Source organism: Phenylobacterium sp. (assembly GCF_030697925.1).
Lineage (GTDB): Bacteria > Pseudomonadota > Alphaproteobacteria > Caulobacterales > Caulobacteraceae > Phenylobacterium.
In genome coordinates this window covers 1-55,910 of sequence record NZ_JAUYOJ010000211.1, presented here as the reverse complement: position 1 = coordinate 55,910, position 55,910 = coordinate 1, and the positions used below count along the sequence as shown (strand labels likewise).

53 protein-coding genes, 1 tRNA gene and 2 pseudogenes (1 of these 56 running past the window's edge) are annotated in these 55,910 nt (G+C 68.6%); 32 read left to right on the top strand and 24 right to left on the bottom strand.

Features of this window, described 5'->3' with window-relative positions:
* The 3 genes in view from Q8Q88_RS20715 to Q8Q88_RS20705 are tightly spaced (each overlapping or abutting the next) and all read left to right on the top strand, a layout consistent with a single transcriptional unit that may run on beyond the window.
* Positions 1–611, top strand: the 3' portion of a protein-coding gene (locus tag Q8Q88_RS20715) for a ribokinase (protein ID WP_305677082.1). The gene continues 238 nt to the left of window position 1, outside the view; the window shows 611 of its 849 coding nt (coding positions 239–849); its start codon lies off the left edge, out of view; its stop codon occupies positions 609–611.
* On the top strand, positions 608–1,531 hold the full coding sequence (locus tag Q8Q88_RS20710) for an isopenicillin N synthase family oxygenase (RefSeq protein ID WP_305677081.1): 924 nt from the start codon (positions 608–610) through the stop codon (positions 1,529–1,531). The genes Q8Q88_RS20715 and Q8Q88_RS20710 overlap by 4 nt, the downstream gene beginning before the upstream one ends.
* Entirely contained in the window at positions 1,528–2,235 is a 708-nt protein-coding gene (locus tag Q8Q88_RS20705) for an EcsC family protein (protein ID WP_305677080.1), read from the top strand. Before Q8Q88_RS20710 ends, Q8Q88_RS20705 begins: the two co-directional genes overlap by 4 nt.
* Here the strand turns inward: Q8Q88_RS20705 and Q8Q88_RS20700 are convergent.
* A complete protein-coding gene (locus Q8Q88_RS20700; RefSeq protein ID WP_305677079.1) occupies positions 2,232–3,320 on the bottom strand; it encodes an NADH:flavin oxidoreductase in 1,089 nt (362 codons plus the stop codon). The genes Q8Q88_RS20705 and Q8Q88_RS20700 overlap by 4 nt on opposite strands.
* Before the next feature lie 20 nt (positions 3,321–3,340).
* A complete protein-coding gene (locus Q8Q88_RS20695) occupies positions 3,341–3,643 on the bottom strand; it encodes a helix-turn-helix transcriptional regulator (protein WP_305677078.1) in 303 nt (100 codons plus the stop codon).
* 65 nt (positions 3,644–3,708) lie between these two features.
* On the opposite strand from Q8Q88_RS20695, the gene Q8Q88_RS20690 reads away from it, so the two are divergent.
* Positions 3,709–4,572, top strand: a complete 864-nt coding sequence (locus tag Q8Q88_RS20690) for a PhzF family phenazine biosynthesis protein (RefSeq protein WP_305677077.1) — start codon at positions 3,709–3,711, stop codon at positions 4,570–4,572.
* Between the two features lie 73 nt (positions 4,573–4,645).
* On the opposite strand, the gene metG is transcribed toward Q8Q88_RS20690, so the two are convergent.
* Positions 4,646–6,451, bottom strand: a complete 1,806-nt coding sequence (gene metG, locus Q8Q88_RS20685; RefSeq protein WP_305677076.1) for a methionine--tRNA ligase — start codon at positions 6,449–6,451, stop codon at positions 4,646–4,648.
* A 190-nt stretch (positions 6,452–6,641) separates the two neighbouring features.
* On the opposite strand from metG, the gene Q8Q88_RS20680 reads away from it, so the two are divergent.
* From Q8Q88_RS20680 to Q8Q88_RS20660, 5 genes are all read left to right on the top strand, one after another.
* On the top strand, positions 6,642–7,049 hold the full coding sequence (locus Q8Q88_RS20680) for a DUF1761 domain-containing protein (protein ID WP_305677075.1): 408 nt from the start codon (positions 6,642–6,644) through the stop codon (positions 7,047–7,049).
* 74 nt (positions 7,050–7,123) lie between these two features.
* Positions 7,124–8,227, top strand: coding sequence for a polyamine ABC transporter substrate-binding protein (locus tag Q8Q88_RS20675; protein ID WP_305677074.1), 1,104 nt, complete (start codon positions 7,124–7,126; stop codon positions 8,225–8,227).
* The gene (locus Q8Q88_RS20670) at positions 8,224–9,387 is read left to right on the top strand and encodes an ABC transporter ATP-binding protein (RefSeq protein ID WP_305677073.1); all 1,164 of its coding nucleotides are present in this window, start codon (positions 8,224–8,226) and stop codon (positions 9,385–9,387) included. Before Q8Q88_RS20675 ends, Q8Q88_RS20670 begins: the two co-directional genes overlap by 4 nt.
* Positions 9,384–10,283, top strand: a complete 900-nt coding sequence (locus Q8Q88_RS20665; protein ID WP_305677072.1) for an ABC transporter permease subunit — start codon at positions 9,384–9,386, stop codon at positions 10,281–10,283. The genes Q8Q88_RS20670 and Q8Q88_RS20665 overlap by 4 nt, the downstream gene beginning before the upstream one ends.
* A 163-nt stretch (positions 10,284–10,446) precedes the next feature.
* Positions 10,447–11,235: an ABC transporter permease gene (locus Q8Q88_RS20660; protein WP_305677071.1), complete on the top strand. Its 789-nt coding sequence runs from the start codon at positions 10,447–10,449 to the stop codon at positions 11,233–11,235.
* A gap of 162 nt (positions 11,236–11,397) precedes the next feature.
* Here Q8Q88_RS20660 and Q8Q88_RS20655 read toward each other — a convergent pair whose 3' ends face one another.
* Positions 11,398–12,810: an amidase gene (locus Q8Q88_RS20655; protein ID WP_305677070.1), complete on the bottom strand. Its 1,413-nt coding sequence runs from the start codon at positions 12,808–12,810 to the stop codon at positions 11,398–11,400.
* A gap of 105 nt (positions 12,811–12,915) precedes the next feature.
* On the opposite strand from Q8Q88_RS20655, the gene Q8Q88_RS20650 reads away from it, so the two are divergent.
* Positions 12,916–12,991: transfer RNA gene (locus Q8Q88_RS20650), tRNA-Thr, on the top strand.
* A gap of 146 nt (positions 12,992–13,137) precedes the next feature.
* Entirely contained in the window at positions 13,138–13,263 is a 126-nt protein-coding gene (locus tag Q8Q88_RS20645) for a hypothetical protein (protein ID WP_305677069.1), read from the top strand.
* Here Q8Q88_RS20645 and Q8Q88_RS20640 read toward each other — a convergent pair.
* Positions 13,260–13,403 carry a hypothetical protein gene (locus Q8Q88_RS20640; RefSeq protein ID WP_305677068.1) on the bottom strand — a complete coding sequence of 48 codons (144 nt, stop codon included), beginning with the start codon at positions 13,401–13,403 and terminating at the stop codon, positions 13,260–13,262. The two genes, Q8Q88_RS20645 and Q8Q88_RS20640, sit on opposite strands and share 4 nt — an antisense overlap.
* 176 nt (positions 13,404–13,579) lie before the next feature.
* On the opposite strand from Q8Q88_RS20640, the gene Q8Q88_RS20635 reads away from it, so the two are divergent.
* From Q8Q88_RS20635 to Q8Q88_RS20620, 4 genes and pseudogenes are all read left to right on the top strand, one after another.
* Positions 13,580–13,900, top strand: coding sequence for a hypothetical protein (locus Q8Q88_RS20635; RefSeq protein ID WP_305677067.1), 321 nt, complete (start codon positions 13,580–13,582; stop codon positions 13,898–13,900).
* 706 nt (positions 13,901–14,606) lie between these two features.
* Positions 14,607–14,717: pseudogene (locus Q8Q88_RS24855) on the top strand (PEPxxWA-CTERM sorting domain-containing protein); the annotation flags it as partial.
* 133 nt (positions 14,718–14,850) lie between these two features.
* Positions 14,851–15,336, top strand: a complete 486-nt coding sequence (locus Q8Q88_RS20625) for a YaiI/YqxD family protein (RefSeq protein WP_305677065.1) — start codon at positions 14,851–14,853, stop codon at positions 15,334–15,336.
* Between the two features lie 37 nt (positions 15,337–15,373).
* Positions 15,374–15,847: a cytochrome c family protein gene (locus Q8Q88_RS20620; RefSeq protein WP_371129890.1), complete on the top strand. Its 474-nt coding sequence runs from the start codon at positions 15,374–15,376 to the stop codon at positions 15,845–15,847.
* Between the two features lie 7 nt (positions 15,848–15,854).
* Here Q8Q88_RS20620 and Q8Q88_RS20615 read toward each other — a convergent pair whose 3' ends face one another.
* From Q8Q88_RS20615 to Q8Q88_RS20605, 3 genes are all read right to left on the bottom strand, one after another.
* Complete coding sequence (locus Q8Q88_RS20615; protein ID WP_305677086.1) at positions 15,855–19,046, bottom strand: efflux RND transporter permease subunit; 3,192 nt, start codon at positions 19,044–19,046, stop codon at positions 15,855–15,857.
* Positions 19,046–20,242, bottom strand: a complete 1,197-nt coding sequence (locus Q8Q88_RS20610) for an efflux RND transporter periplasmic adaptor subunit (RefSeq protein WP_305677064.1) — start codon at positions 20,240–20,242, stop codon at positions 19,046–19,048. Before Q8Q88_RS20610 ends, Q8Q88_RS20615 begins: the two co-directional genes overlap by 1 nt.
* Before the next feature lie 247 nt (positions 20,243–20,489).
* On the bottom strand, positions 20,490–21,260 hold the full coding sequence (locus Q8Q88_RS20605; RefSeq protein ID WP_305677063.1) for a class II aldolase/adducin family protein: 771 nt from the start codon (positions 21,258–21,260) through the stop codon (positions 20,490–20,492).
* 260 nt (positions 21,261–21,520) lie between these two features.
* On the opposite strand from Q8Q88_RS20605, the pseudogene Q8Q88_RS24850 reads away from it, so the two are divergent.
* Positions 21,521–21,871: pseudogene (locus Q8Q88_RS24850) on the top strand (CHRD domain-containing protein); the annotation flags it as partial.
* 19 nt (positions 21,872–21,890) lie between these two features.
* Positions 21,891–22,115: a PEPxxWA-CTERM sorting domain-containing protein gene (locus Q8Q88_RS24845; RefSeq protein ID WP_371129891.1), complete on the top strand. Its 225-nt coding sequence runs from the start codon at positions 21,891–21,893 to the stop codon at positions 22,113–22,115.
* Positions 22,116–22,140: 25 nt separating this feature from the next.
* Here Q8Q88_RS24845 and glpK read toward each other — a convergent pair whose 3' ends face one another.
* Positions 22,141–23,637, bottom strand: coding sequence for a glycerol kinase GlpK (gene glpK / locus Q8Q88_RS20600; RefSeq protein ID WP_305677062.1), 1,497 nt, complete (start codon positions 23,635–23,637; stop codon positions 22,141–22,143).
* Positions 23,638–23,763: 126 nt separating this feature from the next.
* Between glpK and Q8Q88_RS20595 the strand changes: the two genes are divergently transcribed.
* From Q8Q88_RS20595 to Q8Q88_RS20585, 3 genes are all read left to right on the top strand, one after another.
* Complete coding sequence (locus Q8Q88_RS20595) at positions 23,764–24,879, top strand: DUF2336 domain-containing protein (RefSeq protein WP_371129889.1); 1,116 nt, start codon at positions 23,764–23,766, stop codon at positions 24,877–24,879.
* Between the two features lie 59 nt (positions 24,880–24,938).
* Positions 24,939–25,721: an NAD kinase gene (locus tag Q8Q88_RS20590; RefSeq protein ID WP_305677060.1), complete on the top strand. Its 783-nt coding sequence runs from the start codon at positions 24,939–24,941 to the stop codon at positions 25,719–25,721.
* Positions 25,722–25,797: 76 nt separating this feature from the next.
* Positions 25,798–26,280, top strand: a complete 483-nt coding sequence (locus tag Q8Q88_RS20585; RefSeq protein WP_305677059.1) for an Hpt domain-containing protein — start codon at positions 25,798–25,800, stop codon at positions 26,278–26,280.
* A gap of 19 nt (positions 26,281–26,299) precedes the next feature.
* Here the strand turns inward: Q8Q88_RS20585 and Q8Q88_RS20580 are convergent, their stop codons facing one another.
* Positions 26,300–27,070: an NUDIX hydrolase gene (locus Q8Q88_RS20580; protein ID WP_305677058.1), complete on the bottom strand. Its 771-nt coding sequence runs from the start codon at positions 27,068–27,070 to the stop codon at positions 26,300–26,302.
* A gap of 48 nt (positions 27,071–27,118) precedes the next feature.
* Positions 27,119–28,267 carry a DUF2336 domain-containing protein gene (locus tag Q8Q88_RS20575; RefSeq protein ID WP_305677057.1) on the bottom strand — a complete coding sequence of 383 codons (1,149 nt, stop codon included), beginning with the start codon at positions 28,265–28,267 and terminating at the stop codon, positions 27,119–27,121.
* A gap of 163 nt (positions 28,268–28,430) precedes the next feature.
* Between Q8Q88_RS20575 and Q8Q88_RS20570 the strand changes: the two genes are divergently transcribed.
* Positions 28,431–30,245, top strand: a complete 1,815-nt coding sequence (locus Q8Q88_RS20570; protein WP_305677056.1) for an ATP-binding protein — start codon at positions 28,431–28,433, stop codon at positions 30,243–30,245.
* 76 nt (positions 30,246–30,321) lie between these two features.
* Positions 30,322–31,518 (top strand): CaiB/BaiF CoA-transferase family protein, encoded by a 1,197-nt coding sequence (locus Q8Q88_RS20565; RefSeq protein WP_305677055.1) that lies wholly within the window; start codon positions 30,322–30,324, stop codon positions 31,516–31,518.
* On the opposite strand, the gene Q8Q88_RS20560 is transcribed toward Q8Q88_RS20565, so the two are convergent.
* Complete coding sequence (locus Q8Q88_RS20560; protein ID WP_305677054.1) at positions 31,515–32,351, bottom strand: transglycosylase SLT domain-containing protein; 837 nt, start codon at positions 32,349–32,351, stop codon at positions 31,515–31,517. The two genes, Q8Q88_RS20565 and Q8Q88_RS20560, sit on opposite strands and share 4 nt — an antisense overlap.
* Before the next feature lie 170 nt (positions 32,352–32,521).
* Between Q8Q88_RS20560 and Q8Q88_RS20555 the strand changes: the two genes are divergently transcribed.
* Together Q8Q88_RS20555 and Q8Q88_RS20550 are read left to right on the top strand one after the other, a co-directional pair.
* A complete protein-coding gene (locus Q8Q88_RS20555) occupies positions 32,522–33,196 on the top strand; it encodes a TonB family protein (protein ID WP_305677053.1) in 675 nt (224 codons plus the stop codon).
* Between the two features lie 64 nt (positions 33,197–33,260).
* Positions 33,261–34,013: a TylF/MycF/NovP-related O-methyltransferase gene (locus tag Q8Q88_RS20550; protein ID WP_305677052.1), complete on the top strand. Its 753-nt coding sequence runs from the start codon at positions 33,261–33,263 to the stop codon at positions 34,011–34,013.
* On the opposite strand, the gene Q8Q88_RS20545 is transcribed toward Q8Q88_RS20550, so the two are convergent.
* From Q8Q88_RS20545 to Q8Q88_RS20525, 5 genes are all read right to left on the bottom strand, one after another.
* Positions 34,010–35,179 (bottom strand): acyl-CoA dehydrogenase family protein, encoded by a 1,170-nt coding sequence (locus Q8Q88_RS20545; protein WP_305677051.1) that lies wholly within the window; start codon positions 35,177–35,179, stop codon positions 34,010–34,012. The genes Q8Q88_RS20550 and Q8Q88_RS20545 overlap by 4 nt on opposite strands.
* Positions 35,176–36,219 carry an FAD-binding oxidoreductase gene (locus Q8Q88_RS20540; protein ID WP_305677050.1) on the bottom strand — a complete coding sequence of 348 codons (1,044 nt, stop codon included), beginning with the start codon at positions 36,217–36,219 and terminating at the stop codon, positions 35,176–35,178. The genes Q8Q88_RS20545 and Q8Q88_RS20540 overlap by 4 nt, the downstream gene beginning before the upstream one ends.
* A 99-nt stretch (positions 36,220–36,318) precedes the next feature.
* Complete coding sequence (locus Q8Q88_RS20535; RefSeq protein ID WP_305677049.1) at positions 36,319–37,446, bottom strand: ferritin-like domain-containing protein; 1,128 nt, start codon at positions 37,444–37,446, stop codon at positions 36,319–36,321.
* Positions 37,447–37,510: 64 nt separating this feature from the next.
* Complete coding sequence (locus Q8Q88_RS20530; protein ID WP_305677048.1) at positions 37,511–38,107, bottom strand: TetR-like C-terminal domain-containing protein; 597 nt, start codon at positions 38,105–38,107, stop codon at positions 37,511–37,513.
* Positions 38,107–38,535 carry a DUF5360 family protein gene (locus Q8Q88_RS20525; RefSeq protein WP_305677047.1) on the bottom strand — a complete coding sequence of 143 codons (429 nt, stop codon included), beginning with the start codon at positions 38,533–38,535 and terminating at the stop codon, positions 38,107–38,109. Before Q8Q88_RS20525 ends, Q8Q88_RS20530 begins: the two co-directional genes overlap by 1 nt.
* Positions 38,536–38,679: 144 nt before the next feature.
* On the opposite strand from Q8Q88_RS20525, the gene Q8Q88_RS20520 reads away from it, so the two are divergent.
* Positions 38,680–40,137, top strand: a complete 1,458-nt coding sequence (locus Q8Q88_RS20520) for an NAD(P)/FAD-dependent oxidoreductase (protein ID WP_305677046.1) — start codon at positions 38,680–38,682, stop codon at positions 40,135–40,137.
* Here Q8Q88_RS20520 and Q8Q88_RS20515 read toward each other — a convergent pair.
* Positions 40,101–40,991, bottom strand: a complete 891-nt coding sequence (locus Q8Q88_RS20515) for a sigma-70 family RNA polymerase sigma factor (RefSeq protein ID WP_305677045.1) — start codon at positions 40,989–40,991, stop codon at positions 40,101–40,103. The two genes, Q8Q88_RS20520 and Q8Q88_RS20515, sit on opposite strands and share 37 nt — an antisense overlap.
* Before the next feature lie 157 nt (positions 40,992–41,148).
* Here Q8Q88_RS20515 and Q8Q88_RS20510 point away from each other — a divergent pair, with 157 nt between their 5' ends.
* A complete protein-coding gene (locus Q8Q88_RS20510) occupies positions 41,149–41,796 on the top strand; it encodes a glutathione S-transferase family protein (RefSeq protein WP_305677044.1) in 648 nt (215 codons plus the stop codon).
* Here the strand turns inward: Q8Q88_RS20510 and Q8Q88_RS20505 are convergent.
* Both Q8Q88_RS20505 and Q8Q88_RS20500 read right to left on the bottom strand, forming a co-directional pair.
* Entirely contained in the window at positions 41,793–44,222 is a 2,430-nt protein-coding gene (locus Q8Q88_RS20505; RefSeq protein ID WP_305677043.1) for an ATP-binding protein, read from the bottom strand. The two genes, Q8Q88_RS20510 and Q8Q88_RS20505, sit on opposite strands and share 4 nt — an antisense overlap.
* A gap of 96 nt (positions 44,223–44,318) precedes the next feature.
* Positions 44,319–45,302, bottom strand: a complete 984-nt coding sequence (locus Q8Q88_RS20500) for a LysR family transcriptional regulator (RefSeq protein WP_305677042.1) — start codon at positions 45,300–45,302, stop codon at positions 44,319–44,321.
* A 105-nt stretch (positions 45,303–45,407) separates the two neighbouring features.
* On the opposite strand from Q8Q88_RS20500, the gene Q8Q88_RS20495 reads away from it, so the two are divergent.
* From Q8Q88_RS20495 to Q8Q88_RS20475, 5 genes are all read left to right on the top strand, one after another.
* Entirely contained in the window at positions 45,408–45,968 is a 561-nt protein-coding gene (locus Q8Q88_RS20495; protein WP_305677041.1) for a hypothetical protein, read from the top strand.
* On the top strand, positions 45,968–46,597 hold the full coding sequence (locus tag Q8Q88_RS20490) for a GNAT family N-acetyltransferase (RefSeq protein ID WP_305677040.1): 630 nt from the start codon (positions 45,968–45,970) through the stop codon (positions 46,595–46,597). The genes Q8Q88_RS20495 and Q8Q88_RS20490 overlap by 1 nt, the downstream gene beginning before the upstream one ends.
* Positions 46,597–47,136 (top strand): isochorismatase family protein, encoded by a 540-nt coding sequence (locus Q8Q88_RS20485; RefSeq protein WP_305677039.1) that lies wholly within the window; start codon positions 46,597–46,599, stop codon positions 47,134–47,136. Before Q8Q88_RS20490 ends, Q8Q88_RS20485 begins: the two co-directional genes overlap by 1 nt.
* Complete coding sequence (locus Q8Q88_RS20480) at positions 47,133–47,390, top strand: hypothetical protein (protein ID WP_305677038.1); 258 nt, start codon at positions 47,133–47,135, stop codon at positions 47,388–47,390. The genes Q8Q88_RS20485 and Q8Q88_RS20480 overlap by 4 nt, the downstream gene beginning before the upstream one ends.
* 99 nt (positions 47,391–47,489) lie before the next feature.
* Positions 47,490–47,942, top strand: coding sequence for a helix-turn-helix domain-containing protein (locus tag Q8Q88_RS20475; protein ID WP_305677037.1), 453 nt, complete (start codon positions 47,490–47,492; stop codon positions 47,940–47,942).
* On the opposite strand, the gene Q8Q88_RS20470 is transcribed toward Q8Q88_RS20475, so the two are convergent.
* From Q8Q88_RS20470 to Q8Q88_RS20455, 4 genes are all read right to left on the bottom strand, one after another.
* Positions 47,939–48,700 (bottom strand): RNA methyltransferase, encoded by a 762-nt coding sequence (locus tag Q8Q88_RS20470; protein ID WP_305677036.1) that lies wholly within the window; start codon positions 48,698–48,700, stop codon positions 47,939–47,941. The genes Q8Q88_RS20475 and Q8Q88_RS20470 overlap by 4 nt on opposite strands.
* A 56-nt stretch (positions 48,701–48,756) precedes the next feature.
* Entirely contained in the window at positions 48,757–50,874 is a 2,118-nt protein-coding gene (locus Q8Q88_RS20465; protein ID WP_305677035.1) for a M13 family metallopeptidase, read from the bottom strand.
* 116 nt (positions 50,875–50,990) lie between these two features.
* On the bottom strand, positions 50,991–52,013 hold the full coding sequence (locus Q8Q88_RS20460) for a sugar kinase (protein ID WP_305677034.1): 1,023 nt from the start codon (positions 52,011–52,013) through the stop codon (positions 50,991–50,993).
* Between the two features lie 78 nt (positions 52,014–52,091).
* Positions 52,092–54,926, bottom strand: a complete 2,835-nt coding sequence (locus Q8Q88_RS20455) for a TonB-dependent receptor (protein WP_305677033.1) — start codon at positions 54,924–54,926, stop codon at positions 52,092–52,094.
* Positions 54,927–55,181: 255 nt separating this feature from the next.
* On the opposite strand from Q8Q88_RS20455, the gene Q8Q88_RS20450 reads away from it, so the two are divergent.
* Complete coding sequence (locus Q8Q88_RS20450; protein ID WP_305677032.1) at positions 55,182–55,772, top strand: chloramphenicol phosphotransferase CPT family protein; 591 nt, start codon at positions 55,182–55,184, stop codon at positions 55,770–55,772.
* Positions 55,773–55,910 lie beyond the last annotated feature (138 nt).

Below are 55,910 nucleotides of genomic sequence, written 5' to 3'. Positions count from 1 at the left end.
GGGTCGACCTGTCCGGTGTCGCGTGGGACCCAGAGGCGCCGACCGGGGTCGCCCTGATCGCGGTCTCGGAAACCGGCGAGAACCAGATCGTCGTGGCGTCCGGCGCCAACGCCGCCTTCACCCCCGAGCGTCTGGGCCCGCTGCCGGTTGGGGCCCTGATCTGCCAATTGGAGATTCCGCTCGCCACAGTGGAGAAGGCGGTCGCGGAGGCCGAGGGCTTCGTCTGCCTGAACCTCGCCCCGGCCGCGGGCATCCCGGACGCCCTCCTCCAGCGCGCCGACCTGATCGTCGTCAATGAGACCGAGGCCGCCTTCTACGGCGACCAACTCCATCAAGCGCGCGGCCTGGTAGCGGTGACCCTCGGGTCGCGTGGGGCGGAGCTGCGGCGCGGAGCCGAACTGCTGGCCTCGGCGACCCCGCCCAGGGTCGAGGTGGTCGACACCACCGGCGCCGGCGACACCTTCGTGGCTGCGCTGACCCTGGCCCTGCTGGAGGAGCGTCCGTTGCGCGACGCCCTCGCCTTCGCCTGCGCGGCCGGAGCGCTCGCAACCACCCGGGCCGGCGCCCAGCCCTCCCTGCCCCTTCGCTCCGAGGTCGAGGCCCTGCTATGACCCGCCACGTCCCCGAACTCAGCCTGAAGGCCTTCACCCATGGCGACGCCGCCGAGCGCGCGCGGTTCTCCGACCAACTGATGGCCGGCTTGAAGGATTACGGCTTCGTCATCCTGAAGGACCACAACGTCCCGGTGGAGCTGCTGAGCCGGGCCTATGGCCTGGCCGAACAGGTCTTCGCCCTGCCGGAGGCGGAGAAGCGCCGATACGCCAAGGGCTTGCGCGGCTACACGCCGTTCGGGGTGGAGCACGCCAAGGACAATCCCCACGCCGACCTCAAGGAGTTCTGGCAGATCGGCCGCGAGCCGCGCCCCGACCTGGCCGAGGAGCTGCCCCCTAATGTCTGGCCGGACGGCGCGCCCGAGTTCAAGGCGACCTTCGCGGCCCTGTTCGCGGGCCTGGACGAGACCGGCCGCCTGCTGCTGCGGGCGCTGGCCCCCAAGCTCGGCGTGGCGGACGACTATTTCGGTCCGCTGGTGACCGATGGGACCTCGATCCTGCGGGTGCTGCACTATCCGCCGATCCCCGACGACGCGGACCCCGAATGCGTCCGCTCGGCGGCGCACGAGGACATCAACTTCATCACCATCCTGGTGGCGGCCAAGGGGGCGGGCCTGCAACTGCTGGACCGCGACGGGACCTGGCTGCCGGTGGAGACCGCCCAGAGCAACCTGATCGTCGATAGCGGCGACATGCTGCAGCGCCTGACCAATGGGGTGATCCCGTCCACGACCCACCGGGTGGTCAATCCGGAGGGACCGAACGTCAGCCGCTATTCGATGCCGTTCTTCATGCATCCGACATCGGCCACGTCGCTGGAAGTCCTGCCCTCCTGCGTCGGCGAAGGGGCGAAGTTCCCACCGATCACCGCCGGCGAATTCCTCGACGAGCGGCTGAAAGCCATCGGCCTGGCCAGGTGAGCGAGGCCTACGAGGTCCAGGCCCGCGCCGAGCTGGCGGCCTGGAAGCGGAAGATCCTGAAGAAGCCAGGCGTCCTAGGCGAGGCCGCCCGCGCGGTGCAGGGCCGGATCAACCGCGCCATCCCTGAGAAGATCCATCTGGCGATCACCGGGGTCATCGAGCAGATGACCCGGGGCATCATGACCGGCGCCGACATCACCACGCCCGAGCCGATGCAGGGGGCGAGCCTGGCCGAGCGTGAGGCCCTGGTCCGGGAGAAGATCGCATTCTACCGCACGACGGCGGCGGCCGAAGGCGGGGCGGCCGGCGCGGGCGGCTTCCTGCTGGCGGCGGTCGACTTCCCGGCCCTGATCGGGCTGAAGATCAAGCTGCTGTTCGATATCGCCGCGCTCTACGGCCACTACGGCGACCGGCCGGCGGAGCGGCTCTACATCCTGCAGATCTTCCAGCTGGCCTTCTCCAGTCCCGGCCACCGCCACGCGATCTATGAGGCGATGACGCGGACGGGGTCGACCCCCGTCTCGTTGGAGGATTTCGACTGGCGGAAGTTCCAGCAGGAGTATCGCGACCACATCGACCTGGCCAAGCTCGCCCAGCTCATCCCCGTCATCGGCGCGCCCGTGGGCGCCATCGTCAACTACGCCCTGATCGACAAGCTGGGCGAGACGGCGATGAACGCCTATCGGCTGCGGATTTTCGGTTAGGCGTCCTGCGTCTCCTGCATGACGAAGCCCTTCCAGGTGTTCATGTAGTCGAGGAAGGCCGGGCCCAGGCCCTCGGCGCGAAGGTGCTCGCGGGTGACCGGCAGTGAGATCGGCCGGAAAGCGGCGTCGGCCGCCTGCTTGGGGAAGTCGTGGTGCAGGATGGCCGCGCGGCCGATTATGACGAAGTCGGCGCCGGCCGCCAGGCAGGCGGCGGCCTCGGCCGGGGTGGTGATCTTTCCGGCCGCGCCCAGGCGGACGTTCCCGCGCGGCAGGTCGGTGAAATAGGACATCAGGCTGCGGCCCTGGAATGCCTCTTCCACCGGCTCCTTCCTGTGGTCCCACAGGGACATGTCCAGATAGTCGATCTTGCCCTCCGCCATCAGCTGGCGGGCCAGGTCGACGATGTCGGCGAGCTGCAGGCCGAATCGTTCCGGCGACAGGCGCAGGCCGAGGTTGAAGTCCGGTCGGCAGCGGGCGCGCACCCCGTCGATGATCTCGTGGATGATCCGCGCCCGGTTCTCGGCCGAGCCGCCGTAGCGGTCCGTGCGCTTGTTGATCTCCGGCGAAAGGAACTGGCAGAGCACATAGCCGTGGGCGCCATGCAGCTCGACGCCGTCGAAACCCGCCTTCTCCGAGCGCACCGCCGCGGCGATGAAGTCCTCGATGAGCAGGGCCACCTCGGCTTCGGTGAGCGCCCGGGCGCCGAACTCAGCCTCGTCCGACGGACAGACCGGCGCCTCGCCGATCAGCTCCTTGGGCGAGCGCATGCCGGCATGGTGTAGCTGGACCACCGCGACGCTGCCGGCCGCCTTGATGGCCGCGGCCAGCCGGGTCAGGCCCTCCAGGTGCTCGTCCCCGAACACCCCGAGCTGGCCCGGAAAGCCCTGGCCGATCCGCTGGACATGGGCCGCGCAGGTCATGGTCAGGCCGAACCCGCCCTCAGCCCTCATGGTCAGCCACTTGAACTCATCGTCCGACAACCGCCCATCCGGATGGCTCTGCAGGTTGGTCAGCGGCGCCAGCATGAAGCGGTTCTTCATGGCCGGGCCGCGGGCGAAGCTCATCGGCTGGAACAGATCGGACAAGGCGGTCTCCTGGGAAGAATTCAGACGGCGGCCTCGATGGCCTTGGTCACTTCGGCGATACGGGCGTCGTTGCGGCGGTAGAATGTCCATTGCTTGATCTTGGTGGGCGTCACCAGGCCCGCCTGGATCAGGACGCGCATGTGTTCGCTCAAGGTCGGGTGGCTGATGCCCAGCTTGTCGGCCAGCCAGACGCCGCACACCCCGTCGGCGATCAGGTCGCCGTGGACCTGCGGCGGGAAGTTCCCCACCGGGTCCTTCAGCCACTCCAGGATCTGCAGCCGTCGCTCGTTGGCGAGCGCGCGGAAGATGTCGGCCAACTCCATTTTGGGACTTTGCCAATCGACGAAGTTATGTCAAGCTTTGTCGCCTCCCAGCGACGGAATGTCCGATGCCCGCCTATCCCTTCGTCACCCTCGATGTGTTCACCGACACCCGGTTCGGTGGCAATCCCCTGGCCGTCTTCACCGACGCTCGCGGCCTGACCGACGGCCAGATGCTGTCCCTGGCCGCCGAGATGAACCTGTCGGAGACCACCTTCGTCCTTCCGCCGGAAGATCCGGCCAACACCGCCCGGGTGAAGATCTTCAACCGCACCGCGGAGATGCCCTTCGCCGGACACCCCACCATCGGCACCGGCTGGATGCTCTCCCAGATGGGCCACGGCGCGGACCTGCGGCTTGAGGTTCCGGCCGGCATCGTCGGGGTGACGGTGACGGAGAACGGAGCCACCATCGCCGCGCCCCGGCCGCTGTCCCTGGGCGCTGAGCTTCCGGTGGACATCGCCGCCGCCTGCGCCGGCATCGCCCCCGGCGACATCCTGGTTTCCAACCACCGGCCGGTCGAAGCCACGGTGGGCGTGAACTTCATCTTCGCCGAGGTGACGGGCGAGGCCCTGACGCGCGCGGCGCCGGACCTGGCCGCCTTCCGCCGGGCCGGCGACGGCGATCCGGACTTCGGCGACCGGCTCTCACTACACCTCTACGCCCGGGACGCGGATCGTATCCGCGCGCGCATGTTCGCGCCCAACTCGGGCACCGTCGAGGATCCGGCCACCGGCAGCGCCAACGCCACCCTGGCGGCGCTGCTGCTGTCGCTCTCCGGCGAGGCGAGCGGCGCCTGGGACATCGTCCAGGGCGTCGAGATGGGCCGTCCCTCGCGCCTGCGCGCCACCGCCCATCGCGCCGACGATGGCGTCAGGGCCACGGTCGGCGGCGGCTGCGTCCCCGTCCTGCGCGGCGAAGCGACCCTCTGAGCGGCGGCCGCGAGCCGCTCGGTCGGCTGGGGCGACCGGTTCGCTCTGGGCGGCGGCGGATAGCGCCCGCCCCCTACTGCCCCTCGGCCCCGCCGAAGCGGGCGATCCATTCGGTGACCTGTTCGTTCTCGACCTTCTTGAACAGCACCTCCGGCGCGGCGACCTTGCGGCCGGCGGGCAGGATGTCGAGGGCTGAGCTCCCCGTCGGCCAGGCGCCCGGAAACGGCTCGCCGACGGCGAGCGCGATCTTCTCCGCGGCGAAGGGGATGAAGGGCTCCGAGACCTTGGCGAACAGGGCGACCAGGTTGAGGCCCATGCGCACCGCCATGGCCGCCCGCTCCGGATCGGTCTTGATCGCCGTCCAGGGCGCGGCCTCGGTCAGGTACTGGTTGCCCAGCACCCAGAGCTGACGCAGCGACTGGCAGGCCTTGCGCATCTCGATGGCGTCGAGGTTGTCGGTCAGCTCGGCCAGCTTGGCGGCCACGTCGGCCTGTAGCTTGAGTTCCAGTTCGCCCGGCGCGCCGCCTTCGGGGACCACGCCCTCGAAGCGGGTCTCGGTGAATTTCAGGATGCGGTTCACGAAGTTGCCCAGCACGTCGGCCAGGTCGGCGTTCACCTGGGCTTGGAACTGCTCCCAAACGAAGCTGGCGTCCGAGCTTTCCGGGGTGTTGGCGGTGATCCACCAGCGCCAGTAGTCGGGGGGCAGCAACTCCAGGGCATGGTCCATGAATACCCCGCGCTGCTGCGAGGTGGAGAACCGGCCGCCGTAATAGTCGAGCCAGTTGAAGCCCTTCAGCCGATCGACCAGCTTCCAGGGGGCGTTGTTGGCCGGCCGCCAGGCGCCATCGGCCTCCAGCCGCTCGTTGGAACCGATCAGGGTGCAGGGGAAGCCCACGGTGTGGAAGGGCACGTTGTCCTTGCCCATGAACTCCACATAGGTGACGTCGGCCGCGGCGGGCCCGCGCCACCAGCGCTCCCAGTCGGAGTCCGGCGCCGGGCCCCTGCCCGCCTCGGCGGCCTGGGCGTCGGCCCATTCCCAGGTGGCGGCGATATATTCGATGGGAGCGTCGAACCAGACATAGAAGACCTTGCCGGCCAGGCCTTCGATGTCCGGCAGCTCGCCCTTGGGATTGGAACCCCACTCGAAGGCGTTGACCGGCACGCCCCATTCCAGGTCGCGGGTGATGCCGCGGTCCTGCAGGCCCTCGTCCAGCCACTTCAGCGCGATCGAGGTGACCAACAGCGGCCAGTCGCCCTTCTTGCCGTCGATCCAGGCGCGCAGCTTGTCGGAGAACAGGCTCTGGCGCAGGAACAGGTGCTTGGAGTCGCGGATCTCGATGTCTTCCGAGCCGGAGATCGCCGAGCGCGGATTAATCAGATCGGCGGGGTCCAGCACCCGCGTGCAGTTCTCGCACTGGTCGCCGCGCGCCGCGCCGTAGCCGCAGTGTGGGCAGGTCCCGATCACATAGCGGTCGGGCAGGAAGCGCTTGTCGAACTTGGAATAGACCTGCTGGGTGACCCGCTCCTCGATGAAGCCGGCCTCCCAGAGGCCCTGGGCGAAGCGCTGGGTAAGCCGGTGGTTCTGCGGCGAGGACGAGCGGCCGAAATGGTCCCAGGAGAGGCCGAACCTGCGTCCCAGGTCGTGCTGCACCTGGTGCTGCTCGGCGCAGAAGCTGGCCGGATCCTGGCCGGCCTCGGCGGCGGCCAGCTCGGTGGGGGTGCCGTGCTCGTCGGTGGCGCAGATATAGAGGGTCTCATTGCCCCGCGAGCGCTGGAACCGCGCATAGACGTCGGCCGGCAGCATGGAGCCCGCCAGAGTCCCCAGGTGCTTGATCCCGTTGATGTAGGGCAAGGCCGAGGTGATCAGGATGCGGGACATGAGGTCTCTCGAAATGGGGAGGAGCGGCGGCTTATAGGGCGCCCCATCTGGTTCGCCAAAGCGCTCGCCGCAAGGCCCGGCACAATCGCCGCTGGCCTTTTGAATGGTTAAGCTTCAATCTACCCTTACGGAAGGCGGCGCTTCGCCAACGAAAACAACAGGCTGCCTCCGCAACAACAGGGAGAGACGCATGTTGAAAGGTATCAACTGGATCGCCGTTCTCGTGGCGGTGGTGTTGCTCGAGGCCTTGGGCTTCCTTTGGTACGGTCCGCTGTTCGGTGAGCGTTGGACGGCCGCCCTGGGCAAAGAGCCCGACATGTCCAACTTCGCGGTGAATATGAGCCTCGGCGTGGTGAACACGATCATCATCGTGCTGGGCCTGTCATGGCTGCTCCGCCACCTGGGCGCGACCTCGCTGCAGGCCGCGGTGCTGGGCGCCCTGGCGGCCTGGTTCTTCTTCAATTTCACCACCATGGCCGTCGAGTACATCTATGTCGGCCACAGCGCCGAGTTCGTGCTGATCAATATGGGCTTCCAACTGGTCTCCTACGTGCTCGCGGGCGCCGTCCTGGGGCTCATGAAGCCCAAGGCGGCTTAGCAGGGTCCCCGGCGCTTTCATTCGCCGCCGTGGCTCGCCTATAAAGTCCACCGATCCGGGGGATGGAGGGCGGCATGCGGGGATGGGTGACGGCGCTGGGGCTCAGCGCGATGCTGGCCCTGGCGGGTTGCAGCCAGCAGGGCGGCGGCGACAAGCCGCAGACACTGAAGATCTACAACTGGTCGGACTATATCGACCCGGCGATCCTGGCCGACTTCACCAAGGAGACCGGAATCAAGGTCGTCTACGACACCTTTGATTCCAACGAGATCCTCGAGACCAAGGTGCTGCAGGGCCAGACGGGCTACGACATCGTCACGCCCTCCAACCACAATGTGCCCCGCTACATCGCCGCCAAGGCCATCGCGCCGCTGGACAAGGCCAGGCTGCCCAACGCCAAGAACCTGTGGCCGGACGTCATGGCCCATCTCGAGCCCTTCGATCCGGGCGCCAAGTACGCGGTCCCCTACATGTGGGGCACCATCGGCATCGGCTACAACGTGGACGCCGTGGCCAAGCGGCTGCCGGGCGTGAAGATCGACAGTTGGGCGGTGGTGTTCGATCCCAAGAACCTGGCCAAGCTCAAGGACTGCGGCGTCTACTACCTGGACGCCTCGGAGGACATGTACGCGGTCGCGCTCAACTACCTGGGTAAGGACCCCAATTCCAAGAACCTGACCGACTACCAGGCGGCCACCGACCTGATGGTCAAGGCCCGGCCCCATGTCCGCAAGTTCCACTCGTCGGAATATATCGAGGCCCTGGCCAACGGGGATATCTGCGTGGCCGTGGGCTATTCCGGCGATGTCCTGCAGGCCCGGGACCGCGCCGAGGAGGCCAAGAACGGGGTGAAGCTCGCCTACGTCATCCCCAGGGAGGGCAGCCAGGTCTGGTTCGACGTCTTCACCATCCCGATCGACGCGCCGAACCCCGACGCCGCCTACAGCTTCCTCGACTACATGCTGCGGCCGGAGGTGATCGCCAAGGCGTCGAACTTCACCCAGTACGCCAACGCCAACGCCGCGGCGACCAGGCTGGTGGACGCCGAGGTGCGCGACAATCCCAACGTCTATCCCACCCCCGAGGTCTTCAAGCGGCTGTTCGTGACCAAGGACAAGGACCAAGCCCTGCTGCGCGAGGTGACGCGGATGTGGACCAGGGTGCAGACGGGGCAATGACGCAACGCTCGCGCCCGCGCCTGAACATCGGCGCGGTCCGTTCGACCTTCGCGCCCTGGGCCGATCCGGCGGCCAGGCCGCTGGTGCGGTTCGAGAATGTGGTGAAGCGTTTCGGCGGCGAGACCGCCGTGGCCGGGGTCTCCCTGGACATCTACGAAGGCGAGTTCTTCGCCCTGCTGGGCCCTTCGGGCTGCGGCAAGACCACCTTGATGCGGCTGCTGGCCGGCTTCGAGGACCCCGACGAGGGCCGCGTGACCTTGGCCGGCGAAGACCTGGCCGGACGCCCGCCCCACCGGCGGCCGGTCAATATGATGTTCCAGTCCTACGCCCTCTTCCCCCATCTCAGCGTGGAAAAGAACATCGCCTTCGGCCTACGCCAGCTGGGCCTGGCCAAGGACGAGGTCGCAGCACGGGCCGCCGAGATGCTGGCCCTGGTGCGGCTGGATGGCCTGGCGCGACGCAAGCCCCACCAGCTCTCCGGCGGCCAGAGGCAGAGGGTGGCGCTGGCCCGCGCCATCGCGCCCCGGCCCAGGATGCTGCTGCTGGACGAGCCCCTCGCGGCCCTGGACCGGAAGCTGCGCGAGGAGACCCAGTTCGAACTGATGGCCCTGCAGCAGAGCCTGGGCATGACCTTCCTGATCGTCACCCATGACCAGGAGGAGGCCATGGTCACCGCCGACCGCATCGCCGTGATGCGGGAAGGCCAGATCGTGCAGATCGGCCGGCCGGCGGAAGTCTATGAGGCGCCCAATTCCCGCTACGTGGCCGACTTCATCGGCGACGTGAACCTGTTCGAGGGCAAGGTTGAGCGCGCCGATGGCCAATCCGTCCGCCTGGCGAGCGACGAGGCGCAGGGCGGGTTCGAGGCGGTCGAGGACGATGTGATCGCGGTCGGCGCCACGGCCTGGCTGGCGGTGCGACCCGAGAAGATTCAGGTCCATCTGGACGCGCCGCCTCCGGGCCCCAACCGGCTGGCCGGCAAGGTGGCCGACATCGGCTATCTGGGCGACTGGACCACCTATCTGGTCGAGCTGCCCAACGGCCGGACCCTACGCGCCGCCCGCGCCAACGCCGCGCGGTTCGTCGAACGGCCGGTGGACTGGGATGACCAGATCTGGCTGACCTTCGCCCCCGACGCCGGCGTGGTGCTGACCCAGTGAGCGCCCGGCGCGACAGGACGGGCCTGGCCGCCATTGCGCCCTTCCTTTGGCTGGGCGTCTTCTTCCTGTTCCCGTTCCTGCTGGTGGCCAAGCTGTCGCTGTCGGACACGGCGCTCGCCATGCCGCCCTATGCGCCGCGGATCGACTGGGCCCTGGGGATGGCGGGACTACGCGCCTTCCTGGCCGCCCTGGACCTGCAGACCTATGGCCGGCTGACCTCCGACCACCTCTATGTGGCGGCCTATCTCTCCAGCCTCAGGTTCGCGGCCGTCGCCACCGCGATCCTGCTGCTGCTGGGCTATCCGATGGCCTACGCCATGGCCAGGTGCTCGCCGGCGGTGCGCCAGGCCCTGCTGATGGCGGTGATCCTGCCGTTCTGGACCAGCTTCCTGATCCGGGTCTATGCGCTGATCGGCATCCTCAAGCCCGAGGGCCTGCTCAACGCCGTCTTGGCCGCCGTGGGCCTGGGTCCGGTCGCGCTACTCAACACCGACGCCGCGATCTATATCGGCCTGGTCTACGCCTACCTGCCCTTCATGGTCCTGCCGCTCTACGCGGTGCTGGAGCGCCAGCATCACGACCTCCTGGAGGCCGCCGCCGACCTGGGCTGCACGCCCTTGCAGGCCTTCTGGCGGGTAACCTTCCCGCTCTCCCTGCCCGGCGTCGGAGCGGGCGCCCTGCTCTGCTTCATCCCCATGGTCGGCGAGTTCGTGATCCCCGATCTGCTGGGTGGTTCGGGCACGCTGATGCTGGGCAAGACCATCTGGACGGAGTTCTTCGCCAACCGCGACTGGCCCGCCGCCTCGGCCGTGGCCATCGCCCTGCTGGCCACCCTCGTCGTCCCCATCGCCCTCTACCAGCGCCAGCAGGCGAAGCTGATCGGGGGCGCGAGGTGAGGGCTTCGGCGAACAGATCCTCCCCCAGCGCGCAGCGCGATTTGGGGGAGGTGGATCGTCGCCTCTTCGTGACGAGCCGGAGGGGGTTTCATCCACGGCAGGACGAGTCAAAGTCCCCCTCAGTCAACTTCGCTGACAGCTCCCCCAGAAGGGGAGCATCGACTTGAGGCGCGGGCTCACGGCGTTCAACCGCGTCTCCCTGCTGTTCGGGTTCGGCTTCCTCTACCTGCCGATCTTCCTGCTGGTGGTCTATTCATTCAACGCCAGCCAGCTGGTGACGGTGTGGGGCGGGTTCTCCACCCGCTGGTACGCCTCGCTGTTCCGCAACGAACAGCTCTTGGACGCCGTCTGGGTGACCTTCCGGGTGGGCCTGATCTCCGCGACCGTGGCGACGATCCTGGGGACCTTCGCGGCGGTGGCCCTGGTCCGCGCCGGGCGGTTCAAGGGCCGGACCCTGTTCTCGGGCTTGGTCTATGCGCCCCTGGTCATGCCCGAGGTGGTGCTGGGCCTGTCGCTGCTGCTGCTGTTCGTGGCCTTCGGCCTGCCGCGCGGCTTCTGGACGGTGGTGATCGGCCACGCCACGGTGACCCTCTGCTACGCCACCGTGGTGATCCAGGCCCGGCTCGCGGCCTTCGACCGCCAGCTGGAGGAGGCCGCCCGGGATCTGGGCTGCCCGCCCTTCAAGGCCTTCTTCCTGGTCACCCTGCCCAATATCGCGCCCGCCGTGGCGGCCGCCTGGATGCTGGCCTTCACCCTCTCGCTGGACGACCTGGTGATCGCCAGCTTCACCTCGGGCCCCGGCGCCACCACCCTGCCCATGCGAATCTACAGCCAGGTGCGGCTGGGGGTGAACCCGGAGATCAACGCCGTCTCCACCCTGCTGATCGGCCTGGTGGCCACGGGAGTGATCGCCGCCTACCTCATGCAGTTGCGACGACGCCAGGATGCCTAGAAGGGCGGCGCCTCCCCCGGTGTCATCCCGGAAAGCGCGAAGCACTTATCCGGGACCCATACGCGTTTGAATCTCAGAGCGCGGCGAGACCCTGTTGCAGCCTGCGCCATCAGGTGTTCATGGGTCCCGGTGTTGCTTCGCAAACCGGGATGACAGCTTGGGCTAGAGCGGCGCGACGCGGTCGAACCAAGGCCGCGCCTGTTCCAGCTGCCCGGCCAGCCGGAACAGCCCCGCCTCCTCCCCCATCCGCCCGACGAACTGGAGGCCGATGGGCAGGCCGCCCGCGCTCCAGGCCAGGGGCACGCTCATGGCCGGCTGGCCGGTGTTGTTGAAGGCCTGGGTGTTGGGCATGAAGGCGAACAGACGCGGAGTGTACTGGCGCAGGTCCTCGGTGAGATGGCCGATAGGGATCGCCGGGCTGCCCAGGCTGGACAGCAACAGCACGTCATAGCGTTCGAACAGTCCCGCCACCGCCCGCCCATAGGCATGGATCGCCGCCAGGCCGCGCACGTAGGTGGATCCCGCAACCCCCTTGCCGCGCTGGTACATGGCCCAGGTCAGCAGCTCGACCTCGTCCTCGCCGATAGGCCGGCCGCGCCGGTCGCCTTCGGCATCCAGGTTGGCGGCGATGCTGGCGCCGATCACGTCGCCGGCCGCCTGTTGCATGGCCGCCAGATTACCCGGCACGGTGACCTCCTCGACCACGTGGCCCAGGCTCTCGCAGAGCCGGGCGGCGTCCAGCACGGCCGCCTTGCACTCGGGGTCCAGGGCCTCGGAGGCCAGGGCCGCGGTGGTGAAGCCGATGGCCAGCTTGCCCGGCTCGCGCCCGACATCGTCGGCAAAGGGCCGTTCCGGGGCGCTGAGGAAATAGGGATCGCCCGGCTGCGGCCGGCACACCGCGTCCAGCAGCACGGCGGAATCGCGCACCGAGCGGGTGACCGCGTGCTGGATCGAGGCCCCGCCCCAGCCCTCGCCCAGCGGCGCGAAGGAGACCCGGCCGCGCGAGGGCTTCATGCCGAACAGGCCGCAGGCCGAGGCCGGGGTGCGGATCGAGCCGCCGCCGTCGCTGGCGTGGGCCGCCGGCACGATCCCCGCCGCCACCGCCGAAGCCGCCCCGCCCGAAGAGCCGCCCGGGGTGCGCGAGACGTCCCACGGGTTGCGGCAGGGCCCCAGCAGGGCTGGCTCGGTCACCGGCATCAGCCCGAACTCCGGGGTGTTGGTCTTGCCGAAGATCACCAGCCCCGCCTGCTTGTAGGACGTGACGATGGCGCTGTCGGCGACCGCCAACTGGTCCTTGAACACCGCCGAGCCGGAGCTGGTGGCCGAGCCCGCCAACAACGCGCCCAGATCCTTCAGCAGGAACGGCACGCCCGCGAGCGGTCCGGGGGTCGGGTCGCGCTTCACCTCCGCCCGGCCCCATTCAGTGAGGTCCATGGTGACGGCGTTGACCGCCGGATTGACCTGCGCCATCCGCGTCACGGCGGTTTCCAGCAGCTCGGAGGCGCTCACCTCACCCTTGGCGACCAAACCGGCCAAGCCCACGGCGTCGTGCCGGCGATAGTCCTCGAACTTCATGCTGGTCCTCCCGGCGTTTTGACCAAGGGACCACAGCCGACACGCGAGGCCAACGGGGACCTTGCGTCATCCTAGGCCTTCGCTTCATAAGCGGGCCGTCCAAGGGCCGGATTAGCTCAGCTGGTAGAGCAGCGGTTTTGTAAACCGAAGGTCGCGGGTTCGAGTCCTGCATCCGGCACCATGGAACGCCAGGCGGCTCTCGCCTCGAACTCAACCCCGGAAAACGCCCGTCATGGGAGCAAAACGCGCTTCGGGGCCGTCCCGCGAGTTGAGTGTGTTTGACCCTCCGGCGAGCGTGGGGAAAGGTCGCTCGGTTGGAGGCGCCCGATGTTCAAGATCCTACTACCGCTCGCGGCCGCGGCCGCGGCGTTCCTGTTCAGCGTCGGAAACGCTAAGGCCGCCGCATCCGCGTCGAGCCCGTCGCCCGCGCATCACCAGGAACTGCGCCCCTAGGCCGACGGTCCTCGGAAGCGCCACGCCATCTCCCAGGCGTCGTGCGGAATCGCGATCGCCAGTAGAATTGCGCCGACGATCACGCCGACGGCGAATACGAGCGCCATGTCTTCGTGGTGGCGCGATAACCTGGGGACCATGGAACTCTCAGTGCTTGGGATTTCGGATCGTAAGTCCCTAACCCCCGATCGCGACACCCGCGTTCCAGTTTTGTGACATTTAGTTCCGCCGCCCCGGCCAGCAACAGTTCGACCTTGCAAGTCTTGGCGCTAGGTTAGACGTGGGGCAGGCGACGAATTCAGGAGCGATTCGGGATTTGGAACGGCCACAGATCCAGGAGGAACCGGTCGAAGACGGGCGCGACACCGCGTCCCGGCGGTTGGTCGACGGTCTGGACGAGGCGCTCGAGGCGCTGGTCGCCGAGGGTTACGAGATTCGCTGCATCTTCACCTCGCCCGAGGGCGCGGCGCGGCTGTTCCTGGAGGCCGGCGAGGACGCCATCAACCTGGACAGCGATCCGGAGCAGGACCGCGCCTGGTATGGCCCCTTCGAACTGAGCCCGACCACCGATCGCGAGACCCTGATCCTGTACTGTCTTGGCGAGGAATGCTGGTTCAAGACCCTCGAAGGTCTCTGAGCCGCATGACGGCGGCGATTGTCGCCAAATCTCCCAATCTCCAGAGCGCGAATCCCTGCAAGACCCGGCGCAACCCCGGGTTGGCACGCCCATTGCGAAGCTCGCTCGTGAATCTAGATCACATCCCTTTTGGAGACTCCAAATGAACTACTTCGGAAAGGCCCTGGCCGTATCCGCCCTCGCGGCGGTGACGACCCTGGCCGCGACCGCGGCGAACGCCGCGATCGTCATCAAGCCCTTTGGCAGCTATCAGTCGGCCCTCAATCCCGGCGAGACGCTGGTTACGAACTTCAACAACCCTCTCGTCCTGGCTCCCGGCTTCACCATCGGCGGCACCTACTCGCTCCGGACCGGCACCACCGGCCAAGGCGCCGCCCCTGCGTTCGGTCCTCTGGATCCCGCCGACGACGACCCCAGCCGCTATCTGAGCGTGCGCGCCGGCGAAATGGCCCAGTTCACCGCGCCCTACGTGTCGCGTCTGAGCTTCTACGTCGGGTCGCTGGACGACTACAACTCCATCACCTTCCACCTGAAGGGTGGCGGTACGCAGACCTTCACCGGCACCGATCTCGGCCTGGTGTCGGGCGCGGCGAACGGCAACCAGACGGCGGCGAACACCAACGGCCGCTTCACCTTCTGGTCCGACACCGCCATCACCGGCTTCGACCTGGCCTCGAACAGCAACTCGTTCGAAGTCAGCAATATCGGCTCGGCGGTTCCGGAACCGGCGACCTGGGCGATGATGATCATCGGCTTCGGCAGCGTCGGCGGCATGGTCCGCAGCAGCCGTCGCCGTCAGGCCGCCGTCTTCGCCTAAAAGTCTCAGTGCCAGTAGCGTAACAGTAAGCGTAAGCGTCGGATGCGCCGCCGGTCCCCACGCCGGCGGCGTTTTTCGTTGAGGCCCGCCGCCGTCGTGGGCATGAAGGGCTCCGCCCGCCAACGGAGCTTGCGTGTCCGACAAACCCATCGAGGTCTTCATCGACGCCGACGCCTGTCCGGTGAAGGACGAGGTCTACAAGGTCGCCGCCCGCTACGGGCTGAAGACCTGGGTGGTCTCCAACGCCTTCATGATGATCCCGCAGTCGCCGATGATCGCCCGGGTGATCGTGGACGCCGGACCCGACGTGGCCGACGACTGGATCGCCCAGCATGTGGCGCCGGGCGACGTGGCGGTGACCAACGACATTCCCCTGGCCGAGCGGGTGCTGAACGCCGGCGGCCATGCCGTGGCGCCAAATGGCAAGCCGTTCACCGAGAACTCCATCGGCGCGGCCATCGCACAACGGGCCCTGATGGAGCAACTTCGCTCCACCGGCGACATCCTGGGCGGCCCGAAGCCCTTCGACCGCAACGACCGTTCGCGGTTCCTGCAGGCGCTGGACGAGATCATCCAGAAGGAACGGCGCAAGCGCGCCTTGCAACGCCGCGATCGTTGACTAGCTTCCCATCGAATTCATTGCAGAGGTTTGGCTCATGATGCGCGCGGCGACGATGTTGATAGGGGCCTGCGCCCTGCTGGCCGGCTGCGGCCAGAAGACCGAGGCGCCGCCCGCCGCGGCGCCGCAGGAGCTGACGGCCGAACAGAAGGCGGCCGTCCTGGCCTCCCTGCCCGCCCCGTACAACACCGCCGACCTGGCGAACGGTAAGAGCAAGTTCGGCCTGTGCAAGTCGTGCCACACCATCGTGCCCGGCGGGGCCAACATGACCGGCCCCAACCTGCACGGGGTGTTCGGCCGCAAGGCCGGCGCGGTGGCGGACTACAAGTACTCCGACGCCGTCAAGAACGCGGGCTTCGTCTGGGACGCCGAGCACCTGGACAAGTGGCTGGCCGAGCCCCGTACCTTCCTGCCGGGCACCAAGATGAGCTTCGCCGGCCTCAAGGAGGCCAGGGATCGCGTCGACCTGATCGCCTATGTGAAGGTCGAGTCCGGCTACAAGGCGCCGTAGGGGGGGCTTATTCCGCGGCGTTGGCTGCGCGGGTCTGCTCGGCGTCCTCGAAGGCCTCGATTCGCCGGGCGGTGGCCTGGGGCGACTTCGTGAACCGGGCCAGCATGTTGTAGAACACCGGCACGATGAACAGGGTCAGCAGGGTCGCGAAGATGGCCCCGAAGAAGATCACCACGCCGATGGTCTTGCGGCTCTCGCCGCCCGCCCCGCCCCAGACGATCAGCGGTATCGAACCCGCCGCCGCCGAGATCGAAGTCATGATGATCGGGCGCAGACGCAGGGAAGCGCTCTCGATCACCGCCTCACGAATGGTCAGGCCGTCGTCGCGGAGCTGGTTGGCGAACTCCACGATCAGGATGCCGTTCTTGGCGGCGATCCCCACCAGGATGATCAGTCCGATCTGGCTGTAGGTGTTGATGGTCGAGCCGGCGATCAGCAGGCCGAACAGCCCGCCCAGCGCCGCCACCGGCACCGTGAGCATGATGACCGCCGGGTGGATCCAGCTCTCGAACTGGGCGGCCAGCACCAGGAAGACCAGGATCAGGGCCATGCCGAAGGCAAGGCCGACGGCGCCGCCGGCCTCGAGGAAGTCGCGAGCAGCCCCGCCCCACTTGATCTGGAACCCGGGCGGTTGCTTGGAGACCTCGGCCTCGAAGAACTTCACGGCCTCGCCCACCGGATAGCCGGGGTTGAGCTGGGCCGAGAGCGAGATCGCCCGCAGGCGATCGACTCGAGCGCGGTCGGGAGTGTCGCCGCGCACCTTGGTGGTCACCACCGAGGCCAGCGGAACCTGGGCGCCGCTGGCGGTGCGGACATAGAGGCTCTCCAGGTCGGACTCCGTCTGGCGCCGCGCCCGGTCTGTCTGCAGGATGACGTCGTATTCCTGGCCGTTCTTGATGTAGGTGGTGACCCGGCGCGAGCCGAACATGGTCTCTAGCGCCCGACCGACCGCCTGGGCCGAGACCCCGAGACTGGCCGCCTTCTCCCGGTCGATCTCCACCAGCACCCGCGGGCTGGTCGGTTCGTAGTCCAGGCGGGGGCGGGCGAGACCTGGATTGGCCTGCGCCGCCGCCAGGATCGGCTGGATCCAGCGTTCGATGTCGGCGTACTCGTTGCCGACCACGATGAGGTCGACGCCGCCGCCGCCGCCGCCGGGGCCACCCCGTTGCAGTCCGCCGCGCACCGATGCGATGGCCCTCACCGAGGTGATCGAGGAGAACTCCCGGTTCAGTTGGGCGGCCAGCTCGTTGGAGGTGATCTCAGAGTTGTCGGGCAGAGCCGCATTGCCGCCGGCTGTGTTGAAGGAGTTCGCGCCGAAACGGGGGGCCGACAGGATGTAGCGTTCGATGACGCCCTCCTTCAGCAGCTCGAGTAGTCGGGCTTCGACCGTTTTTGTCGCGACATCGACGTAGTCATAGCCCGCGCCTTCCGGGCCGCTGATGTTCATCTCGACGCGCCCACGATCTTCGTCGGGGACCAGCTCCCGGGGGAGGACCGTGAAGAGCGCGAAGGCGGCCAGCGCCAGCACGACCACGAGGCCACCCGTGGCGATCGACGCGATCCGGCGACCCAGCAGCCAATCCAGGGAGGCATGGTAGGAGTTTCGAAGCTGGTGCATCGCCGCGTCTACCCGCCGGGCGATGAAGCCCTGGCCGCGGGCTGGGCGCAGCAGTTTGGAGGCCAACATCGGTGATAGGCTGAGCGCTAGCAGGGCCGAAAAGGCCACGGCCGCGGCGATGGCCACCGCCAACTCCACGAACAGCTTGCCGATGTAGCCGGGCAGGAACATCAGCGGCGCGAAGACCGAGATCAGCACGATCGTCGTGGCCACCACGGCGAAGAACACCTGGCGTGCGCCGCGCTGGGCCGCGACGATCGGCGGCTCGCCCTCGTCGATTCGCCGCTGGATGTTCTCGACCACCACGATGGCGTCGTCGACGACGAGGCCGATGGCGAGCACCAAGGCGAGCAGGGTCAGCAAGTTCAGCGAGAAGCCCAGCGGCGCCAGGACGATGAATGTCGAGAGGATGCAGATCGGGGCGACTACGGACGGGATCAGGGCCGCGCGCCAGGTGCCGAGGAAGATGAAGTTCACCAGGGCCACCAGGACGAGCGAGATGCCCATGGTGATCCAGACTTCCTCGATGGCGTGTTTGGTGAAGACGGTGAAGTCCACCGCCACTTCCAGCTTGGTGCCCTTCGGCAGCGACTTGTTGATCTCGGGCAGTTCGGCGCGGACGCCTTCGGAGATTTCCAGGTCGTTGGCCTGGGACTGGCGCCGAATGGCTATGCCCACCTGCTCGCGGCCGTTCGAGCGGAACATGCGCCTGCGCTCGTCCGGCCCCTCCTCAACCCGCGCGATGTCGCCCAGCCGGGTGATGTATTCCGCGCCGGGCGCCGGCGTGACCGCGGCGTTGGCCGTGGCGCCGGCCGCCGCGGCGGCCGTGGCGCGGGCGGTGGACGAGGTCACCGGCAGATCGGCGAACTCTTGCGGGGTGGTGTAGCCGCGGGCCACGCGGATGGTGAAGTCCTTGGAGGGCGCTTCCAGGGAGCCGGCCGGCAGCTCCAAATTCTGGGCGTTGAGCGCGGTCTCGACGTCGTCGACGGTGATGCCTCGCGCCGCCATGGCGTCGGCGTCGAGCCAGATGCGCATCGAATAGAGCTGGCTGCCCCCTACCCCGACATTGGCGACGCCCGAGACCGTGGAGAACCGCTCCACCAGATAGCGATTGGCATAGTCTGAAAGCTGCAGTCGGTTCAGGGTCGTCGAACTGAACGACAGGAACAGAATTGGCTGGGCGTCGGCGTCGGCCTTGGCGATTTGCGGCGGGTCAGCCTGCAGGGGAAGGTTGGCCGAGACCCGGCTCACGGCGTCGCGCACGTCGTTGGCCGCGTCGTCCAGGTCGCGGTCCAACCGGAAGGAGATGTTGATCCGCGACTGGCCGTCCCGCGACGACGAGTTGACGCGGTCGATCCCCTGGATGCCGGACACCTGGCGCTCGATCACCTCGGTGATCCGCTCCTCGACGACCTCGGCCGAGGCGCCGCGATAGGTGGTCGAGATCGAGACCACCGGCGGATCGACGCTGGGCAGCTCGCGCACGGTGAGCGAGGCGAACGAAGCCAGGCCGATCACGCAGAGGATGATCGCGGCCACCGCCGCGAACACCGGCCGACGGACGGAAATGTCCGACAGCATCATGGGGCGGGCCGCGCGCCCGGCGGGCGTGCTCTCGCCTGGCCGCCCGCCGCGGCCAGCACCGGGCGAACCGGCTGGCCGGGCTGCAGCTTGTTCAGCCCGTCGGCCACCAGGCGATCACCGGCCTGAACGCCGTCGAGGATCTCCACGAAGCCGCCCTGCCGCGCGCCGGTGCGGACCGGCCGTTGCTCGGCCGTCAGGCGCTCGCCCTGGCCGTTGAGGACATAGACGAAGGCGCTGTCGCCCTGGACCGAAAGGGCGGCCTCTGGAATGGCCAGGCCCTGGCGCTGGCCGCGGGCGATGGCCACCCGCATCATCATGCCGGGCTTCAGCTTGCGACCTGGATTGGGGAACTCAGCCCGGGCGGTGATCGCGCGCGTGCGCTCGTCGATGCGGGTGTCCAGCTTGGCGATCCGCCCCTGGATCGTCTCGCCCGGATAGGCGTCGGCCTTGGCGTGGATCGGCTGGCCCTCACGGAGCGAGGCCAGGTAGCGATCCGGTATCTCGAAGTCGACCCGAACGGTGCTGATGTCGTCCAAGGTGACGATGGCCGACCCCGGATTGATCAAGGCCCCGGGCGCGATGTCGGACAGGCCGACCACCCCGGCGAACGGCGCGCGGATGGTGCGGTCGGCCTGGCGGGCCTGGGCCGCCTGCACGTCGGCGCGGGCGGCGAGATAGGTCGCTTCGCGCTGGTCGAGCGCGGTCTTGGAGGCATAGCCCTGGGCCGCCAGGGCCTTCCAGCGGTCGAAGTCGCGCTGCGCCTGGACCAGGCGCGCCTGGGCCTGGGCCAAACCCGCGTTCTGCTCGGTGTCCTTCAGCTCGACCAGCACCGCGCCCTTGGCGACCGCTTGGCCGTCGCTGAAACGCACGCGATCGACCAACTGAGTCGCCGCCGCGGTCAGGGTCACGGACTGGCGGCCCTTGGCCACCCCAATCACGTCGATGGAATCGATGAACACCCTGGACTGGACCGCAGTCACGCTGACCGGCGCAGGACCGCCCATGCCGCCGCCGCCACGGCCTCCGCCGCCCTTGCCGGCAGCTTGACCGCCGCCCTTCGGCGCCGCCATGGCCGCGCCGGGCGCGCCCCCCGGTCCCTCCTTCTTGCCGAGGGTCAGCTTCCAGCCGCCGGCCACGACCATGAGGACGAGGACCAGGATGGCGCCAACGAGGAAGAAGTGGCGTCTGAGCAAGCGACTGAAACTCCGGGAGCGATTGAATACAGACAGGAACACCGACTAGTCCCGCCCGTCCTATGGCGTCCAGATAGGCGCCGTCCAGTGACAGAACGATGGCTCCGCGTGTCGGCTTTGAAATAGAGCCGCGCGCGCCGCGTACTTGCCCCTCAATCCGTGAGATATGAAGACTGTCAGCGCCGAGCCGCAAAGAAAATGGGCGCCCGGCCAGGGCGCCCATTCTGTGGAATGACTGTCGTTCGACTCAGGCGTCGTAGCCCGGGAGCGCCCGATCGAGCTGGCGCAGGGCGCCGGGCCAGGCGAGGCTGCCGCCCAGACCGCGCGACAGCTGCATCTTGACCTCGTCCTGGGCGTGCTGGGGGGCGAACAGCACGTTCTCGCGGCCGGCCGACAGGGCCATGACTTGCTGCTTGCAGGCGCGCTCCAGATAGAACATGCGGATCCAGCAGTCGGCGGCGCTGGCGCCCACAGCCAGGGTTCCGTGATTGCGCAGCAGCATGACGTGTTTGTCGCCGATGTCGGCCACCAGGCGCTCGCGTTCGTCGAGGTTCAGCGCGATGCCCTCATAGTCGTGATAGGCCAGCATGGTCCGCACGATCAGCGCGTGCTGGGCCAGCGGCAGCAGGCCCTCGGACTGGGCCGAGACCGCCACGCCCTGGTCGGTGTGCAGGTGCATGACGAAATGGGCGTCTTCCCGCGCGGCGTGGATGGCCGAGTGGATGGTGAAGCCCGCCGGGTTGATGAAGTACGGGGTCTCCTGGAGGACGTTCCCATCCAGGTCGATCTTCACCAGCGACGAGGCGGTGATCTCCCCGAAGTACATGCCATAGGGATTGATCAGGAAGTGATGCTCGGGTCCCGGGATGCGGGCGGAGATGTGGGTGTAGATCGCATCGTCCCAGCCGTGCAGGGCGACCAGCCGGTAAAGGGCGGCGAGATCCACCCGGGCCTGCCATTCCTCAGCGCTGACCTTGCCCTTAAGCGAACTCACGCCCGCGAGCGAACCATCGGCCATGGCGGCCTCCCTGTCTGAACCTTGGGCGGCAGAGTCGCGCCGCGGGGTCGTAGCGTCAAGGCGCAACCTCAAACGCCTGTTCGAAATCGCTTCACGGAAAAGTTCGTTAACGAATACTGCATTTCTGCAAGTATGCGACCCGCCTGAATTCGTATTCGATGTCGTAACAGCAGAGCTTGTTTCGTCGCCAGCCGAACGATGGCTTCAACACTTCCTAATCTATTGTGACACGTTCCCATTCAACAGAGCCGGAGGCTAGGATGTCTCGTAGCTTGCTTATGGCGACGGCCGCCGCCGCGCTGCTCTTCGCCGGCCGGGCGGAAGCGACCACCTATGTGTTTGAGACCGTCCTATCCGGATCCAACGAGGTTCCCGTGGCGGTGACCCCCGGTACGGGCTTCGCGCGCGTGACGATCGACGACCTGTTCGACACCATGCGGGTCGAAGCCAATTTCTCCGGGCTGCTGGGCACGACCACTGCTGCGCATATCCATTGCTGCGCGCCGGTCGGGACCAACATCGGCGTGGCGACCACGACCCCGACCTTCACAGGGTTCCCGAGCGGCGTCACCAGCGGGACCTATGACCACACTTTCGATATGACGCGCCGGCAGCTACAACGCCGGGTTCATCGCCGCCAACGGTGGAACGGTCTCAGGCGCGTTCGCCGCCCTTTTCGGGGGCCTTCAGGCGGGCCAAGCCTATTTCAACGTTCACAGCACGACCTTCCCAGGCGGAGAGATCCGCGGGCAGCTCAGCTATGTTCCCGAACCCGGGACCTGGGCTCTGATGATCGCGGGCTTCGGGCTCGCGGGTGTGGCGCTACGCCGGAAGACCCGGCCCCACCCAGCCTGACGGCCTGGGCGGACGGTTCCCGATCTCAGCCCGTCCGCACCCGCGCCACCGCGTCCAGCCAGCGGGCATAGGCCTGCTCGCGGCCGTGGCCGTCCAGCCCGGGTTCGAAGCGCTCGGTCTTGGCCCGGGCGGCGGTGGCCTCCTCGGCGTCGGCGTAGATCCCGGCCCCGATGCCCGCGAACAGGGCCGCGCCCAGAGCGGTCATCTCCTGGAAGCTGACCCGGCCCACCGCCACCCCGGTCAGGTCGGCCAGGCGCTGGCTGAACCACTTGCTGCGCGCCATGCCGCCGTCGATCCGCAGCTCGACCTGGGCGCCGAAGGCGCCGGGCGCGTCGGCCCGCATGGCCTCGATCAGGTCACGGGTCTGCAGGGCGCAGGCGTCGAAGGCGGCCTCGGCGATCTCGGCCAGGCCGGAGTCCCGCGTCAGGCCGAAGATCGCACCGCGCGCGCCGGCGTCCCACCAGGGCGCGCCCAGTCCGGTGAAGGCCGGGACCAGGACCACGCCGTGGTCGGGCTTGGCGGTCTGGGCCAGGGCCTCGGCCCCGGAGCCGCCGCCCGCCACGCCCAGGCCCTCGTTCACCCATTGCAGGGCCGCGCCGGCGATGAAAATCGAGCCTTCCAGAGCGTAGGTCGCCCGGCTGTTCAGCCGCGCGGCCACGGTGGTCAGCAGCCGCGAGCGCGATGGCGCCAGGTGCTCTCCAGTGTTGACCAGCATGAAGCAGCCGGTGCCGTAGGTGGCCTTCATCTCCCCGGCCCGAATGCAGCCCTGCCCCATCAGCGCCGCCTGCTGGTCGCCGGCCACCCCTCGGATGGGAACCGCCGCGCCCAGCAGGTCCGGCAGAGTCGTCCCGTAGTCGTCGGCGCAGTCCAGCACCTTGGGCAGCAGGGCCGCGGGCACGTCCAGCATGTCCAGCATCTCGGTCGACCAGGCCTGGGCCCTTAGATCGAACAACAGGGTGCGCGAGGCGTTGGTGGCGTCGGTGGCGTGGACCGCCCCGCCGGTCAGCTTCCAGATCACCCAGGTGTCCATGGTGCCGACCAGCAGCTCGCCGGCCTGGGCGCGGGCCCGGGCGCCCGGAACTTCGCCCAGCAGCCAGGCGATCTTGGTGCCCGAGAAATAGGGGTCCAGCAGCAGGCCGGTGATGCTCGTGACCTTCGGCTCCAGCCCCGCGGCGCGCAGCCGCTCGCAGGTGGGAGCCGTGCGGCGGTCCTGCCAGACGATGGCCTTGTGGATCGGCTTGCCCGTGGCCTTGTCCCAGATGACCACCGTCTCGCGCTGGTTGGTGACGCCGATGGCGGTGACCTCGGACATCGACCGTCCGGCCTTCTCCACCGCCTCGCGCAGCACCTCCACACAGGTCTCGAAGATCTGCTCGGCATCGTGCTCGACCCAGCCGTCCTCGGGATAGAACTGCTGCAGCGGGCGCCCGGCGTCGGCCAGGGGCGCACCCTTGGCGTCGAACAGTATGGCGCGGGTCGAGGTCGTGCCCTGGTCCAGGGCCAAGATCAGCGGATCGGCCATCCTCGTATCGCTCCCTCAGGCGCCCACGGCCCTTAAGGGCCTTTCATGGTCAGAGCCTTCTAACCATGTTTTCATTCAGCCTCAGCAGATTCGCCAGCTTGGGCGCCGGGAGTTCCGAGTTTGAGCGTGGCCGCGAAAGCCGACGAGATTTTGGGCCTGGCCAAGAGCAAGGCGCCTGCCGACCGCGAACGCCTGCTGCTGGCCATCGTCGATCTGTGCGACGCGGGCGAAGGCGCCCAGGCGGTGATGAAGGCGCCGCCGATCCAGGCCCTGCTCAACTCCATCTTCATGAGCCTGGTGGTCGAGGCCGAGCGCGATATCCGCGCGCGCCTGGCGGAGAAGCTGGCCGGCGCCGACTGGGCGCCCGTGGCCCTGGTCAACGTCCTGGCCCTGGACGACATCGAGATCGCCCGTCCGATCATCGCCGGCAGCCCGGTGCTCAAGGACCACGATCTGGTCCGGCTGCTGGTCGAGGCCACCATCGAGCACCAGATCGAGGTGGCGCGGCGTCCCAACCTGGGCCCGCCGGTGGTCGCCGCCATCCTGCAGCAGCAGGAACCGGCGGTGCTGACCGCGCTGGCCGGCAATTTCACCGCCCAGGTCAACGCCCACGACATGAGCCGGCTGGTCACCGCCTCCGAGCGGATCGTCGCCCTGCGCGCCCCGCTCTCGCATCACCCGGCCCTCACCGACGATCTGGCGCGGCAGCTCTATATCTGGGTCGGCCAGTCCATGCGCCAGGCCCTGGTCGCGCGCTTCCGCCTGGACGGCGCGGCCCTGGACGCGGCGCTCGGGGCCGCCGTCCGCGAGGCCCACGGCGGCCTGGCGCCGCCGACCGGCGAACTCGTCGTCCGTCGCGAGGGCGAACGCGAGGAGATGGAGGAACAGCTTCTGGCCAAGCTCAACTCCGCCGGCCAGCTGCGTCCCGGCTACCTGTTGCGCGCCCTGCAGGACGGCAAGCTGTCGCTGTTCGTCGGCGGCCTGGCGACCCTGGGGCGCTTCGACCTGACCCAGGTGCGGCGGGCGCTGAACTCCGACCGGCCCGAGCTGCTGGCCCTGGCCTGCGCCTCGGTCGACATCGACCGCAGCGTCTTCCCGACCATCCTGGAGCTGGTCCGCAATCTGAACGGCGGGCGTCCCGGCGGCGGGGACGAGGCCGCGCGCCGGGCCGGAGGCGCCTTCGGGCCCCTGGGCGCGGACATCGCCGGCGCCGCCTTCCGCCGGGCGGTCACGCCGCGGTGACGCTCCTAGTTTACGACCCTGGTTGACGGAATGGGCGATCCAGGAGCTTTTGACCGCCGATGTTCAAACCCGAGCCTTTCGTCACCCGCCTGGCCTTCACCGCCAGCGACCGGCCCGAGGCCCAGGAGGCGTGCGCCGCGCTGATCGCCCGCTATGGCCAGGCGTCCCCCGCCGACGCCCAGGCGATCGTGGCCCTGGGCGGCGACGGCTTCATGCTGGAGACCCTGCACGAGAACCTGACGGGCGACCGGCCGATCTACGGCATGAACCGCGGCTCCGTCGGCTTCCTGATGAACGAGTACAGCGAGGACGCCCTGCTGGAGCGGATCAACGCCGCCGAGCGCGCCGTCATCCACCCCCTGCAGATGGTGGCCATCGACGCCCACCATCGCGAGCACCGTGCCGTGGCGATCAATGAGGTCAGCCTGCTGCGCCAGACCCGGCAGACCGCAAAGCTGCGCATTTCCATCGACGGCAAGGTTCGGCTGGGCGAACTGTCCTGCGACGGAGCCCTGGTGTCCACCCCGGCCGGCTCGACCGCCTACAACCTCTCGGCCCACGGCCCGATCATCCCGCTCGACGCCCGCGTCCTGGCGCTGACACCGATCAGCGCCTTCCGCCCGCGCCGCTGGCGTGGCGCGCTGCTGGCCCACACCGCGCGGGTCAAGTTCGAGATCATGGAGGCAGACAAGCGCCCAGTGAGCGCCGTGGCTGACAATTTCGAGGTCCGCGACGTCCTGGAGGTCCATATCGCCGAGGATCGCGACGTCGCTCTGCATATGCTGTTCGACGCCGGCCGCAGCCTGGAAGAGCGGGTGTTGGCGGAGCAATTTTCCGTTTGATATCAATCAGATTTACACTCCATTCGTTGTTAACGGATGCGCCTTAGTCTGTTGACGACTATTTAGGAGGCGCCTCGTGAGCCAGCAGAATCCGGGCCAGGTCATTCCCGCCCCCACAAATCTTCGACTCAAGGTTGGCGGTCGCTTCGGCGCGATCGATCCCAGCGCCATCGCCAAGGCCGAGGCCGCGCTGAAGAGCCTGTCGGGGAACTTCTCGCAATGGCTCGCCGACGAGGTGGTCAAGCTGGACGCCGCGCGCCAGACCGTGCGCGCCCAAGGCGTCTCCCCCGAGACCATGGAGACGCTCTATCTCCGCGCCCACGACCTCAAGGGCCTGGGAACGACCTACGAATTCCCGCTGATCACCCGGATCGGCGCCTCGCTCTGCCGGCTGATCGACGACAAGGACAAGCGCCTGACCGTCTCCATGCCGCTGGTCGACGCCCATATCGACGCGATCAAGGCCGCCGTCCGCGACGACATCAAGACCGACGAGCATCCGGTGGGGAAGATCCTCATCGAGGAACTGGAACGCAAGGTCATCGAGACCGGCGCCTAACGACTCCGAAGCTACCGCCTCACATCACGTTGGCGAGCGGCTCGGCCACCACGCCGTAGCCGGCGTCCGGCGGCAAGACCAGCACCTTGCCGCCCGGCCCGTCCTGAATCTGCGGCTCGACAGTGACCAGGGTGCGACCGACCGCCCGGGCGATGCAGTCGCTGGCGCTGCCGGCCTCGGCCAGCAGCTGGACGTTCATCCGCGTCGGGAAGATCACCTTGCGCTCCCCGGCCGCGGCCAGGCGCAGCACCTCCTTGGGCTCGATCCACTCGGCGTCGACGGTTTCGTGTCCGTCGCAGGCGGCGAGTTGATCGGCCGGGGCGTCGGCCACATAGAACCAGGTGTCGAACCGCTTCGGCGTCAGCGGCGGCGTGATCCAGCGGGCGAAGACGGTGAGCGCGTTGAGGTCGAGACGCACGCCCAGGTCCTTCACCACATCCAGGAAGGCGGTCTCGCCCTTATCCACGGCGCGGCGCACGTCCATCGGACAGGCCTCGCCGCCGATCGGCGATCCGTCCAGCCGCGCGCCGAACAGGATGCCGGCCTCCTCGAACACCTCGCGGATGGCCGCGATCCGCAGGCCCCGCTGGTCGGCGTCGAAGTCGTCCCAGCCCAGGACGTGGTTCGCCCAGGCCGGATCATGATCGCCCGCATGGCTCTTGCCGCCTGGGAACACCAGGGCGCCGGAGGCGAAATCGATCTGGTGGTGGCGCTTGACCATCAGCACTTCGAAGGTCGGATCGTCGCGCAGCAGCAGGATGGTGGCGGCGGGCTTGATGTCCTGGGTCATGGCGCCAGCTTGAAAGCCCCGGCGCGGCCACGCAAGCCTGACCCTAGGTCAGGCGCTCTGTTCGGCGCGGAACGACTTGCGCGTTTCGCTGGAGATGCGGTCCATCTTCTCCAGGAGGTAGTCCACATCCTCGCGCGATGCGGCGGTCGGCTGGGTCAGGAACCGCTGCAGCATCTTCTCCTGGAAGCGCTCGCGATCGCGCGCGCCGCCGTCGAACTCCATGGAATGGAAGGTGTCCACGCCCGAGCGGAACGCCGGATAGAGCCGCGCCGGCAGGCCGGCCCGCTCGTAAATCGCCCGCAGGCCCAGCGGGCCGGCGTCGTGGATCATCAGCCAGGTGCGGTGATGCGGCACCCCGGCCAGTTCGGCCAGGCCCCATTCCAGGAAGGTCATGTGGCCGTGCGCCATGCCCCGCAGCAGCAGCGAGGCCGACAGGCGCTGGTTCTTGTTCAGGTGCGCGACGAAGGCCCTCACGTCGCTAGTGCGGCCGGCCTGGTCGACCAGGTCGATGGTCGCGCGCTCCTTGGCGCCCATGACGATCTGCAGGGCCAGTTCCGGCGAGACCGCGTGGTGGTTCAGCAGGTGGTCACGAACCGCGTCGCCGACCATGTCGATCAGCCGCTCGGTCACCGAGACCGGCAGGGCGTCGCGATAGGCGACCGCCGCCAAAACCCGCTCGGACTGCTCGAAGCGCTCGATCACCCGTTGCAGGGTCAGTTCGGCGAAGTCGGCGTTGTCGTTGGCGCAGGCGGCCTCGACGGCGCGCTCCACCCCGTGCTCGACGATGGCGGCGGTGACGGCCTGGGACACCCGCGGCCGCTTGGCGATCACCACCTGGCGCACCGGGCCGCCTAGCCGGATGATCTCGGCGAGATCTTCGTCGGTGAAGGCGGGCGAGGCGCCCAGGATCGGCAGGGCGACGCTTTCCACGTCGCGGGCCAGGGTCAGGGCGACGTCGCGGGGCACCACTGAGGAGTTCTTCAGGGTCACGGCCACGGCGCGGCGCACCAGTTCGGCCGCGTCGGCGGCCATCACCCGCAGGATTTCATGGGCCTGGGCGCGCTCCTCGTTGGAGAGGGTCGCGGTCTCGATCGAGCGGCAGAGCCGGTGCGCGGCGACGGCGCGCTCGTCGGGCGTCGCACCCTTCACGAGCGTGCGAATATCGTCGTCCGTCAGCGCCGCACGCGTGGTCGCCATCTCCGCCTCACCCCAGCTCGGAACCGAAGGCTCCGAGCGCCATAGTGGACGGTTAGGCTTAATGATCGGTTGCCCTGGAAGGTGTGGATTGGCGGGCGACGTAAACCCCTCGCAAACCCTGCCGCGGCTAGACTTGCGGTTCGTCGCCGAGGAGCTCGATTTGATGATTGGCCAGACCGAGCAGACCCCCGAGCAAACTCGGGACCGCGGCGGGCTCTCGGTCACCCAGCAGGCGCTCGACGCCCAGACCGCGCTCCTCCCCTATGCGCTCGCCGTCTTCTCGGTCAGCTTACCGGCCTATGTCTGGGCCGGCTCGCATGCCGAGAACGCGGTCTGGATGAGCGGGACCTTCGCCATCTTCGCCGCCGCCTGGGGCGCCTTCTACGCCGTGGTCAACTGGCTGAAGCGGCCGGAGGCCCGGACCAATCTGGCGCTGCGCGGACGGCTCCAGATCCTCAGCGGCCTGCTGTGGGCCGCCGCCGTCGCCCAGATGTCGGCCTTCGCCGATGGGGCCGGCCTGGCGCGTGAGCCCCTGCTGCTTGTCTCCTTGGCCGCCGCGATCGTGGTGATCTTCTTCGCGGCGTCCTGGTTGCCCAGCCTGCTGATTCTGGGATCTGCCGCGGTGGCCGGCCCGCTGTTCTTCCTCTTCTCCAGGGCCGAGACGCGTGAGCTGGCGAATATCGCCTGGGGCGCGGTGGCGCTGGCCATGGCGCTCGCCCTCATCGTCAATCGCATCTTGCGCAGCCAGTTCGCCCTGGCCGTGGAGCGCGAGGCGCTGATCGCCGACCGCGCCGGGATGGTGGACGCGGCCAACAAGCTGGCCCGGTCCAAGTCCGACCTGGTGGCCACGCTGAGCCACGAGATCCGCAACGGCCTGACCGGCGTCGCCCACGTGCTGTCGGCGGCGGTCGGCCACAATGGGCGCTCGGCTCCCTCGCGCGAACAGCTCGCCGCGGCCCTGGACGCCGCCAACGACCTGATCTCGGTGCTGAACACCACGCTGGATTCCGAGACCGCCGAAGCCGGACGGCTTTCGGTGGACACCCGCCCTTTCGATCCGGTCGCCCTGATCCGCGACCTGGTGCTGCTCAACCGGCCCAACGCCTCGGCCAAGGGACTGGAGATCAACCTGCACGTCTCTCCCGAACTGGCCATGGCCGAACGCGGCGCCGCGATCGCCGACGTGCATCGGGCCCGCCAGATCCTCGCCAACCTGCTGGGCAACGCGCTCAAGTTCACCGTCCGCGGCCGCGTCGAGGCGCGGATCGAACTGACGGCCTCGGGACGCCTGGCTGTCGAGATCGCCGACACCGGTCCGGGACTGGCCGCCGACGAGCTGGAGCGCGCCTTCGAACCCTTCAACCGCATCGAACGGACCAGCGCCGGCACCTCCGGCGCGGGGCTCGGCCTGTCATTGTCGCGCCAGCTCGCGCGGCTGATGGGCGGCGATCTCACCGGCCACAGCGCGGTCGGCGTCGGCTCCTGCTTCCGGCTCGAACTGCCCTACGACGTCAACGCCCTGCCCGACCGTGACGGCCAGGCCCCCGAAGGCGCCGCTCCGGCCGCCGTGGAGCGCCACGCCCTGCGGGTGCTGATCGCCGAGGACGATGCGCTCAACGCCGCCATGCTCCGCGCGGTGATCGAGCAACTGGGCCACCAGGTGGTGCACGCCATCGACGGCCGCCGCGCGGTGGACCTGTCAAAGGTCTGCGAATTCGACCTGCTGATGATCGACGGGCGGATGCCCAACATGGACGGCCCGGCGGCCATCGCCGCGATCCGCACCCTGGACGGTCCCATGCGCCACGTTCCGATCGTCGCGGTGATCGGGGGCGACGCCGCCGAGGCCATGGAATGCACCCAGGCCGGCGCCGATGCGGTGCTGCGCAAGCCGGTCAGCGTCGGGGCGGTGGCCCGCGCGGTGGCCGACGCCATCGCCGTGGAACGCGACGAGCCGCAGATCCGCGTCGTCGCCTGAGTTCGGCTCGGCCGAGCGCCCTTGAGGCGCCCTCCCCCAGCGGTCACTATGGCCGAAAAGGTCGGGAGGGATATGCGTGGTTCTCAAGGGTCTGAAGGTCGTCGAGTTCGCCTCCTACATCGCCGCGCCCGGCGCCGCCGGGGTCATGGCCGACTGGGGCGCGGAGGTGATCAAGGTCGAGCGACCGCAGGGCGACCCGATGCGTCACGTCTTCGCCGACGCCAAGAGCGAGATCTCGATCAACCCGACCTTCGACCTGGACAACCGAGGCAAGCGTGCTGTGGTCCTGGACGTCTCCAAGCCGGAGGGCCGCGACGCCCTGGCCCGGCTGGCGGCCGAGGCCGACGTCTTCCTGACCAATGTGCGGCCGGCCTCGCTGAAGCGCGCCGGGTTGGACGATGTGACCCTGCGCGCGGCCAATCCGCGCCTGGTCTATGCCGTGGTCACCGGCTACGGCCTTGAGGGGCCGGACGCCCACCTACCCGGCTTTGACGTCACCGCCTTCTGGTCGCGGGCCGGGGTGGCGCGGATGCACGCGCCCAAGGGCCAGGACCCGCACATCCTGCGCACGGGTGTCGGCGATCACATGACCTCGCTGGCGACCGTCTCGGCCATCCTGGCCGCGCTCTACGAGCGTGAACGGTCGGGCGAGGGCCGGCTGGTGCAGACCTCGCTGCTGGCCACCGGGGTCTATGCGGTCAGTTCGGACCTGGCGGTGCAACTGGCCCTGGGCAAGCTCGCCTCCAACCGGCCGCGCAGCGACCCCTTCGATCCGGTGGCCAACTTCTACAAGAGCCGCGACGAGCGCTGGTTCGTGCTCAACCCGCGCGGCGCGTCCAAGGACTTCGCATTGATCACGGAGGCCTGCGGCCGACCGGAACTGGCCGCCGACGAACGCTTCGCGTCGGGCAAGCTGCGCCGGGTCAACAACCGCGCCCTGGTCGCCGAGTTCGACGCGGCCTTCGGCGCCCTGGACTTCGAGGAGATCGCCGGCCGGCTCAACGCCGCCGACCTGGTCTGGGCGCCCGTCCAGACCCCGGCCGAGGTCGCGGCGGACCCGCAGGTCCAGGCCGCCGGGGCTATCGTCGAGGTGGAGGACGGCCACGGCGGAACCTTCCGCTCGCCGGCCGCGCCTGCGCGCTTCCCGGGCGCCGACTTGGACCGCCGCCCCGCCTCGCCGGGCCTTGGCCAGCACACCCACGAGGTCCTGACCGAACTCGGCTACTCGGCCGTGCAGATCGAGGCGATGGTCGCGGCTGGCGCGGCGGTCTAGCTCGACTTGTCGCGGGCCTCGGTCAGGACGCGGAGCATCTCGCTGGAGAACATCGAACCGCTCAGCCGCGAGCTGACGCTGGCGCCGGCGTCGTCGCGGGACTGGGAACCGCGCAGGATGATCTCGACCAGGGCGTCCTGGTCGCGCTGGACCGCGCTCTGGCGCGCCGAGGCGTATTGGATGAAGCCGCCCTGGGGTTCGGGCGTCGCGGCCGGGCGATCCACTGCCCTGCCAGAGCCGCCGGTCTTGGTCAGGTTGGCGTAGACCTCGGCCACGGTGGCCGCGCGGCCGTCGCGGTAGAAGATCGAGCGGTTGGCGCCCGCCGCGTCGGGGAAGATGCTGGCGGCGCTGGCGCCTGGTCGGGTGCGCATGGCCTCGATCAACCGCGCCGAACCCTGCGGGCCCAGGAAGTGGGCGGCGTAGAGCTCGCCCGCCGTCGGCGTGCGGCCTGTGCGGCCCTTGAGATAGGAAGCGTGGTCGGAGGTGAGTTCCCCCGCCATCAGCGAGGCCGCGTGCGGGTCCATCCGCAGGTCCATCACCGCCTTGCGCGCCTCGGCGCCGCTGACGCGGTAGCGCCCGTCCGAGCCCTTCTGGATCAGTTCGGCGTAGCGAGCGTAGCCGTACTTGGCGCCGTGCTGTTTGAGGGTTGAGAGCCAGGTCTGCTCCACGAACTGGAAGAGGCCCGCGGCCGACGACGACGAGGCCTTGGCCTTGGGATTGTAGCCGCTCTCACGGGCGGCCGTGCCCATGAGGAAGCTGAAATCCACGCCCGTCGCATTGGACGCGCGTTGGATCGCGGCTTCGACGACGCCCCGGATTCCATGGATGGCCATGGTCCCTGGTTTGCGCCGACATGGTTAACGCCCCGCTAACCATACCGCGACCTGAGCGCGCACTATTGCGGCTTGAAAGCGTCACCGTTCGGCTTCCCCAAGGTCAAGGTCCGGCCACGATCCCGGCGCGACCTTTGTGTCGGTGACGAAACAAACAAAGGGAGGTTTCCATGGTCATCCGTCAGGCTCTTCCGGTCTTCGCGGGCCGCACAGGATCGGGGCGCAGGCGCTCACCCAAGGTGACGATGGCGATCGCCGCCTCGATCGCGGTCCATGCCGGGCTGGTGGTCTATCTCGCGGCCAAGACCTGGACCCCGCCGGACGTCGTCGAACTGCCGGAGGGACCGATCATCGAGGTCCAGACCGTGACCCTGCCCAAAACGCCGATCGAGGCGCCGAAGCTGTCTCCCCCCGCCATCCAGCCCCGCGTTTCCGTGCCGACACCCTTCCCGACCCCGACACCCATCCCGATCGAGCCGACCCCGCTACCGCAGCCGATCCAGCCCGATCCGCCGATCCTTGCAGCGCCCGCGCCGACGCCGGTCATTCGGACGGTGATCCAACCGTCCTGGCTCAGCAAACCCGGCGCTCGGGAGTTCGCCCGATTCTATCCGGACTCGGCCTTGCGCCGGGAAGTCGGCGGCCTGGCCATGTTGAGCTGCACCGTCAGCGCGGCGGGCACGCTGGGGGGATGCCAGGTGGTCAGCGAGACTCCGGTGGGCGAAGGCTTCGGCCGCGCCGCGCTCCGGCTCGCCCCCTACTTCAAGATGCGACCGCAAACCGCCGACGGACACCCCGTGGACGGCGGCCAGGTGCGCATCCCCGTGCGGTTCGGGGTGGGGTGATCGGCCTGGACACGCGGTCCCCGCTTCACGCTAGAGGCGGGGACCCGTCACCTTCAGGATCGCCATGAAGCTTCCCTTTCCATCCTACCTGGGCCGGGCGTTCTTCGGCGTCCGCGACGCCGAGACCTTTTTCAAGCACCGCGACGCGCTGATCGGGGAGTTCGTACATCCCTCGGGGGTGTTCGCGGCCGACAACCTGATCACCTGGAGCAAGACGCTCGGCTTCCTGCGCGATCCGGCCTTTGGCGAAGCGATCAACCGCAACACCCGGACGGGACCGGAGCGCGGCACCCTGTGGCGGATTTCGACCCTGGTCTGGGCGGCGAAGCAGACCTCGCACCTGGACGGCGATTTCGTCGAATGCGCCTGCTATCGCGGCAGTTCGGCGCGCACCGTCGCCGACCTCGTGGACATCTCGACCCGCCGCTATTTCCTCTACGACCTGTTCGAGCACGACGAGGCCATGCCGCACCACTCCATGGCGGAGCATTCAGCGACGCTCTACGACGAGGTGCGCGCCCGTTTCCCTGAACCCAATGTGATCATCACCAAGGGCCGGGTTCCTGACAGCCTGTCCGAGGCGGCGCCCGAGCGCATCGCTTTCATGCACCTGGACCTCAACAACGCCAAGGCTGAGATCAGCGCCCTTGAGGTCCTATGGGATCGCATTCTGCCCGGCGGCGTCCTGGTCCTCGATGACTTCGGCTGGGCGCCCTACATCGCCCAGCATGCCCTCGAGACCGAGTGGTTCGCCAAGCGCGGTCACGCGATCCTGGAGATGCCCACCGGCCAGGGCCTGGTCATCAAGCACGCCTAGTAGCTCTTGGGCAGGCCCAGCACCCGCTCGGCGATGTAGTTCAGCACCATCTCGCGGCTGATCGGCGCGATGCGGGCGATCATGGCCTCGCGGAAATAGCGCTCCACGTCGAACTCCTTGGCGTAGCCCATGCCGCCATGGGCCAGGACCGCGGCCTCGCAGGCGTTGAAGCCGGCCTCTCCGCCCAGGTACTTGGCCGCATTGGCCTCGGCCCCGCAGTCGCGGCCGGCGTCGTAGAGGGCCGCGGCCTTGAAGGCCATCAGGTTGGCGGCCTCCAACTCCACCCAGGCCTTGGCCAGGGGATGGGCGACGCCCTGGTTCTGGCCGATGGGCCGGCCGAACACGATCCGCTCCTTGGCGTAGGTCGCTGCTCGCGCCAGGGCCGCGCGGCCCAGGCCCACGGCCTCAGCGCCGAACAGCACCCGCTCGGGGTTCAGCCCCTCCAGTAGGTAATAGAATCCCCTGCCCTCCTCGCCGATCAGGCTGTCGGCGGGGATCTCCAGATTGTCGATGAAGACCTGGTTCGACTCCACCGCCTTGCGGCCCATCTTGGGGATCGGCTTGGCCTCGATCTTGGTCCGGTCGAAGTCGATGTAGAACAGGCTCAAGCCCTGGGTGGACTTGGTCACCTGGTCGCGCGGGGTGGTGCGCGCGATGATCAGCATCTTGTTGGCGCGCTGCGCCGAGGTCGTCCAGGTCTTGCGGCCCTGCAGGACGTAGCCGTCATTGGTCCGCGTGGCCTTGGTGGTCAGGCTGGTGGTGTCGAGGCCCGCGTCGGGTTCGGTGATGCCGATGCACATCTTGTCCTGCCCGGCGATCAGCCGGGGGATGTGGCGGCGCTTCTGCTCGTCGCTGCCGAACTTCACGATGGGCATTGGGCCGAAGATGTTCAGGTGCAGGGCGCTGGCGCCGGAGAACCCCGCCCCCGACTGGGCCACCGCCTGCATCATCACCGCCGCCTCAGTGAGGCCCAGGCCCGAGCCGCCCAGCTCGACGGGCATGGCGGCGCCCAGCCAGCCGGCCTCGACCATGGCGGCGACGAAGGCCTCGGGGAACTCGCCGGTCTCGTCGGTCCGGCGCCAGTAGTCGGCGTCGAACCGGGCGCAGAGGCGCGCGACGCTCTCGCCGATGGCCTCCTGCTCCTGCGTCAGCCAAAACCCCGTCACTTCGCCTCCCCAGGCACGCTGAACCGAGAAGGGTCCAGCCGCTGGGCATAGGGCGCGGCCTCCCCTTCCGTCACGCAAGCCGCGATGATCCGGGCCGCCAGAGGCGCCAGCAGCCAGCCGTTGCGCCGCGCCCCCACCGCCAACAGGACGCCGTGATGACGGCCGCGCCCGACCATGGGCAGGCCGTCGGCGGTGGCCGCACGCACGCCGGCGGCGGCGCTGAACTCCGCCCCGGCGATCTGTGGGAACAGCCGCGCGCCAGCCACCAGCAAGGGCGAAACCTCCGCGGGCTCGATCTCGCGGTCGTCGCGGCCGGGTTGCATGGTGGCCCCGATGGTCATTGCGCCCGGGGCGGCGGTGACATAGGCGCCCTCGCCGCGCACAACGATCCCGTCATAGGCGTAGGCCCGACTGCGCAGGATATGGCCCTTGATCGGACTGAGCGCCGAAAGCTCGGGCGCGACCACGGCCAGGTCGCGCGCGGCGCCGGTGGCGACCACCAGCCAGGTTCCGCCCTCGAAGCCGCGGGCCGCCTCCTGACGGAACACCACCCCCGCCGCCGCGCAGGCCGCGCGCAGGGCGACCAGGGCGGCGCCGGCCTCGATCCGCCAATCCTCGCGGACCAGCACGCCGCGACCCCAGGCCGGGGCGAGGCCGGGCGCGAGACCTTCCAGCGCCTGGCGGGGAAGTTCGGTGGGATGCAGGCCCAGCGACCGCAGGCCCGCGTCGGCGCGCGCCAGGAAGTCGGGCTCGCCCACCGCCACGGCGCCGGCGCGGTCGACCACGATACCGATCCGCGCCTCCAGGGCCGGCCACAGGTCGCGCGCGGCCAGCATCAGGTCCAGTTGCGGCGCGGCGGTGGGGTCGAGCACGCACTCGAAGGCTGGCGCCAGCATGCCGGCGGCCACGCCCGAGGCGTTGTCCAGCGGGCCCGCGGGATCGAACACCGTCACCTCGGCCCCGGCGTCGGCCAGGGCGAGCGCGCTGGTCAGCCCCAGGGCGCCGGCGCCCGCCACCGTGATTTTCACCCGCTTGGCCATGCGCCTAACCAGCCGTCTTCGCGCACGAAATCAAGCTCGGAACGAAGGGCGCCCGCCGTTCACACGGCGGGCGCAAGGTCGTCGGAGCGCAGACCGCGCCTATTCGGCGGCGATGGAAATCGCTCGACCCCGGTCCTTGAAGTTGATCTCCTGGAGGTACTTGATCCCCTCCTCGGCGATGTCGTCCCCCACCATCTTGTCGCCCTCGGCCTTGAGCTCCTCCATGTCGACATAGGTCGCGTAGAAGGAACGGGTCCGATCGGTGATCAGGCCGGCGTTGAGCAGGGTCTTGATGAGCACCCGGAAGATGTTGGTCTGGCTCTTCAGGCGCTCGCGGCGGCGCTCGTCGTTCTGGATGAGCACCACCATCTCGGCGCGGACCCGGTCGGGGTCGAGGCCGAAGTCGGCATAGACGCCCGCCTGCTGGTTGGGCGAACCCATGTTGAACAGCAGCGACTGGAAGCAGTGGGCGGCCCAGTCCTCCACCATCTCCCTCTCATCCCGGGTCATCTTGGGGATGGTACGATCGGCCCAAATCTTCCCGAACTTGTGGTGGAAGGCCTCGTCGGTCATCACCAGTTGGAACAGCTTCTTGGCCAGCGGGTCGCGGTTGAACTGGAAACCAGCGGCGAAGGCGCCCATGGCCAGGCCTTCGACCAGCATCTGCATGCCGATGATCTTCTTATAGACCTCCGGCGCCTCGATGATGTCGACCAGGAGCTGCTTCAGCACCGCGCCGCAGGGGCGTGGGCGGCCCCAGCGGGCCTTGATGTACTTGGCGAAGGCCGTGACGTGGCGGGCCTCTTCGCGGGTCTGGTTGGCGGCGTATTCCTGGGCCCCCTGGTCCTTCAGCACGTGGCAGAGGCTGGCCGAGAGGTTCAGCGCGCCCTGTTCGCCGTGCAGGATGGAGGAGAAATTCCAAAGCGCCATCTCGTTGATGAACTTGGCCTTCTGGCCGGTCTTCTCGAGATGGTCGAGGACATAGGGCACGCCCAGCGACATGATCTGGTCGTCGGGCAGCAGGGCCTCGTTCTCCATGTCCCAGGGGGCGGAGAAATCGATGTACTTCGGGTCCAGCGGATCCCAGAAGTGATCGTGGGTCGCCGAGATGATCTTGTCGAACGCCGTCGAGCGGGCGTTGTAGCGATCGAGTTCCAGCATGGACTCGAAGTCGTTCGGAGCCACCGCGTCATACATGACGTCTTTGGTGATGTTGCCGTCGGCCATTCTTTTCCTCCCGGTACAGCAACCTGGAGGAGATTCCGGTGAACGGCGTTTGGATAGAGCGCCGTCAGTCCCGCCGGAACAGCACTTCCAGGCCCTGGATCACGTCTTCCATCAGCGGGGTCTGAGCCCCCTCCCCGCCCGCGAGCGTCATGGAGGCCGCACCGTGACCGCAGGCCCAGACGGCCAGGGCCACCTTGTACACCTGCTCCTCGGTGCGATCCTGCTGGCTGGCGGCATGGCCGATCACCTGCTTCAGCACCTCGAAGGCGCGGTCGCGCGCGGCGCCGACCTCGGGCTCCGCCAGGATCTGCGGATCGAACATCAGGCCATAGACCCCGGGCTGGCTGCGGGCGAACCCGAAATAGGCCAGGGCCGAGGCGCGGATCGGCGTGCCTTCCGGCGAGGTCGCCGCATGGCTGAGCGCCGCCTCCAGCTCGCCGAAACCCTCGGCCGCCAGGCCCGCCAGCAGGGCGTTCTTGCTGGCATAGTGGTGATAGACCGATCCCGCCGCGATGCCGGCCCGCGCCGCCAGGGCCCGCAGGTTCAGCTTGGCGATCCCGCCCTCACGCAGCAGGGTGCGGGCTTCGTCCAGCAGTTGGATGCGCAGGTTGCCCACATGGTAGCCGCGCCGGCGGCCGGAATCGGCGTCAGCCCAGGGCATCAGGCGGCCTCGCCATGGCTGGGGCCGGCCAGGTCGCAGACCAGACTGGGCAGGAAGACGAAGGGCCAGACCAACAGAGCCAGGTTGGGCAGGAACCAGCTCGGATCGAACTCCCGCAGGATCGCCCAATAGGCCACGGCCATCAGGCCGGCGACTACGGTCAGGGTCAGGGAGATCAGCGCCAGAGGCCGCCAGGTCGGGTCGCCCCGCCGCGAGGCGCGCACCGCCATCAGCCCGGTGATCGAAAAGGCCAGGTCCAGTGGGAAGAACGACCAGTTCCACGCCACCACCCTCGGGTTGTCGTACCCGGCGTACATCAGTTCGGGCGGGATCGCGATGACGCCGGCCTGGCTCAACAGGGCCAGCGACCAATAGGCCAGGAACAGGAGATCGGTAATCGCCAGGCTTAGGGCGAGGCTGCGGCTCATGGTCCAGGCTCCGGCCAATGACATGACGCATTGTCCACCGCGTTGCGGGCCAATGTCGAGACCCGCCCCGCGTCAAACTAACCGTTGATAACATAAAACCGCCTCGCTAGCCTTTGGGCAACCAGGAGACGCGAGGGGACATTCATGACCGCCGACTACAGGATCGCCATCCTGGGCGCGGGTTTCGCCGGTCTGTGCATGGGCCTCCGGCTCAAAGCCCAGGGCGAGACGTCGTTCGTGATCCTGGAGAAGGCCCACGAGGTCGGCGGCGCCTGGCGGGAGAACACCTATCCCGGCTGCGGCTGCGACATCCCCAGCCACCTCTACTCCTATTCCTTCGAGCCCAATCCCGACTGGCCGGAGGTCTATTCGGCCCAGCCCGACATCCTGGCCTACATCAAGTCCGTCGCCGAAAAGCACGGCCTTTACAGCCATCTGCGGTTCAATTCTGAAGTGACCGGCGCGTCCTGGGACGAGGCCGCTGGCTCCTGGCGCATCAGCACCGCCGACGGCGGATCGGTGACCGCCGAGGCTTTCGTCACCGCCTGGGGCCAGCTCAACCGTCCCAAGCTGCCGCCCATCGAGGGCCGCGACGACTTCGCAGGGCCTTCCTTCCATTCCGCCCGCTGGGACAGCTCGGTCGACTTGGCCGGCAAGCGGGTGGCGGTGGTCGGCAACGGGGCCAGCGCCATCCAGTTCGTGCCCGAGGTGGCCAAGCTCGCCGGCCAGCTCACCCTTTTTCAGCGCTCGCCCAACTGGATCGTGCCGCGCATGAGCCGGCCATATACGCCTGAGGAGAAGGCCCGTTTCCGCGCCGAGCCGGCGGCCATGCAGGCGGTTCGCGACGAGATCTTCGAGATGGCCGAGGCGCGGCTGGTGGCCAAGCGGGCCGGAACCCTGCCGGTCGAGGAGGTCCCCATCCCGCTGGCCCACCTGCACGCCCAGGTCGCCGATCCGGACCTACGCGCCAAGCTGACCCCGGACTACGAGGTCGGCTGCAAGCGGGTGCTGATCTCCAATGACTTCTACCCCGCCCTCACCCGCCCCAATGTGGAGCTGGTGGTCGAGGCCATTGCGTGCATGACGCCCGAGGGCGTGGTCGACGCCACGGGCCGGCTGCACGAGGCCGACGTGGTGATCTACGCGACCGGATTCGAGACCAAGTCCTTCGTCGGCGACACCGCCATCACCGGACTGAGCGGCGCAAGCCTGGGCGCGGCCTGGGCCCAGGGCCCGGAGGCCTATCTGGGGATCACCGTCGCCGGTTTCCCCAACCTTTTCTTGCTGTACGGACCCAACACCAATCTCGGCCACAACTCGATCATCTACATGATCGAAGCCCAGGTGGAATATGTGTTGCAGGCCCTCGCCCAGGGCGTGCCAGTCGCCGTGAAGGCTGAAGCCATGGTCGCCTACAACGCCCGCCTGCAGGACGATCTCGCGGTCACGCCCTGGGCCGGGAACTGCACCAGTTGGTACAAGACCCCCGAGGGCAAGATCCTCAACAACTGGCCGGGCACGGCCAGGGCCTATGCCGAGGCGGTCGCGCGCTTCGACGCGGGCGCCTATGAGGTGGTGAAGCTCCCCGAACCGGCGGAATAGGCGAGGTCCGCGCCCTCCATGGCGTAGCGCGCATATCGGAAGTCGCGGATGGCGGAGACCCGGTCGCCGGCCCAGCCCAGCAGGATGAAATAGGCGGGCTCGGACGCCTCGGGCTCCATGGCCAGGGCCGCGGGCCGCCCGTCGACGGCGCCGAGCGTCAGCCGGACCGGCGAGCCGCGCTCATAGTTGCCGAAATAGCTGCCAACATCCGAACGCCCCGCCATGCTGACGTGGTTGACCAGCTCCAGCCGGACCTCATCGGCCAGCATGTCGCGCAGGCCGTCGAAATCGCCGGCGTTGAAGCGGTCGACATAGCCGCGCAGCAGCCCAAGCTCCACCGTGGTCAGGGGACTGATCACAGCCCCTGGCTCGGCGAGCCGACGCAGGCGCGCACGCCCGCGATGCAGCGCCGCCTTCACCGAGGCCAGGCTCGCGCCCTCGATCTCGCAGATCTCGGCTAGGCTGTAGCCCAGCACATCCATCAGGACGACGGCGCTGCGCTGGGCCGGCGGCAGCGCCAGGAAGGCGCGGAGGCTGGTCGAGGCGGCGACCGCATGCGGAGCGATGGCGTCTTGCTCATCCAGGGCGACCTCGGCCCGCCGCGCGCGGCGGCGCATGATGTCGTGCGCCGCGTTCTGGGCGATCCGGAAAAGCCAACCCTCCGGATTGCCCAAGGCGGCGAGGTCCGGCGCGGCTTGCAAGGCCTTGGCCATGGCGTCTTGCACAGCGTCTTCGCCGTCGATGACCGAACCGGTCATGCGCGAGCAGTAGCGGTGCAGTTTCGGTCGAAGTTCGACCAACAACCGATCGAGGTCCGCGGTTGGCGGTCGGGCGTTCGAGAGGGGCGCGTTCAAGGGACCTCCAGGGACTCTCCACAGATGGAGACGCGCGGGCCAGGGCGAAGGATTCGCCCGCCGGAATTATTTCGCCCAGGGAATCCTGGGCCCTCGCGGCGACGTCTTGCCCATGAACCGGACGCCGAGGTGGCGGCCGGGCCAGAGGAACTCTCCGATGAGCAACACTCCCGTACTGAAACTCCATACCGTCGCGGGCTCGCCCAACGGCCGCAAGGTCGAGGCGGTGATCGCCCACCTGGGTCTGAAGGTGGAGATCCTGCACCACGATTTTCGCGAGCTGGCCTCTCCGGCCTTCAAGGCGATCAATCCCAACGGCATGGTCCCCGTGCTGGCCGTCGAGGGCTATCGCCTCACCGAATCCAACGCGATCATGCAGTACCTGGCCGAGAAGGCCGGCGACGAGCGGCTCTATCCGCGCGACGCCCGGGGCCGCGCCGAGGTGGCTCGCTGGCAGGCCTGGGAGCTGGTCCATTTCAACCGCGCCTTCGGAGCCCTGGCCTTCGAGGCCGTCGCCAAGCCGTCCCTGAAGCTCGGCCCGGCCGATCCGGTCGCGGTCGCTGAGGCCCAGGTCGGCCTCGCCCGTTTCGCCCCGGTCCTGGAGGCGCACATGAAGGATCGCGCCTTCCTGCTCGGCGACAACCTGACCATCGCCGACTATTCCGTGGCAACCTTCGAGTCCTACCGGACGATCACGCCCTTCGACTGGTCGCCGTTCGCGGCTGTGAACGCCTATCTCGACCGCGTGCATGCGACCGAGGTGTGGCAGCGGGTCTCGACCAAGGCGGAACCCGTGGCCGTCTAGGCGGCCTGCGCCGCGTCCCGGGCCTCCAGCACAGCCTGCAGGGCGTCGAACAGCCGGCCGACCTCGATGGGCTTGGCGACGAAGCCGTCCATGCCGGCCGCGGCGTACTCCGCCACCTGGTGGGCCATGGCGTTTGCCGTGAGCGCGATGATCGGCGTCCGTAGGCGGCCCTCGGCCGCCTCGCGTGTCCGGATGATGCCGCTGGCGGTAGGGCCGTCCATCTCGGGCATCTGGACGTCCATGAGGATGACGTCCCAGGTCTCGCGGTTCCAGGCCTCTACAGCCTGGGCGCCGTTGTCGACGATGACCGGATCGATGCCGATCTGCTGCAGCAAGGTCTTCAGGACGAGCTGATTGACCGCATTGTCCTCGGCGGCCAGCACCCTCAACGGCGGGGCCTGCGCCTCGCCGTTCGAAGGTGCGGTCTCGGCGGGCGACGGCGGCGGAGCGGGCAGCGGCGCACTGTCGCCGATCCGCGCCAGGGGCAGGCTGACGACGAAGGTCGTGCCCGCGCCGGGGGCGCTGGAGGCGTCGACCACGCCGCCCATCAGGCCGGCGAGCTCGCGGCAGATGGCGAGGCCGAGGCCGGTCCCGCCATAACGGCGCGTGGTCGAGGCGTCGGCCTGCTCGAACTTCTGGAACAGGCTGGCCAGCCGCTCGGCTGGTATGCCGATGCCGGTGTCGGCCACGGTCAACCGCAGGGCGTCGCCGGCGCGGTCCACGGTGACCCTCACCTCGCCGCTCTCGGTGAACTTCAAGGCGTTGGAGACCAGATTGTAGAGAATCTGCCGCACCCGGGTGGAATCTCCGCGATACACCCCCTGGGCGGCGGGAGCGATCACCAGATCGAAGGCCAGGCCCTTCTTGCCGGCGATGGCGCTGAAGGCTGCGTGCGCCCCACGGGCGAGCTGGGCGACGTCGAACGGCGCCTCCTCCAACTCGAACTTCCCCGCCTCGATCTTCGACAGGTCCAGCACGTCGTTGAGGATGGCCAGCAGGGTCTCGCCGGACTGGCGGATCACGTCCAGCCGGTCGCGCTGACGCTCGGTCAGGCCGTCCATGGCCATGGCCTGGGCCATGCCCAGCACCCCGTTCTGCGGCGTGCGGATCTCGTGGCTCATGGTGGCGAGGAAGGTGGACTTGGCCCGGTTGGCGGTCTCGGCGTCTTCCTTGGCCTGCAGCAGCGCGCGCTCGGCGGCCTTGCGCTCTGTGATGTTCTGGAGGGCGCCGATCAAGCGGTGCGGCTGGCCGTTCTCGTCAAGGATCAGCCGGCAGGCGCCCTGCACCCAGACCTCCTTGGCGTCGTTGCGCACCACCCGATATTCCGGGCGATACGGGACGCCCTCGTTCAGGTGTCGGTCCCACTCCTGCATGACCTTGGCGCGGTCGCGCGGGTCTATGGTGCCGAAGATGTCCGCATAGAGCTCCTCGAAGATCTTCGGCTCGGAGAAGAAGGTGTCCTCGCTGCCGGTCTTGATCAATTCGCGGCGCGCCCAGTCGACCTCGTAGACGTGGAGCTCGGCGATCTCCATGGCGAGCGTCAGCCGCTCCTCGGAGCGCCTGGTCTCATCCAGGGCCTCGACCATGCTGGTGATATCCAGGCTGACGGCGACCATGCCGCCGACCTCGCCCCGCGCGTTCCACCAGGGCGCCAGTTCGATCTGGCTCCAGACGGTGCGGCCGTCGGCGGCGGCGCCCGGGAAGCGCTCGTTGCGTATGGTCCGGCCGGTCAGGCAGCGCTCGTAGCTTGCGCGGTGGTCTTTGGCCCAGGGCGACACCTCATAGAGCGAGCGCCCGATCACCTGGCTGACCTCGTAGCCGATCCGCCGCGCCCAGGCGGGATTGCAGCAGATCACCCGCAGGTCGTGGTCGGTCAGCACCACCGTCCCCGGCAGGGCGCCGAAGATCGCCCCCATGGTCGCCGACAACTCGGCGTTCTCGCGCTGGATCGTCTCGCGCGCCCGGGTCGCCTGAGCGCGGTCCCACTCGTCGGCGACGAAGTCGGCCAGATCGGCCAACCGGTTGGCCAGGCTTTGGTTGAAGGCACGCGGCTCCAACCCTGTGACGCCCAGGACGCCGGCGCAGGCTCCGTCCGCCAGCCGGATCGGCGCTCCGGCGCAGAACCGCACATGGGGCGGCCCCACCACGGAGGGCGAGTTGCAGAAGCGGGGATCGAGCCGCGTGTCGGGGATCCACAGCAGCTCCCCGCTGTCCAGGATGATGTCGAGGGCCGGGGGCCGTCCCTGAACGACCTTTCCCTCCGGGTCGCGATTGCTCCAGAAGGCGTCGCCATTGACCAGGACGATACGGGAGTCGACGGCGCCGAACAGGGTCTTGGCCAGCCGCGAGGCGCGATCGCAGACCGCCTGGGAGATATCCAGGCCGAACGGACGCACGTCTGGAGTCGCCGCCGCCTCGCCCGACATCCGCACTCCCCGTGTTTTTCTTCTCGCTGACGGAGACTTGAGCGTGGTCGAACAAGGTTAAGGTGGGATTTAGCCCGCCCCCGGGCGATCCGCGGCCTAGCGGCGCACGCCGGCTGTGGCGGCCGGCCAGGACCATCCGGCGAATTCGGAGGGATGGACGAACTCCGGCCGGAACCAGGGCCGCTCGCGCGCGTCGAAGATCGAGACCAGCCATTCCGCCACCCGCGCCACCCGCGCCGACTTCATCGCCTCGCGGTGATGGCACAGCCACAAGGTGGCCGAGGCCAACGGCGGGATGTCCAGCATGACCAGGTCGGGCTCCAGGCTGCTGATCGCCGTCGGGATGGCGCCGATCCCGGCTCCCCGCTGGATGGCGTGCAGCATGGCGGTCGAGGAATTGAGGATCAGGGCCGGCCCGGCGAGCTCGATGAAGGCCGAGGTCTTGGCGCCCCAATCGCCCCGTTCGCGAACCTGGGCGGAGTGGTAGACGAACCTGTGGCCCGCAGCCGCCTCCAAACGCGTGGGGGCCCCATACGTGTCCAGGTAGTCCTGGCTGGCGAACAGGGCGTAGTGCAGCGTCGCCAGCGGTGTGGCGGCCATCTCCGGCGCCGATGAGGCGTCGGTAAGTTGAATCGATAGGTCGACATGGGCGTCCACCGGATTCTCCGGATAGAATCCGCAGTCGATGCCCAGCCGGATGCCGGGATTTTCCTTCATGAATTCCGCGATTTCCGGCCCGACAACAAAGCCGCCGATCCCCTCCGGCGCAGCGATAGTCACCTCGCCGGCCTCGGGCCGCTCGCCGTCCAGCGCCAAGCGCTCGATCTCGACGGATGCCCGCTGCATGGTCAGGGCACGGTCGTAGACCTGCTCTCCGGCGCGGGTAAGCGTCACGCCCCGTAGGCCGCGATCGAACAGGCGGGTCCCCAGCCGAGTCTCGAGATCGTCGATGCGGCGGGTGACGGTAGGCTGGGTCGTGCGCAGGCGTCGCGCCGCCGCGCCAAAGCTGCCCGCTTGGGCCGCGGCGACGAAGGTCTTGATGTCGTCCCAGTCGGCGCGCGCGCCGTCTCGCGTATCCATCCAGATCCCCATCAGGACCGTGGCGCCCCCATTCGAAGTTCGAGGGCGCCCAGTCCGTTGCTGACGCTCTACCAAATAGGCGCTTCGCACAAGAAGGCGACCGCGATGACTGTTATCCGCGATTTCGCTGAACGAACGGTTCTAGGCCTCGCCGAACTGGGCATGGCCCTCGCCGACAAGACTCAGATCATCGCGGGCCGCGACCTGGCCGCACGGACCGTCAGCCCCCACATTGCCAGCGTCGAGACCCTTTGCCGGCTGCAGGCCTGGACCGGGTGCTCGTCCTTCGCGCTCACCGGACCTGACGGCGAACTGGCCGGCGTGATCGCCGTCTTCCCGTTGAAGCCGGCGGCGCGGGCGACCCTGGCGGCCGGCGTGCTGAACGGGATTCACCCGCAGCTCGACCTGGTGGCCCGTCCCGGCGATCCGGTCGTAGCGTGGTACGGCTGGGGCTTGGCCGGCGCCACCTGGCGCGGCCGGGCGACCGTCATGGCCGGCGCGATCAAACTGCATCGCGAGATCCATCCCGACCTCCCGCTCTACGGACGCGCCGCGACCCCCGGCGGCGAGCGCACCCTGCTCAAGCGCATCGGCGCCCATCTGGTCCCCGGGCCCGGCGGACTCGTCATGGCTCCGGCCTGGCGCAGACAGAGAAAGGCCGCTTGATGAACGCCAATGTCCGCCTGCCGCTGGAAGCGCGCGCCGCCACCGAGATCGACGAGGCCGAACTGGTGGTCGCCGTCTGCCGGACCCTGGACGACCTGATGCAGGCCCTGGCGGTGCGGACGCTGGTCTATATGGGCGAGCAGGCCTGCCCGTATCACGAGGAGTATGACGGCAACGACTTCGCCGGCGCGACCCACCTTGTCCTGCGCCGGAACGGAGAGCCGATCGGGACCCTGCGCATCCGTTGGTTCGCCGATTTCGCCAAGGTGGAGCGGGTGGCGGTACGGCGCGAATACCGGCGCGGCCGAGCGACACTGATGCTGATCCTGGCCGCCAAGCGGCTCGCCGAGAAGAAGAACTACCGCAAGATCCTCGGCTACGGCCAGGTGCGCCTGATCCCGTTCTGGGAACAGTATTTCAACGCCAAGATCCGCGAGGATCGCCGCAGCTTCGTGGTGTCCGACCACGACTATGTCGAGATGATCGTCGAAGGCGTGCCGCCGCCCGACGCCCTGACCCTCGACAGCCCCGCCCTGGAGCTCCTGCGTCCGGAGGGCGCCTGGGACCAATCCGGCGTGCTGGACCGCTCGACCGCGCGTCCCGCGGCCAATTTCGGGGCGCTCGCCTAATGAGGTGCGGTCCCTCCGTCCTCGTCTGCCTGGACCTGCAGCGCGGCCGAGTAACCGCCGGAGCCGGTTGCGAAGGCGCCGAGCGCGCCATCGAGGCCTGCCGCCGGGTGCTGGACCAGGCCCGTCGCCGGCGCTGGCCGGTGCTGCACGTCCATCGCCGCGAGGCGACGCTGGAGGCCGGTCGGCCCATCGCGGGCCTGGAACCCCTGCCCAGCGAGCCAGTCTATCTGCGCAACGGCCCGTCGGCCTTTTCGCACCGCGGCTTCAGCCAGGCGGTGGGCGCCTATGGCGGACCGCTGGCGCTGATCGGGTTTTCCCTGTGCGACAGCGTGCTGGCCACCGCCTTCGCCGCCGTCGACCGGGACCTGTCGGTCGAGGTGGTGCGCGACGCCGTGGCGCTGGGCGCCCGCGACGAACTCGCCCTGCGCCAGGCCATGGCCGCGCCGCTCGCATCCCTGTCGCCGATGGCGCGCATCGTTGATTCCCACGAACTTTTTGCAGAGGACGCCGGGGCGCTCGCCGCGGCCAACGCCCCATGACCCTCAAGACTCCCTTCGAGACTCGCGGCCGCCCCATCGGTCCGCAACCGCTTCGCGGCGACGCCAGGCCGCGGTCCGACGAGACCGAGCAGTTGTTGCAGATGGCCAGCCTGCTGGGCCCGCGCGACCTGGCCGCCCTGTCGTGCATCATCCATCGGGCCGGCGAGATATGCGAGAGTCACGGCGAGGAAACGGCCCTCGCGGTCCTCGATCAGATCGGCGCCATCCTTCAGGATCGCGCCCCGAACGCTTGAATTCCCTCAATAAGCGAATATTAACCCTGCACTGCGGCGCAACGTCCACTTCACCATAAAGATGTGGCGGCCTAGCTTGCCGCCGTGTCAAATAACAGTGTGCGCAAAGTGCAGCGCCGCGATGAGGACGTTTCGGTGAACGAGAACGGCGAAGACCAAGGCCCAGACCCGATCGATGTGGCGGTGGGTCACCGTATTCGGGTTCGACGCAAATGGCTGGGCATCTCGCAGTCGACCCTGGCCGACCATCTGGGGGTCAGCTTCCAGCAGGTCCAGAAGTACGAGCGCGGCGCGAACCGCGTCTCGGCTTCGATGCTGGTGAAGATCGCCCAGAAGCTGGACACGTCGGTCGGCGAACTGGTCGGCGAGACCGCCAGCTCACAGGGGGACGAGAGCCTGTTCGAGAAGCTGGCCGTGCCTGGTGCGGTGCAACTGCTCGAAGCCTTCGCCAGCGTCCAGCAACCGGCCCTGCGCACCGCCATCCTCAACCTGACCCGCTCGCTGATCGAAGAAACCGACGACGGCGCGGCCACGGTGCGCCGCGCCCGCTAGCCCGGGGCCGAAGCGGGGGCCGCGAAGGCCAGGTGGTGTAGGACCACGCCCGCCGTCACCGCGACGTTCAGGCTATCGAAGCCGTCCGCCATGGGGATCCGCACGGTCCTGGCGCGCGCCAGCAGCGCTTCCGAAAGGCCAGCCCCCTCCGCGCCCAACACCACCGCGGCCCGGAGCGGCCGCGAGAGCTGCGCCAAGGTCGTCGCTCCGCGCGGGCTGAGCGCCACGGCCTCGAACCCCTGCCCTTCCAGCAACCCCAGCAGGTCCACACCCGGAGCCAGCCTCGCAAAGGGCGTGGTCAGGGCCGCGCCCACCGAAACCCGGATGGCTTTGCGGTAGAGCGGATCGCAGCAGTCGGCGTCCAGCAGCACGGCGTCCGCGCCGAAGGCCGCGGCGTTGCGGAACAGCCCGCCCATATTGTCGTGGTTGGCGATGGCGCTCAGCACCAGGACCAGGGCGCGCTCCGGCAAGCCGGCCAGCAGTTCGGCCGGGTCGGGCTCGGCCCCCCGGGTCCCGAGCGCCAGGATGCCGCGATGGATCGGGAAACCGACCACCGCGTCCATCACCGCCTGGCCGGCGGCGTAGATCGGGACGTCGCCGGGGATAGTGGCCAGGATCTCCGACAGGCCCGCCAATCGCTTCTCCGCGATCAGTAGCGACGCGGGCCGGTGCAGGCGCGAGCGCGCCAGCATCCGCAGCACAACCTCGCCCTCGGCGACGAACAGCCCCTGGCGGCCGACCAGATCGCGCTCGCGCACGTCGCGATAGGCGGCGACCCGCGGGTCGTCCGGATCATCGATGGGGACGACTTGGGCTACCAGATCTTCACCCGATCGGCCGGCGCCAGATAGAGGCCCTGCCCCGGCTTGACGTCGAATGCGCCGTACCAGGGGTCCTGGTTGCGCACGGTCTGGGCGCGGTACATGCCCGGCGAATGGACACCCGTGAGCACCGCCCGCCGCAGGGCGGCTTCCCGGTACTTGGAGCGGTAGTTCTGCGCCCAGCCGAAATAGAACCGCTGGTCAGCCGTGAATCCGTCGATCACCGGGGCCGGCGCGCCCTTCAGCGACAGGTGATAGGCGTCATAGGCCGTGGCCAGGCCGGCGAGGTCGGCGATGTTCTCGCCCAGGACCTGCTCGCCGTTGAGATGCAGGCCGGGCAGCGGCTCATAGGTGCTGTACTGCCGGGCCAGCGCCGCGCCCCGCGCCTTGAACTGGGCCATGTCGGCCGGCGTCCACCAGTTCTTCAGATTGCCCCTGGGGTCGAACAGGGCGCCGATATCGTCGAAACCATGCACGATCTCGTGGCCGATCACCCCGCCGATCGCGCCGTAGTTCACCGCGGCGTCCGCGTTCGGATCGAAGAAGGTCGGCTCCAGGATCGCGGCCGGGAAGATGATCATGTTCTGCATGGGCATGTTCAGCGCGTTGACGTCCTGAGGCAGCAGGAACCATTCGTCGCGGTCGACAGGCTTCCCGAGCTTGGCGACATTGCGCCGGTACTCGAAGAGGCTGCCTCGCTCCCAGTTGCCATAGGCGTCGCCGCGCACGATCCGTAGGCCCGAATAGTCCCGCCACTTGTCGGGATAGCCGACGCCCACCTTGAAATTGGCCAGTTTCTCCTTGGCCCTAGCCTTGGTCTGCGGGCTCATCCAGTCCAGCCGATCGACGCGCGCGTCGAAGGCGACGAGCAGGTTCTTCACCATGTCCTGCACCTGCGCCTTGGCGTCCGGCGAGAAGTGCCGCTCGGCGTAGAGCTTCCCCACCGCCTCGCCCAGGGCAAGGCTGGTGTTGTCCACCCCGCGCTTCCAGCGCTCGCGCTGTTGAGGCGTGCCCGAGAGCGCCGTGCCGTTGAAAGCGAAATGCTCGTCGACGAGGGCTTGGCCCGTCAACGGAGCGCCCCGCTCCACCGCGTGGAAGGCCAAGTAGTCCTTCCAAGCCGCGATCGGCTGATCGCCGACGAGCTTGGCGAGGCCGGCGATGGCGCTCGCCTGCCAGGCGCCGAAGCGCGGCTGGTCGGCCAGGCCCGCGGCGGTGAGATAGGCGGTCCAGTCGAGGCCCGGCGCCCTCGTGGCGAGCTCGGCCCGCGTCCAAACGGTGTTTGCCTTGGCCACGTCCGAGGTGGCGTCCACGGTCCAGTGCGCCTTGGCGATGGCGGTCTCCAGGGCCAGGACCCGCGCCGCGCGGCGGGGCGCGTCGTCATAGCCCGCCAGGGTCAGCATCTTGGCGATGTGGTCCTGGTACCCGGCCCGCAGGTCCTTGAAGCGCGGCGTGTCGCCCAGATAGTACTCGCGGTCCGGCATCCACAGGCCACCCTGCATCAGATAGGGCCGGTACATAGAGGTGTCGTTCATGTCCTCGGCGACCCACAGACCGAACAGCCGGTCGGTCTGGAGGTCGGTGGCGTTCAGCGCGTCAACGTCGGCGCGCAGGCCCGCGCCCAGCTCGCGCGAGAGGTCGGCGCGGGTCTTGATGGCCGCGATCCGGTCGAGCTCCGGTTTCAGCGGCTCGAGGCCCGCGGCCTCGATGGCCGCCTGGTCCATGAAGCTCGCATAGTAGTCGCCGATCATGCGGGCCTCGGAGCCTTCGGCCCCCGGCGCCTTAGCGGCGTCCTCGATGATCGCCCGGGTCCGCACCCCGGCGATCTCGGTGAGGATGCCGAAGGTGTTGTAGCTGCCGCGGTCGGCGGGGATTTCGGTGGTCTTGGCCCAGGTCCCGTTGGCGTGCTCGAAGAAGTCGTCGCCGGGGGCGACGGCCTTGTCCATGCCGGCCACGTCGAAGCCGAAGGTCCCGAATTTCGGCTGCGGCCTGGGCGCCTCGGCGACCGGGGCCGGAGCGGACTGGGCGGGAGGGGCCGGCGCGGGGGCGGTGGCGCAGGCGGCGAGCAGGACGGGGGCGCAGGCCCCCAGCAGGACGGACTTCCAAGTGTTCATTGCGGGCTCCCAGGCGCGGCGCTCTCGGGCGCCGGCGGCGTTTGGGGCCTTTCATACACCGCGCGCGGGCGGTGGCGCGGGGCAGCGGATTAAACTTCCGTCATGTCAGGCGCCCGTCAGCGCCGTACGTCCAGGCTGTCGCTGGCGACCAGGGCCTCGACCTCGGCGCGGGTGGCCAGGTTGAAGTCGCCGGGCGTGGCGTGCTTTAGGGCCGCGGCGGCGATGGCGAACTCCACCCCCGCCCCGTCGTCCAGCCCGGCCAGCAGACCGTGCAGGATGCCCGCGGCGAAGGCGTCGCCCCCGCCGATCCGGTCGATGATGGGGTTGAGCGGCCGGCTCTCGGTGCGCCAGGTCCGCTCACGGGTGAAGACAAGTCCCGAGATGTCGTGGTGGTTGACGGTGTGCTGCACCCGGTCGGTGCAGGCCATCCGCTGCAGTTTGGGAAAGGCTTCGAAGGCCGCGCTGGCCGCCCGGCGGCGCAGGTCGCCCGTGCTCTCCCCCGGTTGGGCGGCGGCGAACCGGGAGCCCAACACCAGGGCGATGTCGCGGTGGTCTCCGAACACCAGGTCGGCGTGGCTCAGCATCTCGCCCAGGATGGCCGGCGCGTCGCCGTTCCAGGCCTGCCACAGGCTTGCCCGGTAGTTACAGTCCATGGAGACCTTGACCCCCAACCGGTGGGCGACCCGCACCGCGGCGATGGCGGCGTCCGCCGTGTGCTGGCCGATGGCCGCCGTGACGCCCGAGACGTGCAGCCACTCGGCCCCGGCGAGGGCCACATCCCAGTCGAGGCTTCCCGCGCCCAGGGCGAAGGCCGAACCGGCGCGGTCGTAGAGCACGTGCGAAGCGCGCTGGGCGGCGCCCGGGGTCAGGAAATAGAGCCCCTGGCGACCCGGTGTCACCGCCACCCGCGAGACGTCGACCCCGTAGCGGCGCAACTCATCGATCCCGGCCCGGCCCAGGGCATTGTCCGGGGCGACCGAGAGCATGGCCGCCTCATGGCCCAGCCTGGCTAGCGACACCGCCACATTGGTCTCGGCCCCGCCGAAGCAGACCTTCAGGGCGGGCGACTGGAGCAGAAGCTCGGTGTCCGGCGCCGACAGCCGGATGAGGATTTCCCCGAAACAGACGACGCGACCCACGCAGCGATCTCCTTGAACAAGGCGGCGCGCCGGTGGCCCCGGCGCGCCGATACAGTGGTCTTCTTGGGGAGAAGGCGCCTAGTAGGTGTAACGGACCCCGACCAGGAACTCACGGCCGGTGTGGTGATAGAATGAGAGCCGATCGGTCTGGTCGTTGAACTGATCCTGGAACTCGTCGGTGAGGTTCACGCCCTCGACGGTGAATTTCAGGTTGTCGTTCCAAGTGTAGGTGAACGAGGCGTCGACATTGAAGGTCTCGTTGGTTCCGTCGAAGGTGGTGCCGGCCTCGGCGCCGGGCACGCGGGTCAGGTAGCGGCTGCGATAGCTGGCCGAGACCCGCGCGCTGACCTTCTCGTCCTCATAGTAGAGCGTGGCGTTGTAGGCCTTGCGCGACAGGCCGGTGATGTCGTTGGTCGCCACCACCGCGCCGGCGGCGTTCAGGTAGTCGATGGACGATTTCACATAGGTGTAGTTGGCCAGGACCCCGAGATTGGCCAGCAGTCCCGGCAGGAAGCTCAGCGGCTGCTGGAAGCTGATCTCGTAGCCCTCGAGGTCGCCGCCGGGAGTGTTGCGCGGGGTCGAGAACTGCCAGAGCGCGGCGGGACTGCAGCCGGGCGTGGAGCCGCAGGCGGCGGTCGCCACACTGTCGGGGATGCCGAACGGATTGCCGGTGAAGGGAATTCCGGTCGACAGCGTCTGGACGAAGCTGTCGACCTTCTTCTTGAACAGCGCGACGCTGATCAGCGCCTCGGGCTGATAGTACCATTCGAACGACAGGTCATAGGCGTCGGCCCGGAACGGATCAAGATTGGGGTTGCCGGCGGTGACCGAGCGGGTGGTGCCCGAGACGCTGACCGTGGCGCCCGGCGTCAGGTTGCCCAGGTCGGGCCGCGACATGGTCTGGGCCGCGCCGAACCGGATCAGCAGGTTCTCGATCGGCTCCAGCACCGCGTTCAGCGACGGCAGGGTGTCCTCATAGGTGCGGTCTACGGTGATCGGCACCGCCGCGCCCGACAGGAAGGTGTATCCCGAGGCGCTCTGCTGCGTCTGGACATGGCGGACCCCGATATTGCCGCGGAACGGCATGCCGGCGATCTCGGTCGACCAGTCGACCTGGACAAAGCCACCCTTGTCCTCCTCCGACACCCCGCGATTGTTGCCGAGCGCTGGTTCGCGGCCCAGCCGCCAGGCGCCGCCGAAGGCCGTGGGGTCGTTAAGGTTGAAAGCGGTCGCCGCGGCGAAATAGCTGGGCGACACCCATGAGGTCACCGTGCCGGCCGGCGCGCCCAGCCCGCTGGTCGGCAGGTTGACGGTCTTGGCGTAGCTGGAGAGCGCGATCGCCGCCACGCCCGCCGGGATCACCGGCTCCTGGTTGGCGCTGGTGCCGTTGGAACGGCGTAGTTCGGTGCTTTCGAACTCGTAGCTCTTCCAGTTCAGGCCGGCCGAGAACTTGAAGATCTCGATGGGCTCGAACTCCACCTCGGCCTGGACGGTGTCGTAGACATTGCTGGCGGTCTGGGGACGCATGCGCACCTGGGTCAGGGTCCAGGCGCTGGCGTCGGTCAGGTTGGCGTTGCCATAGGTCAGCAGCGGCGCCCGCCCCTGGCTGTAGTCGTAGCGGTAACCGTCGACGTTGAACTGGTCCCAGATGATCGTGGTCTGGACCGGGTTGTCGTGGTCGGACTTCGAATGGCCGGCCAGGGCGTGGATGCGCAGGTTGTCCGAGAACTCGTGGGTGAAGTCGAGCGAGTACTGGGTGAAGGTGGTGGTCAGCTCGTCGTAGCGGTCCTCGACCCGCAGATCGACATCGTTGAACGTGCCCGCCACCAGGGTGTTGTTGGCGTCGATGGTCGAGGCCGTGACATTGGTGTCGGCGATGCCGCAGCTGGTCGCCACATTGGCTGCGGTGCAGGCGCCGTTGACGCTGAACGAGGGTACTTCCAGGAACTGCTCCTCGCGGTTCCCGTCCAGCTTGGCGTAGAGCAGATCGAAGGTGAGTTCGGTCCGATCGCTCGGCTTCCATTGCAGGGCCAGGGTGGCGCCCAGCCGGTCCTGTTCCTGGTCGTAGCGATCGTAGCGCGGGATTCGGGGGTGATAGGCGGCATTCACCGCCGCGGCCGCCGGGTTGGCGGTGGCCGGCAGGCCCGCGGCGTTCGGCAGGGCGTCGAAGCCCGGCGCGACGTTGGTTCCCCGCGCCCAGCGCACTGTGGATGTGCCGACGTCCAGCAGGGTGCGCTTGTTGTAGGCCACCGACAGCAGGGCGCCGAGGGTGTTGTCGGCCCACGCGTTGGAGATCATCGCAGCCATGCGCGGCGAGGTTTTCTCTGACAGGCCGTTGTAAGAGGCCTGGGCGGAGGCGGCGAACTTGAAACCATCATAGTCCAGCGGCCGTGCCGTGCGCAGGTCGACCGTGGCGCCCAGCGAGCCCTCTTCGGTCTGGGCCGAGGCGGTCTTCTGCACGGTGATCGAACTGAACAGGTCGGAGGCGAAAATGTTGAAGTCGAAGCTGCGGCCACGATTGGTCCCGCCCGAGGCGTCGGTGCCGCCGGCTGTGGTCAGGGCCTCCATGCCGTTGATGCGCACGCGGGTGAATTGAGGGCTCAGGCCCCGCACGGTGATCTGTCGGCCCTCCCCGGCGTCGCGGGCCAGCGCCACCCCGGAAATCCGCTGGATGGACTCCGACAGGTTCAGGTCGGGGAACTTGCCGATGTCCTCGGCCAGAATGGTGTCGGCGGCGACGGAAGAGTCGCGCTTGAGATTCAGCGCCTGCTGCAGGCTGCCGCGGAAGCCGGTGACCACCACCTCCTCGACTTCGGAGGTCGCGTCCTGCGCGGCGGCGGGCGTGGCCAGACTAAGCGCCGTCAGAGAAGCGCCGGCCAGCAGCCAGCGCGACATCGTCCAAGTCCGACCCATGGCATCCTCCCTCGAAGGCCCGCCGATCTCGCCGACTTACGGCATATCGGATCGACGTATCCCTGATCGTTACATATATGACACCGGTGTCATTGCGAAACAGAGCATCTGACACCGGTATCATCGCGAGCTAGCCACGAATCCGTCACACCTGCAATACCACTCGCCCGCTTGTTGGGCACGAGACGCCCAAACTGTGACCAGGACGCCGCGGTGGGCCGTTGAACCCAGGTCGTCCGCTGCTAAGCTTGTCCGGTGAAACGCCCGGCGATCATCCTGCTGAACGGATCTTCCAGCGCCGGGAGGAGCGCCCTCGCCCGCTCCCTGCAGAAGCGCCTGAAGCCGCAGCCGGTGATCGTGAGCCTCGACGCCTTCGTCTTCGGCCTGATGCCGCCCAGTTGGCACAACACGCCCCACGGGACCTATTTCACACACGAGGCCGACGGCACGACACCCCTCCACCTGGGCCCCGGCGCCCAGGCCATGGTCCGGGCCTTCCACAAGTCGGTCGCGGCCCTGGCCGACTGCGGCCTCTCGGTGATCGTTGACGACGTGCTGTTTGAGCCATGGCTGCTGGCGGATTGGCTGGAGGCCGCCCGTGACCGCGAGGTATTCTTCGTCGGGGTCCGCTGCGACCTTGCCGAGGCCGAGCGACGGGAAATCGCCCGCGGCGACCGCCAGCCCGGCCAGGTGCGCAGCCAGTTCGGCCTGGTCCACGCGCACGGCGACTATGACTTCAGCGTCGACACCACGAACACCACACCCCGCGCCTGCGCGGAGCAGGTCGTGGCGGCCCTCGCGGCCCGAAGCGGCCCCTCGGCCTTCGAGCGGCTACGGGGCCCCTAGATCCTCCCCTTCTGGGGGAGCAACCATGTTCAAGTTGCGGGTTGTTTGACCCATGGCTGGCCGCGTCCGAGGACGAGGTTGGCGGCCTCGATGAGTTTTCGCATGACCGCGACGATGGCGAGCTTGGCGGGTTTGCCA

Bases quoted from the DNA above. Each gene is read 5' to 3' on its own strand.
- Q8Q88_RS20680 (WP_305677075.1), top strand. From the start codon at position 6,642: ATGTTGAAAGGTATCAACTGGATCGCCGTTCTCGTGGCGGTGGTGTTG.
- Q8Q88_RS20550 (WP_305677052.1), top strand. From the start codon at position 33,261: ATGAAGCTTCCCTTTCCATCCTACCTGGGCCGGGCGTTCTTCGGCGTC.
- Q8Q88_RS20675 (WP_305677074.1), top strand. From the start codon at position 7,124: ATGCGGGGATGGGTGACGGCGCTGGGGCTCAGCGCGATGCTGGCCCTG.
- Q8Q88_RS20495 (WP_305677041.1), top strand. From the start codon at position 45,408: ATGACTGTTATCCGCGATTTCGCTGAACGAACGGTTCTAGGCCTCGCC.
- glpK (WP_305677062.1), bottom strand. From the start codon at position 23,637: ATGGCCGATCCGCTGATCTTGGCCCTGGACCAGGGCACGACCTCGACC.
- Q8Q88_RS20575 (WP_305677057.1), bottom strand. From the start codon at position 28,267: ATGGCGACCACGCGTGCGGCGCTGACGGACGACGATATTCGCACGCTC.
- Q8Q88_RS20655 (WP_305677070.1), bottom strand. From the start codon at position 12,810: ATGAAGTTCGAGGACTATCGCCGGCACGACGCCGTGGGCTTGGCCGGT.
- Q8Q88_RS20540 (WP_305677050.1), bottom strand. From the start codon at position 36,219: ATGGCCAAGCGGGTGAAAATCACGGTGGCGGGCGCCGGCGCCCTGGGG.
- Q8Q88_RS20500 (WP_305677042.1), bottom strand. From the start codon at position 45,302: ATGGATACGCGAGACGGCGCGCGCGCCGACTGGGACGACATCAAGACC.
- Q8Q88_RS20620 (WP_371129890.1), top strand. From the start codon at position 15,374: ATGATGCGCGCGGCGACGATGTTGATAGGGGCCTGCGCCCTGCTGGCC.
- Q8Q88_RS20605 (WP_305677063.1), bottom strand. From the start codon at position 21,260: ATGGCCGATGGTTCGCTCGCGGGCGTGAGTTCGCTTAAGGGCAAGGTC.
- Q8Q88_RS20590 (WP_305677060.1), top strand. From the start codon at position 24,939: ATGTTCAAACCCGAGCCTTTCGTCACCCGCCTGGCCTTCACCGCCAGC.
- Q8Q88_RS20640 (WP_305677068.1), bottom strand. From the start codon at position 13,403: ATGGTCCCCAGGTTATCGCGCCACCACGAAGACATGGCGCTCGTATTC.
- Q8Q88_RS20695 (WP_305677078.1), bottom strand. From the start codon at position 3,643: ATGGAGTTGGCCGACATCTTCCGCGCGCTCGCCAACGAGCGACGGCTG.
- Q8Q88_RS20490 (WP_305677040.1), top strand. From the start codon at position 45,968: ATGAACGCCAATGTCCGCCTGCCGCTGGAAGCGCGCGCCGCCACCGAG.
- metG (WP_305677076.1), bottom strand. From the start codon at position 6,451: ATGTCCCGCATCCTGATCACCTCGGCCTTGCCCTACATCAACGGGATC.
- Q8Q88_RS20690 (WP_305677077.1), top strand. From the start codon at position 3,709: ATGCCCGCCTATCCCTTCGTCACCCTCGATGTGTTCACCGACACCCGG.
- Q8Q88_RS20480 (WP_305677038.1), top strand. From the start codon at position 47,133: ATGACCCTCAAGACTCCCTTCGAGACTCGCGGCCGCCCCATCGGTCCG.
- Q8Q88_RS20555 (WP_305677053.1), top strand. From the start codon at position 32,522: ATGGTCATCCGTCAGGCTCTTCCGGTCTTCGCGGGCCGCACAGGATCG.
- Q8Q88_RS20580 (WP_305677058.1), bottom strand. From the start codon at position 27,070: ATGACCCAGGACATCAAGCCCGCCGCCACCATCCTGCTGCTGCGCGAC.
- Q8Q88_RS20570 (WP_305677056.1), top strand. From the start codon at position 28,431: ATGATTGGCCAGACCGAGCAGACCCCCGAGCAAACTCGGGACCGCGGC.
- Q8Q88_RS20530 (WP_305677048.1), bottom strand. From the start codon at position 38,107: ATGCCCTGGGCTGACGCCGATTCCGGCCGCCGGCGCGGCTACCATGTG.
- Q8Q88_RS20615 (WP_305677086.1), bottom strand. From the start codon at position 19,046: ATGCTGTCGGACATTTCCGTCCGTCGGCCGGTGTTCGCGGCGGTGGCC.
- Q8Q88_RS20710 (WP_305677081.1), top strand. From the start codon at position 608: ATGACCCGCCACGTCCCCGAACTCAGCCTGAAGGCCTTCACCCATGGC.
- Q8Q88_RS20535 (WP_305677049.1), bottom strand. From the start codon at position 37,446: ATGGCCGACGGCAACATCACCAAAGACGTCATGTATGACGCGGTGGCT.
- Q8Q88_RS20505 (WP_305677043.1), bottom strand. From the start codon at position 44,222: ATGTCGGGCGAGGCGGCGGCGACTCCAGACGTGCGTCCGTTCGGCCTG.
- Q8Q88_RS20485 (WP_305677039.1), top strand. From the start codon at position 46,597: ATGAGGTGCGGTCCCTCCGTCCTCGTCTGCCTGGACCTGCAGCGCGGC.
- Q8Q88_RS20455 (WP_305677033.1), bottom strand. From the start codon at position 54,926: ATGGGTCGGACTTGGACGATGTCGCGCTGGCTGCTGGCCGGCGCTTCT.
- Q8Q88_RS20525 (WP_305677047.1), bottom strand. From the start codon at position 38,535: ATGAGCCGCAGCCTCGCCCTAAGCCTGGCGATTACCGATCTCCTGTTC.
- Q8Q88_RS20645 (WP_305677069.1), top strand. From the start codon at position 13,138: ATGTTCAAGATCCTACTACCGCTCGCGGCCGCGGCCGCGGCGTTCCTG.
- Q8Q88_RS20465 (WP_305677035.1), bottom strand. From the start codon at position 50,874: ATGAACACTTGGAAGTCCGTCCTGCTGGGGGCCTGCGCCCCCGTCCTG.
- Q8Q88_RS20560 (WP_305677054.1), bottom strand. From the start codon at position 32,351: ATGGCCATCCATGGAATCCGGGGCGTCGTCGAAGCCGCGATCCAACGC.
- Q8Q88_RS20510 (WP_305677044.1), top strand. From the start codon at position 41,149: ATGAGCAACACTCCCGTACTGAAACTCCATACCGTCGCGGGCTCGCCC.
- Q8Q88_RS20670 (WP_305677073.1), top strand. From the start codon at position 8,224: ATGACGCAACGCTCGCGCCCGCGCCTGAACATCGGCGCGGTCCGTTCG.
- Q8Q88_RS20520 (WP_305677046.1), top strand. From the start codon at position 38,680: ATGACCGCCGACTACAGGATCGCCATCCTGGGCGCGGGTTTCGCCGGT.